At 63.8% G+C, this 55,127-nt stretch carries 59 protein-coding genes and 1 other RNA gene (2 of these 60 only partly in view); 42 read left to right on the top strand and 18 right to left on the bottom strand.

What is annotated here, in order from left to right:
• The 5 genes from PI93_RS04040 to PI93_RS04060 form a co-directional block, all read left to right on the top strand.
• A protein-coding gene (locus tag PI93_RS04040) for a Glu/Leu/Phe/Val family dehydrogenase (RefSeq protein ID WP_039374274.1) crosses the window boundary here: on the top strand, positions 1-1,266 show its 3' portion. Its footprint begins 21 nt before the window's first position; only the last 1,266 of its 1,287 coding nucleotides appear in the window; its start codon lies beyond the left edge, outside the window; it ends in the stop codon at positions 1,264-1,266.
• Positions 1,267-1,430: 164 nt separating this feature from the next.
• Positions 1,431-2,339, top strand: a complete 909-nt coding sequence (locus PI93_RS04045) for a glutamate/aspartate ABC transporter substrate-binding protein (protein ID WP_039374273.1) — start codon at positions 1,431-1,433, stop codon at positions 2,337-2,339.
• Between the two features lie 108 nt (positions 2,340-2,447).
• Entirely contained in the window at positions 2,448-3,188 is a 741-nt protein-coding gene (locus tag PI93_RS04050) for an amino acid ABC transporter permease (protein ID WP_039374272.1), read from the top strand.
• The gene (gltK, locus tag PI93_RS04055; RefSeq protein WP_039374271.1) at positions 3,188-3,868 is read left to right on the top strand and encodes a glutamate/aspartate ABC transporter permease GltK; all 681 of its coding nucleotides are present in this window, start codon (positions 3,188-3,190) and stop codon (positions 3,866-3,868) included. The genes PI93_RS04050 and gltK overlap by 1 nt, the downstream gene beginning before the upstream one ends.
• Positions 3,865-4,590 (top strand): amino acid ABC transporter ATP-binding protein, encoded by a 726-nt coding sequence (locus PI93_RS04060; protein ID WP_039374270.1) that lies wholly within the window; start codon positions 3,865-3,867, stop codon positions 4,588-4,590. The genes gltK and PI93_RS04060 overlap by 4 nt, the downstream gene beginning before the upstream one ends.
• Before the next feature lie 103 nt (positions 4,591-4,693).
• Here the strand turns inward: PI93_RS04060 and PI93_RS04065 are convergent, their stop codons facing one another.
• The gene (locus PI93_RS04065; RefSeq protein WP_039374269.1) at positions 4,694-5,524 is read right to left on the bottom strand and encodes a class II glutamine amidotransferase; all 831 of its coding nucleotides are present in this window, start codon (positions 5,522-5,524) and stop codon (positions 4,694-4,696) included.
• A 200-nt stretch (positions 5,525-5,724) separates the two neighbouring features.
• On the opposite strand from PI93_RS04065, the gene pyrC reads away from it, so the two are divergent.
• The 3 genes from pyrC to rnpB all read left to right on the top strand — a co-directional run bounded on the left by pyrC (position 5,725) and on the right by rnpB (position 8,100).
• The gene (pyrC, locus tag PI93_RS04070) at positions 5,725-6,762 is read left to right on the top strand and encodes a dihydroorotase (protein WP_039374268.1); all 1,038 of its coding nucleotides are present in this window, start codon (positions 5,725-5,727) and stop codon (positions 6,760-6,762) included.
• Between the two features lie 26 nt (positions 6,763-6,788).
• Positions 6,789-7,613 carry a DUF3025 domain-containing protein gene (locus tag PI93_RS04075; protein WP_039374282.1) on the top strand — a complete coding sequence of 275 codons (825 nt, stop codon included), beginning with the start codon at positions 6,789-6,791 and terminating at the stop codon, positions 7,611-7,613.
• 77 nt (positions 7,614-7,690) lie between these two features.
• Positions 7,691-8,100, top strand: an RNA gene (gene rnpB / locus PI93_RS04080) — RNase P RNA component class A.
• Between the two features lie 70 nt (positions 8,101-8,170).
• Here the strand turns inward: rnpB and PI93_RS04085 are convergent.
• Positions 8,171-8,593, bottom strand: a complete 423-nt coding sequence (locus PI93_RS04085; RefSeq protein WP_039374267.1) for an OsmC family protein — start codon at positions 8,591-8,593, stop codon at positions 8,171-8,173.
• Between the two features lie 651 nt (positions 8,594-9,244).
• On the opposite strand from PI93_RS04085, the gene rplM reads away from it, so the two are divergent.
• From rplM to erpA, 4 genes are all read left to right on the top strand, one after another.
• On the top strand, positions 9,245-9,673 hold the full coding sequence (gene rplM / locus PI93_RS04090) for a 50S ribosomal protein L13 (RefSeq protein WP_010805091.1): 429 nt from the start codon (positions 9,245-9,247) through the stop codon (positions 9,671-9,673).
• Between the two features lie 9 nt (positions 9,674-9,682).
• A complete protein-coding gene (gene rpsI, locus PI93_RS04095) occupies positions 9,683-10,078 on the top strand; it encodes a 30S ribosomal protein S9 (protein ID WP_010805092.1) in 396 nt (131 codons plus the stop codon).
• Positions 10,079-10,260: 182 nt separating this feature from the next.
• On the top strand, positions 10,261-11,304 hold the full coding sequence (gene argC / locus PI93_RS04100) for an N-acetyl-gamma-glutamyl-phosphate reductase (protein ID WP_039374266.1): 1,044 nt from the start codon (positions 10,261-10,263) through the stop codon (positions 11,302-11,304).
• Between the two features lie 97 nt (positions 11,305-11,401).
• Positions 11,402-11,767, top strand: a complete 366-nt coding sequence (erpA, locus tag PI93_RS04105) for an iron-sulfur cluster insertion protein ErpA (protein WP_010805094.1) — start codon at positions 11,402-11,404, stop codon at positions 11,765-11,767.
• A gap of 113 nt (positions 11,768-11,880) precedes the next feature.
• Here erpA and PI93_RS04110 read toward each other — a convergent pair whose 3' ends face one another.
• Together PI93_RS04110 and PI93_RS04115 are read right to left on the bottom strand one after the other, a co-directional pair.
• On the bottom strand, positions 11,881-13,029 hold the full coding sequence (locus PI93_RS04110) for an anhydro-N-acetylmuramic acid kinase (protein ID WP_039374265.1): 1,149 nt from the start codon (positions 13,027-13,029) through the stop codon (positions 11,881-11,883).
• A gap of 104 nt (positions 13,030-13,133) precedes the next feature.
• Positions 13,134-14,504 (bottom strand): M23 family metallopeptidase, encoded by a 1,371-nt coding sequence (locus tag PI93_RS04115; protein WP_039374264.1) that lies wholly within the window; start codon positions 14,502-14,504, stop codon positions 13,134-13,136.
• 199 nt (positions 14,505-14,703) lie between these two features.
• Here PI93_RS04115 and tyrS point away from each other — a divergent pair, with 199 nt between their 5' ends.
• From tyrS to PI93_RS04135, 4 genes are all read left to right on the top strand, one after another.
• Entirely contained in the window at positions 14,704-15,948 is a 1,245-nt protein-coding gene (gene tyrS, locus PI93_RS04120; protein WP_039374263.1) for a tyrosine--tRNA ligase, read from the top strand.
• Positions 15,949-15,990: 42 nt separating this feature from the next.
• Positions 15,991-16,458: a D-aminoacyl-tRNA deacylase gene (dtd, locus tag PI93_RS04125; RefSeq protein ID WP_039374262.1), complete on the top strand. Its 468-nt coding sequence runs from the start codon at positions 15,991-15,993 to the stop codon at positions 16,456-16,458.
• Positions 16,459-16,627: 169 nt separating this feature from the next.
• Positions 16,628-17,254: a YbhB/YbcL family Raf kinase inhibitor-like protein gene (locus tag PI93_RS04130; RefSeq protein WP_039374261.1), complete on the top strand. Its 627-nt coding sequence runs from the start codon at positions 16,628-16,630 to the stop codon at positions 17,252-17,254.
• A gap of 55 nt (positions 17,255-17,309) precedes the next feature.
• On the top strand, positions 17,310-18,026 hold the full coding sequence (locus tag PI93_RS04135; protein ID WP_080759402.1) for a histidine phosphatase family protein: 717 nt from the start codon (positions 17,310-17,312) through the stop codon (positions 18,024-18,026).
• Between the two features lie 2 nt (positions 18,027-18,028).
• Here PI93_RS04135 and PI93_RS04140 read toward each other — a convergent pair whose 3' ends face one another.
• The 3 genes from PI93_RS04140 to ruvC form a co-directional block, all read right to left on the bottom strand.
• Positions 18,029-19,015 (bottom strand): oxygenase MpaB family protein, encoded by a 987-nt coding sequence (locus tag PI93_RS04140; protein ID WP_080759401.1) that lies wholly within the window; start codon positions 19,013-19,015, stop codon positions 18,029-18,031.
• Positions 19,016-19,045: 30 nt separating this feature from the next.
• On the bottom strand, positions 19,046-20,116 hold the full coding sequence (gene ruvB, locus PI93_RS04145) for a Holliday junction branch migration DNA helicase RuvB (RefSeq protein ID WP_039374260.1): 1,071 nt from the start codon (positions 20,114-20,116) through the stop codon (positions 19,046-19,048).
• A gap of 79 nt (positions 20,117-20,195) precedes the next feature.
• Positions 20,196-20,738, bottom strand: a complete 543-nt coding sequence (gene ruvC, locus PI93_RS04150) for a crossover junction endodeoxyribonuclease RuvC (RefSeq protein WP_039374259.1) — start codon at positions 20,736-20,738, stop codon at positions 20,196-20,198.
• 312 nt (positions 20,739-21,050) lie between these two features.
• Between ruvC and PI93_RS04155 the strand changes: the two genes are divergently transcribed.
• The 3 genes from PI93_RS04155 (at position 21,051) to PI93_RS04165 (ending at position 23,214) form a co-directional block, all read left to right on the top strand.
• Positions 21,051-21,467 (top strand): CopD family protein, encoded by a 417-nt coding sequence (locus tag PI93_RS04155; RefSeq protein ID WP_039374258.1) that lies wholly within the window; start codon positions 21,051-21,053, stop codon positions 21,465-21,467.
• Positions 21,468-21,536: 69 nt separating this feature from the next.
• On the top strand, positions 21,537-22,157 hold the full coding sequence (locus PI93_RS04160; protein WP_039374257.1) for a 2-hydroxychromene-2-carboxylate isomerase: 621 nt from the start codon (positions 21,537-21,539) through the stop codon (positions 22,155-22,157).
• 76 nt (positions 22,158-22,233) lie between these two features.
• The gene (locus tag PI93_RS04165; protein WP_039374256.1) at positions 22,234-23,214 is read left to right on the top strand and encodes an NAD(P)-dependent oxidoreductase; all 981 of its coding nucleotides are present in this window, start codon (positions 22,234-22,236) and stop codon (positions 23,212-23,214) included.
• A gap of 12 nt (positions 23,215-23,226) precedes the next feature.
• Here PI93_RS04165 and PI93_RS04170 read toward each other — a convergent pair whose 3' ends face one another.
• Positions 23,227-24,072, bottom strand: coding sequence for a MurR/RpiR family transcriptional regulator (locus PI93_RS04170; protein ID WP_039374278.1), 846 nt, complete (start codon positions 24,070-24,072; stop codon positions 23,227-23,229).
• A gap of 434 nt (positions 24,073-24,506) precedes the next feature.
• Between PI93_RS04170 and edd the strand changes: the two genes are divergently transcribed.
• The 5 genes from edd to PI93_RS04195 all read left to right on the top strand — a co-directional run bounded on the left by edd (position 24,507) and on the right by PI93_RS04195 (position 30,493).
• The gene (edd, locus tag PI93_RS04175) at positions 24,507-26,342 is read left to right on the top strand and encodes a phosphogluconate dehydratase (RefSeq protein WP_039374255.1); all 1,836 of its coding nucleotides are present in this window, start codon (positions 24,507-24,509) and stop codon (positions 26,340-26,342) included.
• Between the two features lie 36 nt (positions 26,343-26,378).
• Positions 26,379-27,005 (top strand): bifunctional 4-hydroxy-2-oxoglutarate aldolase/2-dehydro-3-deoxy-phosphogluconate aldolase, encoded by a 627-nt coding sequence (gene eda, locus PI93_RS04180; RefSeq protein WP_039374254.1) that lies wholly within the window; start codon positions 26,379-26,381, stop codon positions 27,003-27,005.
• 120 nt (positions 27,006-27,125) lie between these two features.
• Positions 27,126-28,481, top strand: coding sequence for a GntP family permease (locus tag PI93_RS04185; protein WP_039374253.1), 1,356 nt, complete (start codon positions 27,126-27,128; stop codon positions 28,479-28,481).
• A gap of 79 nt (positions 28,482-28,560) precedes the next feature.
• Entirely contained in the window at positions 28,561-29,094 is a 534-nt protein-coding gene (locus PI93_RS04190) for a gluconokinase (RefSeq protein ID WP_039374252.1), read from the top strand.
• 49 nt (positions 29,095-29,143) lie between these two features.
• Positions 29,144-30,493, top strand: a complete 1,350-nt coding sequence (locus PI93_RS04195; RefSeq protein WP_039374251.1) for a THUMP domain-containing class I SAM-dependent RNA methyltransferase — start codon at positions 29,144-29,146, stop codon at positions 30,491-30,493.
• 78 nt (positions 30,494-30,571) lie between these two features.
• Here the strand turns inward: PI93_RS04195 and PI93_RS04200 are convergent, their stop codons facing one another.
• The 5 genes from PI93_RS04200 to PI93_RS04220 all read right to left on the bottom strand — a co-directional run bounded on the left by PI93_RS04200 (position 30,572) and on the right by PI93_RS04220 (position 35,584).
• Complete coding sequence (locus PI93_RS04200; RefSeq protein WP_039374250.1) at positions 30,572-31,669, bottom strand: hypothetical protein; 1,098 nt, start codon at positions 31,667-31,669, stop codon at positions 30,572-30,574.
• Positions 31,670-31,812: 143 nt separating this feature from the next.
• Positions 31,813-32,574 carry a 5'-methylthioadenosine/adenosylhomocysteine nucleosidase gene (locus PI93_RS04205; protein WP_039374249.1) on the bottom strand — a complete coding sequence of 254 codons (762 nt, stop codon included), beginning with the start codon at positions 32,572-32,574 and terminating at the stop codon, positions 31,813-31,815.
• 104 nt (positions 32,575-32,678) lie between these two features.
• On the bottom strand, positions 32,679-34,121 hold the full coding sequence (locus PI93_RS04210; protein WP_039374248.1) for an NAD(P)(+) transhydrogenase (Re/Si-specific) subunit beta: 1,443 nt from the start codon (positions 34,119-34,121) through the stop codon (positions 32,679-32,681).
• Positions 34,118-34,438: an NAD(P) transhydrogenase subunit alpha gene (locus PI93_RS04215; RefSeq protein WP_159372138.1), complete on the bottom strand. Its 321-nt coding sequence runs from the start codon at positions 34,436-34,438 to the stop codon at positions 34,118-34,120. The genes PI93_RS04210 and PI93_RS04215 overlap by 4 nt, the downstream gene beginning before the upstream one ends.
• Before the next feature lie 15 nt (positions 34,439-34,453).
• Positions 34,454-35,584, bottom strand: a complete 1,131-nt coding sequence (locus PI93_RS04220) for a Re/Si-specific NAD(P)(+) transhydrogenase subunit alpha (RefSeq protein WP_159372139.1) — start codon at positions 35,582-35,584, stop codon at positions 34,454-34,456.
• 440 nt (positions 35,585-36,024) lie between these two features.
• On the opposite strand from PI93_RS04220, the gene PI93_RS04225 reads away from it, so the two are divergent.
• From PI93_RS04225 to PI93_RS04275, 11 genes are all read left to right on the top strand, one after another.
• Positions 36,025-36,501: an NUDIX hydrolase gene (locus PI93_RS04225; RefSeq protein ID WP_039374586.1), complete on the top strand. Its 477-nt coding sequence runs from the start codon at positions 36,025-36,027 to the stop codon at positions 36,499-36,501.
• Positions 36,498-37,661 carry a tRNA 2-thiouridine(34) synthase MnmA gene (gene mnmA, locus PI93_RS04230; RefSeq protein ID WP_039374585.1) on the top strand — a complete coding sequence of 388 codons (1,164 nt, stop codon included), beginning with the start codon at positions 36,498-36,500 and terminating at the stop codon, positions 37,659-37,661. The genes PI93_RS04225 and mnmA overlap by 4 nt, the downstream gene beginning before the upstream one ends.
• Before the next feature lie 72 nt (positions 37,662-37,733).
• Positions 37,734-39,335, top strand: a complete 1,602-nt coding sequence (locus tag PI93_RS04235) for an FMN-binding glutamate synthase family protein (RefSeq protein WP_039374583.1) — start codon at positions 37,734-37,736, stop codon at positions 39,333-39,335.
• A 218-nt stretch (positions 39,336-39,553) separates the two neighbouring features.
• On the top strand, positions 39,554-40,357 hold the full coding sequence (locus tag PI93_RS04240) for a helix-turn-helix transcriptional regulator (protein ID WP_052241027.1): 804 nt from the start codon (positions 39,554-39,556) through the stop codon (positions 40,355-40,357).
• Positions 40,354-40,572, top strand: a complete 219-nt coding sequence (gene sctF / locus PI93_RS04245; RefSeq protein WP_039374582.1) for a type III secretion system needle filament subunit SctF — start codon at positions 40,354-40,356, stop codon at positions 40,570-40,572. The genes PI93_RS04240 and sctF overlap by 4 nt, the downstream gene beginning before the upstream one ends.
• Entirely contained in the window at positions 40,569-40,964 is a 396-nt protein-coding gene (locus PI93_RS04250; protein ID WP_039374581.1) for a DUF1039 domain-containing protein, read from the top strand. Before sctF ends, PI93_RS04250 begins: the two co-directional genes overlap by 4 nt.
• Entirely contained in the window at positions 40,961-41,314 is a 354-nt protein-coding gene (gene sctI, locus PI93_RS04255; RefSeq protein ID WP_052241026.1) for a type III secretion system inner rod subunit SctI, read from the top strand. The genes PI93_RS04250 and sctI overlap by 4 nt, the downstream gene beginning before the upstream one ends.
• Positions 41,315-41,346: 32 nt before the next feature.
• Entirely contained in the window at positions 41,347-42,153 is an 807-nt protein-coding gene (gene sctJ, locus PI93_RS04260) for a type III secretion system inner membrane ring lipoprotein SctJ (RefSeq protein WP_080759440.1), read from the top strand.
• The gene (locus PI93_RS04265; RefSeq protein WP_158453310.1) at positions 42,150-42,794 is read left to right on the top strand and encodes a type III secretion system domain-containing protein; all 645 of its coding nucleotides are present in this window, start codon (positions 42,150-42,152) and stop codon (positions 42,792-42,794) included. Before sctJ ends, PI93_RS04265 begins: the two co-directional genes overlap by 4 nt.
• Positions 42,770-43,459 carry a hypothetical protein gene (locus tag PI93_RS04270; RefSeq protein ID WP_039374580.1) on the top strand — a complete coding sequence of 230 codons (690 nt, stop codon included), beginning with the start codon at positions 42,770-42,772 and terminating at the stop codon, positions 43,457-43,459. The genes PI93_RS04265 and PI93_RS04270 overlap by 25 nt, the downstream gene beginning before the upstream one ends.
• A complete protein-coding gene (locus PI93_RS04275; RefSeq protein ID WP_039374579.1) occupies positions 43,452-44,588 on the top strand; it encodes a TyeA family type III secretion system gatekeeper subunit in 1,137 nt (378 codons plus the stop codon). Before PI93_RS04270 ends, PI93_RS04275 begins: the two co-directional genes overlap by 8 nt.
• A gap of 93 nt (positions 44,589-44,681) precedes the next feature.
• On the opposite strand, the gene PI93_RS04280 is transcribed toward PI93_RS04275, so the two are convergent.
• The 5 genes from PI93_RS04280 to PI93_RS04300 form a co-directional block, all read right to left on the bottom strand.
• The gene (locus PI93_RS04280) at positions 44,682-45,095 is read right to left on the bottom strand and encodes an InvB/SpaK family type III secretion system chaperone (protein WP_039374578.1); all 414 of its coding nucleotides are present in this window, start codon (positions 45,093-45,095) and stop codon (positions 44,682-44,684) included.
• Positions 45,096-45,308: 213 nt separating this feature from the next.
• Positions 45,309-45,548, bottom strand: coding sequence for an EscE/YscE/SsaE family type III secretion system needle protein co-chaperone (locus PI93_RS04285; RefSeq protein WP_039376163.1), 240 nt, complete (start codon positions 45,546-45,548; stop codon positions 45,309-45,311).
• Positions 45,523-46,827: a type III secretion system inner membrane ring subunit SctD gene (gene sctD, locus PI93_RS04290; RefSeq protein WP_039374576.1), complete on the bottom strand. Its 1,305-nt coding sequence runs from the start codon at positions 46,825-46,827 to the stop codon at positions 45,523-45,525. Before sctD ends, PI93_RS04285 begins: the two co-directional genes overlap by 26 nt.
• Positions 46,824-48,431: an EscC/YscC/HrcC family type III secretion system outer membrane ring protein gene (locus PI93_RS04295; protein WP_039374575.1), complete on the bottom strand. Its 1,608-nt coding sequence runs from the start codon at positions 48,429-48,431 to the stop codon at positions 46,824-46,826. The genes sctD and PI93_RS04295 overlap by 4 nt, the downstream gene beginning before the upstream one ends.
• A 2-nt stretch (positions 48,432-48,433) precedes the next feature.
• Positions 48,434-48,946, bottom strand: coding sequence for a hypothetical protein (locus tag PI93_RS04300; protein WP_039374573.1), 513 nt, complete (start codon positions 48,944-48,946; stop codon positions 48,434-48,436).
• A gap of 325 nt (positions 48,947-49,271) precedes the next feature.
• Between PI93_RS04300 and PI93_RS04305 the strand changes: the two genes are divergently transcribed.
• The 7 genes from PI93_RS04305 to PI93_RS04335 form a co-directional block, all read left to right on the top strand.
• The gene (locus tag PI93_RS04305; RefSeq protein WP_039374572.1) at positions 49,272-49,931 is read left to right on the top strand and encodes a two component system response regulator; all 660 of its coding nucleotides are present in this window, start codon (positions 49,272-49,274) and stop codon (positions 49,929-49,931) included.
• Between the two features lie 175 nt (positions 49,932-50,106).
• Entirely contained in the window at positions 50,107-50,496 is a 390-nt protein-coding gene (locus PI93_RS04310; RefSeq protein WP_039374571.1) for a hypothetical protein, read from the top strand.
• Positions 50,493-52,571, top strand: a complete 2,079-nt coding sequence (sctV, locus tag PI93_RS04315) for a type III secretion system export apparatus subunit SctV (RefSeq protein ID WP_039374569.1) — start codon at positions 50,493-50,495, stop codon at positions 52,569-52,571. The genes PI93_RS04310 and sctV overlap by 4 nt, the downstream gene beginning before the upstream one ends.
• Position 52,572: 1 nt before the next feature.
• The gene (locus PI93_RS04320) at positions 52,573-53,937 is read left to right on the top strand and encodes a FliI/YscN family ATPase (protein WP_039374567.1); all 1,365 of its coding nucleotides are present in this window, start codon (positions 52,573-52,575) and stop codon (positions 53,935-53,937) included.
• Positions 53,913-54,323, top strand: coding sequence for a hypothetical protein (locus tag PI93_RS04325; protein WP_039374565.1), 411 nt, complete (start codon positions 53,913-53,915; stop codon positions 54,321-54,323). Before PI93_RS04320 ends, PI93_RS04325 begins: the two co-directional genes overlap by 25 nt.
• 111 nt (positions 54,324-54,434) lie before the next feature.
• Complete coding sequence (locus PI93_RS04330; protein WP_144400489.1) at positions 54,435-54,881, top strand: hypothetical protein; 447 nt, start codon at positions 54,435-54,437, stop codon at positions 54,879-54,881.
• Positions 54,871-55,127: the 5' portion of a hypothetical protein gene (locus PI93_RS04335; RefSeq protein ID WP_039374563.1), read on the top strand. 874 nt of this gene lie beyond the right edge of the window; the window shows 257 of its 1,131 coding nt (coding positions 1-257); it begins with the start codon at positions 54,871-54,873; its stop codon lies off the right edge, out of view. The genes PI93_RS04330 and PI93_RS04335 overlap by 11 nt, the downstream gene beginning before the upstream one ends.

Raw genomic sequence — 55,127 nt, forward strand, 5'->3', positions numbered from 1 at the left:
TTGCCCTCCTACCTCGACGCCGAGCACCTCGGCCCGTGGGGTAACTACCTCCAGCAGGTTGACCGTGTCACCCCCTATCTGGGCACGCTCTCGCGCTGGGTCGAAACGCTCAAGCGCCCGAAGCGCATTCTGATCGTCGACTGCCCGATCGAACTCGATAACGGCACCATCGCCCATTTCGAGGGCTATCGTGTCCAGCACAACACCTCGCGCGGCCCCGGCAAGGGCGGCGTGCGCTTCCACCAGGACGTTACGCTCTCCGAAGTCATGGCCCTGTCGGCCTGGATGTCGGTCAAGAACGCCGCCGTGAACGTGCCGTATGGCGGCGCCAAGGGCGGTATCCGTGTCGACCCGCGCAAGCTCTCGCGCGGCGAACTCGAGCGCCTGACGCGTCGTTACACCAGCGAAATCAACATCATCATCGGGCCGACGAAGGACATTCCGGCACCGGACGTCAACACCAATGAGCAGATCATGGCGTGGATGATGGATACCTACTCGATGAACGAGGGTTCCACGGCCACGGGCGTCGTCACCGGCAAGCCGATCTCGCTGGGTGGTTCGCTGGGCCGCCGTGAAGCGACCGGCCGCGGTGTGTTCGTGGTGAGCTGCGAAGCGGCCCGCCGTCTGGGCATGGACGTGCGCGGCGCGCGGGTGATCGTGCAGGGCTTCGGCAACGTGGGCGGTATCGCTGCCCGCCTGTTCCATGAGGCCGGCGCCCATGTCATCGGCGTGCAAGATCACACCGGCACGATCTACAAGTCGGACGGCCTCGATGTGGCGAATCTGCTCAAGCACGTTGCCGAGACTGGCGGTGTGGGCGGTTTCCCGGCAGCCGAGACCATCAAGGACGATGAATTCTGGTCGCTCGACTGCGAATTCCTGATCCCGGCGGCACTGGAAAACCAGATTACCGAGAAAAACGCCGACAAGATCCGTGCGAAAGTCGTGGTCGAGGGCGCCAATGGCCCGACGACGACGGCCGCCGACGACATTCTGCGCAGCAAGAACATTCTTGTCGTGCCGGACGTGGTGGCCAACGCCGGTGGCGTGACCGTCTCGTATTTCGAGTGGGTTCAGGACTTCTCGAGCTTCTTCTGGACCGAGGAAGAGATCAATCACCGCCTGGAGCGCATCATGCGCGAGGCGTTCGATGGTGTGTGGAATGTGGCGCAGGAACACAAGGTTTCGCTGCGTACCGCTGCATTCATCGTGGCGTGTACCCGTATCCTGCAAGCCCGTGAGATGCGCGGCCTGTACCCCTGATCGGCGGTGCTGTCGAGCTAAGTAGTAATACGCATTAATGCGTATAAACAGAATGTTCGGGGCGATTTACGTCAAAAAAGACGTACGTTCCGGACATTCGAGAATAAAAAAATGGGCAAATGCAGTGCTAAAATGCATTCGTTTTGTGCCAAGGAGACCAAGGAATGACCCTCTCGAAAATTGCGTTGGCGATGTGCTGTGTGGGCCTGATGGCAGGTGCTGCTCAGGCGCAAGAAAGCGGTACCCTCAAAAAAATCAAGGACACAGGCATTATCTCGCTGGGAAACCGCGAGTCGTCGATCCCGTTCTCTTTCTATGACAACAACCACAATGTCGTCGGCTATGCCAACGATGTGGCCATGGCGATCGTTGCCGAAGTCAAGAAGGAACTGAAGCTGCCGAAGCTGGATGCCAAGCAGACCCCGATCACGTCGCAGAACCGCATTCCGCTGGTTCAGAACGGCACGATCGATATCGAGTGCGGTTCGACCACGAACAACGCCGATCGTCAGAAGCAGGCTGCGTTCTCGAACACGTTCTTCATCATCGGCACGCGTCTGCTGGCGAAGAACAGCTCGGGCATCAAGGATTTTGCTGACCTGAAGGGCAAGAACGTCGTGACCACGGCGGGTACGACCTCCGAGCGTCTGCTGCGCGAGATGAACCAGAAAGAAAACCTGGGCATGAACATCATCAGCGCCAAGGACCATGGCGAAGCCGCGATTACGCTGCACTCGGGCCGTGCCGTTGCGTTCATGATGGATGACGCCCTGCTCGCCGGTGAGCGTGCCAAGTTCAAGGACGCCAAGGACTACAGCATTGTCGGCAAGCCGCAATCGTACGAAGCCTACGGCTGCATGATGCGCAAGGACGATCCGGCCTTCAAGAAGCTGGTCGACAAGGCCGTTGCGGACTACCAGAAGTCGGGTCAGGCACAAAAGGACTACGCCAAGTGGTTCCAACAGCCGATTCCGGCACTCGGTGGCGTGAACATGGACTTCCCGCCGTCGGCCGAAATGGCCTCCCTGTGGAAGTCGCCGAACGACAATGCTGACGTTCAGGGCGCCAAGTAAGCCTCACGGCTTGCTGGATCGCTGAGCACCGTCAGTGCGTAATGCCGAAGCGGAAGGAGTCAATCCTTCCGCTTCTTTTTAAGCAAGACAAGTAGAAAAGGGGAGATCATGGCTCTCGGTCTCGATTTCAGTTTTTTCTTCCAGCCGGTTGCCACCGGTGAGGGCACGACCTACTTCGGGTGGTTGCTCTCAGGCTTCAAGCTCACGCTTGCGGTCGGCCTCGGCGGCTGGATCATTGCGCTAATCGTGGGCTCCATGCTCGGCGTGATGCGTACCGTTCCCAACAAATGGATTTCCGGCTTCGCGGCAGGGTACGTGGAGCTATTCCGGAACATCCCACTGCTCGTGCAGTTGTTCTTCTGGTACTACGTGGCGCCCGACTTTTTGCCCGAAGGGGTGCGTCAGTGGTTGTTTGCGCTCAATCCGGCCAATGTTTCGCTGCTGACCGGCGTGGTCGGCCTGGGGCTCTTTACGGCAGCCCGGGTATGCGAGCAGGTGCGCTCCGGTATCAATTCGCTGCCCAAGGGACAGAAGAATGCCGGCTTGGCCATGGGACTCACGCTGCCGCAGACGTATCGTTTCGTGCTGCTGCCGGTGGCCTTCCGCGTGGTGATTCCGCCAATCACCTCGGAATTCGTCAACATCTTCAAGAACTCGGCCGTGATCTCGACCGTGAACCTGCTCGAACTCACGGGGCAAGGCAAGCAGCTCATCGATTACACGGCGCATAGCTACGAGTCGTTCATCGCTGTGACGATCGCGTACATGATCATCAACATCGTCGTGCTCACGTTCATGCGTTGGCTCGAATCGAAGACCCGCCTGCCGGGCTACATCGGGGGCAAATAATGGGTGAAATCTTCGCTTGGGGCGGTGCCATCGACGCGATGCCGCTGCTCATCAAGGGCATGATCACCACGCTGCAGGTCACGGCGCTCGCCGTGGTCGTGGGCATCGTCTGGGGCACATTGCTCGCGATGATGCGCCTGTCCGGTGTGACGGTGCTGAAGTGGTTCGCGGATCTGTACGTGAACGTGTTTCGCTCGATCCCGCTGCTGATGGTGCTGCTGTGGTTCTTCTTGATCGTGCCGCAGGTGCTGCGTTCGTTGCTCGACGTGCCGCCGACATGGGACATCCGGATGGTCTCGGCACTCGTGGCCTTCTCGCTGTTTGAAGCGGCGTATTATTCGGAAATTATTCGTGCGGGTATCCAGAGCGTGTCGCGCGGGCAGTTGTCCGCCGCCTCCGCACTGGGCATGTCGTACTGGCAGGCGATGGGTCTTGTGGTGCTGCCGCAGGCGTTCCGCAACATGGTGCCGCTGCTGCTCACGCAAGGCATCATTCTGTTCCAGGATACGTCGCTCGTGTACGCGATCGCCTTGTCCGACTTCTTCGGCATGGCGTATCAGGTGGGCCAGCGGGACGGTACGCTACCCGCGATGATTGTGTTTGCCGGAACGGTCTACTTCGTGATCTGCTTCTCGGTTTCGATGTTGGTTAAACGTCTTCAAAAGAGGTTGGCGAAATGATTACCCTTAAAAACGTCTCCAAGTGGTACGGCCAGTTCCAGGTGCTCACGGACTGCTCCACTGAAGTCAAGAAGGGTGAAGTCGTGGTGGTGTGCGGCCCGTCGGGTTCGGGCAAGTCCACGCTCATCAAGACCGTCAATGGTCTGGAGCCGATCCAGCAAGGCGAGATCATTGTCGACGGCACCTCGGTTGCAGACCCGAAGACGAACCTCGCCAAGCTGCGCTCGCGCGTCGGCATGGTGTTCCAGCACTTCGAACTGTTCCCGCACCTGTCGATCACCGAAAACCTGACGCTCGCCCAGATCAAGGTGCTTGGCCGCAGCAAGGAAGCCGCGCGTGACAAGGGCCTGAAGTTGCTCGAACGCGTGGGCCTGAAGGCGCATGCGCACAAGTTCCCTGGCCAGCTCTCGGGCGGTCAGCAACAACGTGTCGCCATCGCCCGTGCGCTGTGCATGGACCCGATCGCCATGTTGTTCGACGAGCCGACCTCGGCGCTCGATCCGGAAATGATCAATGAAGTGCTCGACGTGATGGTCGAACTGGCTCACGAAGGCATGACCATGATGGTGGTCACGCACGAAATGGGCTTCGCCAAGAAGGTCGCGAACCGCGTGATCTTCATGGATCAGGGCATCATCGTCGAAGACGACAAGAAGGACGAGTTCTTCGCGAATCCGAAGTCGGACCGCGCCAAGGACTTCCTGGCCAAGATCCTGCACTGATTCCGGTCGGTCGCAGGAACGAAAAAAGCGTGCCTTCGGGCACGCTTTTTTTATGGCCGCCGCAAACGCAGACCGTCTGCAAGGCGTTTGTGCGCCGCAGCGCTTACTGGCAGGCGGTGTTCTGCGCGTTACGCAGGCGCACGGCTTCGGGGATGGGCACCACGGTGCGCAGTGACGGTGCGCCCTTCTCGAAGAGGATCAATTCGCCTGGCTCGAAGGTCGTCCAGACTTCGTTATCCGTGAGCGGCGCGGTAGCGATCACCGCAACGCGATCGGCCGGCGTGGTGAACTTCGCGAAATCGATTTCCCAGTCGGCATCGATCAGATGCGCCTTCGTGAACGGCCATTGGCGGGCGATGAAATGCAGTCGCGTCGAGCAGTGGGCGATCAGGGCCTGGCCATTCGAGAGCACGAAGTTGAACACGCCATGACGCGTGATCGTGCGCGTAATGTCTTCAACGGCATGGAATAGCTCGTCGAGTGGCGGCTGCGAACCGGGGAAGCGCTTGCGCAGGCCCTGCATGATGTCGCAGAAGGCGCGCTCGCTGTCCGTCGTCCCTACTGGTTGATAGACGCCCGAGAGAAACGGGTCGTAATCGTGCAGATCGCCGTTGTGCGCAAAGATCCAGTGACGCCCCCACAGCTCGCGCTGGAACGGGTGGCAGTTCTCCAGTTCAACGATGCCTTGGGTCGCTTTGCGGATATGGGCGATGACGTTTTTCGATTTGATGGGGTATTTCTTCACCAATTCGGCGATGGGCGAGTTTGCCGCCGCCTGATGGTCGATGAACAGGCGGCAGGCCTTGTCCTCGAAGAACGCAATACCCCAGCCGTCAGCATGGTGATCCGTGCCGCCCCCACGCGCCGCGAAACCGGTAAATGAGAACGTAATATCGGTCGGTTCCGCGCAATTCATTGCGAGCAGTTGGCACATGGACGGGTAAATCGAAGATTGGCCGCGCACGTCGTGTCTGAGCGCCGCTGCCGTTACAATATGGGGTTGCACAAGCATAGCACCGGCCCCTGTGCACGTACATTCCCGCCCACGAAGTCCGTCGCGCCCACGCGTCACCACGCCGCCGCGCAGGCACGGTTTCACGGGCCAGCAGCCTCCCGAGCCCCCGGAAAACGCCCATGACCACAGAACTCACAATCACTCGTCCCGACGACTGGCACTTGCACGTGCGCGATGGCGCCGTGCTCAAGAGCGTGCTTCCCGACACCGCGCGCCAGTTCGGCCGCGCGATCATCATGCCCAACCTCAAGCCGCCGGTCACCACGACCGAACACGCCGCCGCGTATCGCGAGCGCATTCTTGCGGCGCGTCCGGTCGGTAATACGTTCGAGCCGCTCATGACCCTGTACCTGACCGACAACACGCCGGCCGACGAGATCCGTCGCGCCAAGGCGTCGGGCTTCGTGCACGGCGTGAAGCTGTATCCGGCGGGCGCGACGACGAATTCCGACGCGGGCGTGACCGATCTGGCCAAGTGCCGCGGCGCGCTCGAAGCGATGCAGGAGGTCGGCATGCCGCTGCTCGTGCACGGCGAGGTGACGAGTTCCGACATCGATATCTTCGATCGTGAAAAGATCTTCATCGACCGCGTGATGTCGCCGCTGCGCCGCGATTTCCCGGGTCTGAAGGTCGTGTTCGAGCACATCACGACGAAGGATGCCGCCGAATATGTCGCGCAAGCCGACGGCCCCATCGCCGCGACGATTACCGCGCATCACCTGCTGTATAACCGCAACGCCATCTTCACCGGGGGCATTCGCCCGCACTACTACTGCCTGCCCGTGCTCAAGCGCGAGACGCATCGCGAGGCGCTCGTCAAGGCGGCAACCTCGGGCAGCCCTCGTTTCTTCCTGGGTACCGACAGCGCCCCGCACGCGCGCGGCGTGAAGGAAGCGGCCTGTGGCTGCGCCGGCTGCTATACGGCGCTGCATGCGGTCGAGCTGTACGCCGAGGCGTTCGACAAGGCCGACGCGCTCGACAAGTTCGAAGGGTTCGCCAGCTTCCACGGTCCGGACTTCTATGAACTGCCGCGCAACGCCGACAAGATCACGCTTGTGCGCGAAGACTGGGAACTGCCGGCAGAACTGCCGATGGGCGACGAGACCGTTGTGCCGCTGCGCGCCGGTGAAGTCATCGGCTGGAAGCTCAAGGGGTGAGGGTGGCGGGCGCCAAGGCACCTTGGGTGTCCGCGCCTTCCGGTCTGCCGGAGATCGACTGGCGGGCGCCGTGGTTCGACGCCGTATCGGCGCGAGGCCAGGCCGCATTGGCGGGGAGCGACTGGCGCGAGGCGCTCTCGGCGCAGGCGGCGGCGATGGGGCTGGTGAGCGGACAGGGGCGGGCGCTTCGCTTCGTTGCACAGGAGGATCTGCCCGACGCCACGGCCTACGAGGCGTTTATCGCGGCCACGGGCGGCGTGCCGACGCGCCAGAACCTGCATGACTTCTTCAACGCGCTGATCTGGTTGACCTATCCGCGCGGCAAGGCGGCGCTCAACGCGCGTCAGGCGGTGGCGATTGCGGCCGAAGGTGTGCAGGCGACACGCGGCGCCACCCGCGACGCCGCGACGGTGTTCGATGAGAATGCCATCCTTTTCGCGTGCAGTGATGCCGCGCTCGGACACGCATTGCGGGCTTTCGACTGGCATACGCTGTTCGTGGCGCGGCGCGCCGACTGGGGCCGTGTCTGCGAGGTCCAGCCTTTCGGGCATGCGTTGCTGGAAAAGCTTGTCGCACCGTACAAATCGGTGACGGCACACGCCTGGATCGTGGACGTTCCCCCCGCCTATTTCCGCTGGACGCCGCCCGAGCGCCGGGCCTGGCTTGACGTCCGGATTGCACCGACGCTCGTCGATGCCGCGTGGACCACCCGTGACTTCGCGCCGTTGCCCGTGCTCGGCATTCCGGGCTGGTGTCCGGCGAACGACGACCCGTCTTACTATCTGGACCGGTCGGTATTCCGGCCGGGACGTCGGCAAAAGGGTGAGGCGCCGAGCCGAAGTCGGGGGTGAAGTGGTGAGGCGGCACGATGCCGGCATGCCGTTCGGACGGGCGACGATGGCGCCTCGCGTGATACACTTCGGCCCGCAGAGTCGGCCAGACAATCGCCGCCTCCCATTGGGAGGGGGAGGAAAGTCCGGACTCCATAGGGCAGGGTGATGGCTAACGGCCATCCGTCGTGAGACGCGGAACAGGGCAACAGAGAACAGACCGCCGATGGCCCCTGGCGCAAGCCAGGCGGATCAGGTAAGGGTGAAACGGTGCGGTAAGAGCGCACCGCGGCGTGCGGCAACGCACACGGCACGGTAACCTCCACCCGGAGCAATTCCAAATAGGCAGGTGAGCGGCATTCGCCTTGTGCGGGTGCCGGCAACGGGGCCCCCGGGAGCCTGCGGGTAGGAAGCTTGAGCGGCGTAGTGATGCGTCGCCTAGAGGAATGATTGTCAGGCGCGGCGCGAGTCGCGTTCACAGAATCCGGCTTATCGGCTGGCTCTGCATCCCAATAAGACACAAAAGGCTCCCGGTGGGAGCCTTTTGCGTTTCCGGCACTACCGCCGACCGACCGGTCTCAGCCTTCGACAATCTCGACGCTGTGCGTGAGTTCTGCCGTCTTGGCGAGCATGATCGACGCGGAGCAGTACTTGTCGTGCGAGAGCGTGACGGCGCGCTCCACGGTGGCCGGGTTCAGATTGCGGCCCGTGACCGTGAAGTGGAAGTGAATCTTGGTGAAGACCTTGGGGTCTTCGCTCGCGCGCTCGGCCTTGAGCGTAACGCTGCAATCCTTCACTTCGGCGCGACTCTTCTTGAGAATGAGCACCACGTCGTAGGCGGTGCAACCGCCGGTGCCGACCAGCAGCATTTCCATCGGGCGCGGTGCCTGATTGTGGCCGCCGCCTTCCGGCGCGCCGTCCATCGCGACGATGTGGCCGCTACCCGTTTGCGCGACGAAGGCCATGCCATCCTGGCCCATCCAACTCACCTTGCATTCCATATTTCGAAACCCCGATATCCCGTTCAAGCAAAAATTGTAGCGGCTTCCGCAAACCTGCGTACGATGCCGCCCGCGAACCTCGGAAGCCATCCCGAATGGCTCTGGTTGCTGCGTCGCAATATTGGCGCTTTTTTGATCGGGTTTTCAGAGGGATAAACCCTAAATTTGGGGCGGGGGCTCTAGATCGATGAACGGGGAGTGCGTCTTTTTTCTTGTAATTCGTTGATTTTATTGAAAATAGTGAAGCATTGCTTATTGTGTGTGCATTTCATATTGTGGTGTTGTATTTCGCACTATAAATTTTCTTGCGTCGCACAATCTGATTTGCTAGACTTCAGTCATTGGTTGTTGTGCTTCACAGCAATCCTGCAAGTGTCTCCTCCACCCTCCTCCTTTGGTGGATTTAACCCGGACCCATGAGGTTCGGGTTTTTTTTTGTCCCGCCGGAATCGCGGTTTACTTGGGGCGGTTTACCGGTAGGTGCTTTTTTCTGTATAATCAACGGCTTTTCCGGAAATGCCCACGGAAAAAGCATCAGGGAGAGCCTGCAAGCACAGGACTGCGCCATGCGACGCAAATCGTAAGGACGCGGCCGGCAGACAAGCAGGAAGTTGGTGTTAATGGGGCAAATGCATTTTATTTGGATCGATCATGAAGACGTTTTCCGCTAAGCCGGCAGAGGTGACGCGCGAATGGTTTGTGATTGACGCGACGGACAAAGTCCTCGGCCGTGTCGCCAGCGAAGTGGCACGCCGTCTGCGCGGCAAACACAAACCGGAATTCACGCCGCACGTTGACACGGGTGATTACATCATCATCGTCAATGCTGCCAAGCTGAAAGTTACGGGCGCAAAGCAAACCGACAAGAAGTACTACCGTCACACGGGTTACCCGGGCGGTATCTACGAAACCACGTTTGGCAAGATGCAAGAGCGTTTCCCGGGCCGTGCGCTCGAGAAAGCCGTGAAGGGCATGCTGCCGAAGGGTCCGCTGGGCTATGCGATGATCAAGAAGCTGAAGGTTTACGCCGACGGTAATCATCCGCACGAAGCGCAGCAACCGAAGTCGCTCGAGATCTAAGGGCCAGCCATGTTCAAAAACGATTGGAATTACGGCACCGGCCGTCGCAAGAGCGCTGTTGCTCGTGTGTTCATCAAGGCTGGCAAGGGCGACATCGTCGTCAATGGCAAGCCGATCAAAGAGTACTTCGCTCGTGAAACGTCGCTGATGATCGTTCGTCAGCCGCTCGAGCTGACCAACCACGCTGAAACGTTCGACATCAAAGTCAACGTGTCGGGCGGCGGTGAAACGGGTCAGGCCGGTGCGGTTCGTCACGGTATCACCCGCGCACTGATCGACTACGACGCGACGCTCAAGCCGACGCTGTCGACCGCAGGCTTCGTGACTCGCGATGCCCGTGAAGTCGAACGTAAGAAGGTTGGTCTGCACAAGGCCCGCCGTCGCAAGCAATTCTCGAAGCGTTAATCGCCCGAGTGCTTGTTGGCATCTGCCTCTGGCAGGTGCGGAGAAAGGCCGCCTCGCGCGGCCTTTTTTCTTTTCTTGCCGCGTTTTGCCTGCGTGGAAAGGCGCTGCGACAGGTGCGTTGCCGTCTCACGCGTGTCGTGGAAGCTTGATAGAATCGCGGTTCCGATTGAAAGGGGTAGGACATGGTCAAGGTAGGTATCGTAGGCGGCACCGGCTATACCGGTGTGGAGCTGCTCCGTTTGCTGGCGCAGCATCCGGAAGTGAAGTTGACGGCGATTACCTCGCGCAAGGAAGCGGGCACGCCGGTCGCCGATATGTATCCGAACCTGCGCGGCCGTGTCGACCTGGCGTTTTGCACCCCCGACGATGCCCGTCTGACCGATTGCGACGTCGTGTTCTTCGCCACGCCGCATGGTGTTGCGATGGCGCAGGCGCGCGAGTTGCTCGCTGCCGGTGTGCGTGTGATCGACCTGGCGGCGGACTTCCGCCTGAAGGACATCGCCACGTTCGAAAAGTGGTACGGCATGCCGCATGCCTGCCCGGACATTCTCGAGGAAGCCGTGTACGGCCTGCCCGAGATCAATCGTGAGCAGATCAAGCGCGCCCGCGTGATCGGGCTGCCGGGCTGCTACCCGACGTCCGTGCAACTGGGCTACGCGCCGCTGTTCGCCGGTGGACGCAAGCTGGTTGATCCGAAGCACCTGATCGCCGACGCCAAGTCGGGCGCGAGCGGTGCCGGGCGTAAGGGCGAGACGTCGCTGATCCTTGCGGAGACGGCCGACAACTTCAAGGCTTACGGCGTGAAGGGCCATCGCCATCACCCGGAAATCAAGCAGGGTCTCGAGGCGATTGCCGGCTACGACGTGGGGCTGACGTTCGTGCCGCACCTGCTGCCGACGATCCGTGGCATTCACTCGACGCTGTACGCGACGATTCTGCCTGAAGCCCGCGACACCGACTTCCAGGCGCTGTTCGAGACGTATTACGCGGGCGAGCCGTTCGTGGACGTGCTGCCGGCCGGCTCGATGCCGGAAACGCGCTGGGTGCGCGCATCGAATTATGTCCGTATGGCGGTGCATCGCCCGGGCAACGAAGACACGCTGGTGATCCTCGTCGTCGAGGACAATCTGGTCAAGGGCGCGTCCGGTCAGGGCGTGCAGTGTATGAACCTGATGTTCGGCCTGCCGGAGAACATGGGGCTGACCCATATTCCCGTACTGCCGTAACGGTATTTATCGTTCCTAAGCCCTTGATTTACCGACCATCGGCACAATTTTGGAATAGGGACTAGAATGGTACCGAACCGATTTATGGAGATTTGCGATGAACGCACCGCTTGAGGCTGCCGTCACGGAAATGCCCGCATTCCTGGTCTTTACCGACAGCGCTGCGGACAAAGTTAAGCAACTGATCGACGAAGAAGGCAACGCCGAGCTGAAACTGCGCGTTTTTGTGCAGGGTGGCGGTTGCTCCGGCTTTCAGTATGGTTTCACCTTCGATGAAGACGTCAACGAAGACGATACCGTGCTCGACAAGAACGGCGTGTCGCTGCTGATCGACTCGATGAGCTATCAATACCTCGTCGGCGCCGAGATTGACTACAAAGAAGACATCAACGGCGCGCAGTTCGTGATCAAGAACCCGAACGCAACCACCACGTGTGGCTGCGGTTCTTCGTTCTCGGTCTGAACGGCACGAAAGCCATACCGCTGTAAGAGAAAGGGCCCGGAAGGGCCCTTTTCTCGTTAACGTGCCTGTGAAAGCACGTCGCGCCGGTCGTCTCTGCGGTTCTGTCGTCTTGCCTAGTGCGGGTAGATCGCGCCGAGAATGCGCGGCCCTTTGGCCCCGGTGACGGACGGTAGATTGCCCGGCTGCCGGGCAAGGCATCGCTGAGCGAGCCATGCGAAGGCGCGGGCTTCGACCTGATGCGGCGGCACGCCCAGCGCCTCGGTCGTCGCGACGGTCACGCCGGGCAGACGCGTGGCGATCGCCTGCATGAGTGCGTGGTTGCGCGTACCCCCGCCGCAGGCGTAGAAGCCCCGGCAGTCGGGGGCGTAACGCAACACGTCGTCGGCAACACATTGCGCCGTCAGCGCGACAAGCGTGGCCTGAACATCCACAGGCGACAGGCCGGGGAACGCTGCCAGATGGGCATCCAGCCATTTGGCGTGAAACAGATCGCGCCCGGTGCTTTTCGGGGGCGTCTGGCGGAAGTAGGGTTCGCTCAGCAGCGCAGCGAGCAGGGCGTCGTTGACACGTCCCGTGGCTCCCCAGGCACCGCCGTCGTCATAGGCCTTTCCGAGATGACGCGCCGCCCAGCCGTCGAGCAGGGCGTTGCCGGGGCCGCAATCGAAGCCGGAAACCGGCTGCCCCGACGCCACTGAGGGCAGGATCGTCACGTTGCTGATGCCGCCGAGATTGCAGATGACGCGCGTTTGCCGCGCCTCGGCGAACATCGCCTGATGATAGGCCGGCACGAGCGGCGCCCCCTGGCCGCCAGCCGCCACATCGCGGCTGCGAATATCGGCAACGACATCGATGCCGGTCAATTCGGCAAGCAGCGCAGGCGCATTGAGCTGGCGTGTGTAGCCAATACCGTCGAATTCGCCCGGGCGGTGGCGGATCGTCTGTCCGTGCGCGCCGATGGCCGCAATGGCCGATGCGGGCAATCCGCTCGCCGCCAGCAACTCGCGCACGCATTCGGCATAGACGCGCACCAGCGCGTTGGCCGCCAGTGCCTCGCGATGCAGCTCGTTTTCAGAAGGCGCTTGGAGCACCATCAGCGTTTCGCGCAAATCGCTCGGGAACGGGAGATAGGCTTCCGCGAGCACCCGGCCGTCCGCCGACGCAACGAGCACACCGTCGACACCGTCGAGACTGGTGCCGGACATCAGGCCGATGAAATAAGAAAGGGAATTCGAAGCGGTGGGATGACGAGCGATGTCGGTCATGAGCGGAGCGCGAGCGCGCGGAGAGCCGAAGAAATCAGATCCACGCTGGCGGGGGTGGCCTGTGCATCACAGGCCACCCCGCGCAGCGCGGCTTCCAGCATACCTCAATCGCGCTCGGCGACTTGCACGGTGCGCATCAGATCGATGCGCTTGAGCAGGTTCTCGGCGTACATGTCGAACACCTTCAGGCGAGAGCCTGTGAGCGGTGCGACGGCTGCCACATCCGTCGAGAACGGATTGCGCGGAACACCGTTGTAACGCAACTCGTAGTGCAGGTGCGGGCCTGTCGCCCAGCCCGTCTGCCCGACGAAACCGATGACCTGCCCTTGCGTGACACGTGTGCCGGGCTTCATGCCCTGGCCGAAGCCGGACAGGTGGGCGTACCGCGTCTGATAGTTGCCGGCGTGATCGATTTCGACCAGATTGCCGTAACCGTTCTGCGTGCCGACGAACTTGACGACACCGTCACCCGCAGCAAACACGCGTGTGCCGACAGGCGCTGCCAGATCCACGCCTTCGTGCTTCTTCCACTTGTGCTGGAACGGATGCTCGCGTCCGCCGAAGGCCGACGAAATCCGCGAAAACTCGACCGGTGTGCGCAGGAATGCCTGCTTCAGGTTGCGACCATCGAAGCCGTAGTACGCCCCCTCGGGGGCGCCCTGCGGATCGGCGTACCAGATCGCCTGATGCGTCTTGCCCTGATTGATGAATTCGATGGCGAGGACACGGCCGGTGCGAACGGTGCGGTCTTGCTGCTTGACCACTTCGTACACCATGCGGAAGCGATCGCCCCGGCGCACGTCGCGCTGGAAGTTGATCACCCCGGAGAAGATGTTCACCATCTGCGCGACGACGGCATCGGGCACGCCCGCATCGTCCATTGCGGTGAAGAAGTTGCCCGCAATGGCCCCCGAGCGCATGGCCCATTCGGTGTCGTTCGCGAGCTGATCCATGCGTGCGCGCAGACGGCCGTCGTCATTGCGCTCGATCACCAGTTGCTGAGCCGCAGCGTTGCTGGTCGACAGCACGGTGGAGAGCGAGACGAGCTTGCCGTCGTCGTCCGTTTCCGCCTGTACGACTTGCCCTGCGGGCACGCCGATCAGACGCCGGGCGATGGCGTTTTCACGAATGAAGCGTTCGGCGGCGGGGTCCTGGATCGACAGCCGCGAGAGCATGTCGCCAAGGGTTTCGCCACGTCGCATCGCTACCTGGTGAATGAAGGTCTGGGAATGCGCGTCGAGCTGCTGGATTTGTTTGGCCAGGTCGGGGAAGGTGAGCGGCAACGTCACGCTCGCACCGTTGCGTGCCGCTTCGGGCACCATGGGCGCCACGCCGAAGGCGGTCACCATTCCCAACGTCAGGGCCGAACCGACCGTTGCCACGATTTGCACCTTTCTGCGACGGTGCTTCGGCTGCGTGGGATCGATCAGGGTCAGCAGTTCACGCGCAAAAAAATCACGGAGTTTTGGCCACATCACGTAAAATTCTGCGCAACTTACGAAAAAAGCCCGGGCGGAGCGCGACGCTTCGAGATTGCCTGCCGGAATTCCGGGGCAACCCGGCGTCGCTTCGGCCCGAGCCGAGAATTGAGCGGCGATTATAGCAGACCCGCCGCTGCCTCCGCCTTTACTGACGGTTTAAGGGAAACCCTGAGCCAGTCTGGACAACGATGTTATGACAAGTGAACACGCACTCACCCCGGAAAAGAAGTACCCCGTGACCGATGCCACGCGGGCCGCTCTGGCGATCGCCAAGCGCGGTTGCGACGAGCTTCTCGTGGAAGAGGAGTTCCTGCAGAAGCTCGCGCGCAGCGAAGCGACCGGCAAGCCGCTGCGCATCAAGCTGGGTCTGGATCCGACGGCGCCCGACATCCACATCGGTCACACCGTGGTGCTCAACAAGATGCGCCAGTTGCAGGATCTGGGGCATACGGTCATTTTCCTGATCGGCGATTTCACGTCGCTGATCGGCGACCCGTCGGGCCGTAACAGCACGCGCCCGCCGCTGACCCGCGAACAGATCGAGTCGAACGCCAAGACCTACTTCGAGCAGGCCGCTCTTGTGCTCGATCGCAACAAGACCGAAATCCGCTACAACAGCGAATGGTCGATGAAGCTGGGCGCCGACGGCATGATCAAGCTCGCGTCGCGCTACACCATGGCACGCATGCTCGAGCGTGAAGACTTCACGAAGCGCTTCCAGGGCGGTGTGCCCATCGCTATTCACGAATTCCTGTACCCGCTCATGCAGGGCTACGACTCGGTGGCGCTGGAGTCGGATCTGGAACTGGGTGGCACGGACCAGAAGTTCAACCTGCTGGTGGGCCGCGAACTGCAGAAGCAGTACGGTCAGGAGCCGCAGTGCATTCTGACGATGCCGCTGCTCGAAGGGCTGGACGGCGTCGAAAAGATGTCGAAGTCCAAGGGCAACTACGTGGGGATCAGCGAGAAGCCGAGCGAAATGTTCGGCAAGCTCATGAGCATTTCGGACGAACTGATGTGGCGCTACTACGAGCTGCTTTCGTTCCGTTCGCTCGAAGAGATCGCCCAACTGCGCAAGGACATTGAAGGCGGTCGCAATCCGCGCGACGTGAAGGTGCTGCTTGCACAGGAAATCGTGGCGCGGTTTCACTCGCAGGCCGACGCCGAGCGCGCGCTCGAAGACTTCAATGCGCGTGCCAGGGGCGGCGTGCCGGACGACATCCCGGAAGTCTCGCTCGATGGCGCACCGCTGGGTATTGCACAACTGCTCAAGCAGGCCGGTCTGGTGCCGTCGACGTCCGAGGCCAACCGCAACATCGAGCAGGGCGGCGTGCGTATCGACGGCGAGACCGTGTCCGACAAGGGCGCGAAGATCGACGCCGGAACTTACGTCGTGCAAGTGGGCAAGCGCCGCTTCGCCCGCGTGACGCTCGCCTGAGCGTCGCCGGCCGGTGTCGTCCTCGATGCGGAATTTCTCGCGATGATCGCGCTCATCCAGCGGGTACTTGAAGCTGCGGTGACGGTCGATGGCCGCACCGTCGGCGCCATCGGCCCGGGCCTGCTTGCGCTGGTGTGCGCCGAGCGCGGCGACACCGAGGCGAGCGCCGACAAGTTGCTCGCGAAGCTGCTTGGCTATCGTGTGTTCTCGGACGAGGCCGGCAAGATGAATCGCAGCGTGTCGAGCCTCGACGGCAACGGCGCGGCGGGCGGCTTGCTGCTCGTCTCCCAGTTCACGCTCGCGGCCGACACCAACAGCGGCACACGTCCGAGTTTCACGCCGGCTGCGAGTCCGGCCGACGGCCAACGGCTCTTCGATCATTTCGTGACGCAGGCGCGCGCGCGCCATCCCATCGTGGAAACCGGCGAGTTCGGCGCGCATATGCGCGTCTCGCTGGTGAACGACGGGCCTGTCACGTTCTGGCTTCAGACGCGCCCCGACGCGGCCTGAGGTATCTGCTGCGGCATGGCGCTGCCCGTGCCGCATGTCCTATTCGTCTGATCCGTCTTATCCCGAAAATCGCTCGGAATCGTCCTGATGTGCGTGCCCTATTGCACGCGATTCGCATCGGTGTGATACCGTCGTCGGGTTCCGAAATGACAATGCTTGGGAGAATCTGATGAAAGTCTGGAGTGACTCGTTTGCCGGGAATGCGGCGATGGATGCACAGTTCGCCTTCGGCAAACCGGATGCGCAATCGCATGTCGCGTTGTCGCAGAACAAGAATCCCCATCTGGCATGGTCCGATGTGCCCGCCGGTACGCGTTCGTTCGTCGTGATCTGTACCGACAGCGACGTGCCGAGCCAGGGCGACGACGTCAACAAGGAAGGTCGTGAAGTGCCGGCCGACCTGCCGCGTGTCGACTTTTACCACTGGGTGCTCGTCGATGTGCCGGCCTCGGTCTCCGAGATTCCGGCGGCAAGCCACAGCAATCACGTGACGCCGCGCGGCAAGTTCGGTCCCGATGCGCTCGACGGCATGCGCCACGGCGTGAACGACTACACCGCCTGGTTCGCGGGCGACGACACCATGAAGGGCGATTACTACGGCTACGACGGCCCGTGCCCGCCGTGGAACGACACGATCGTGCACCATTATCACTTCACCGTGTATGCGCTCGACATCGAGCGTGTGCCGCTCGAGGGCCGCTTCGGTGGCGACGATGTGCTCGCCGCAATCAAGCCGCATGTGCTGGGTAGCGCCAGTGTGACCGGTACCTACACGCTCAATCCGAAGGCAGCCTGACGGCGCCCGTCGCCTTCTCATTTCCTCTGGACTCACGCAATACGCACTCGCATCGATGACTGGCACGACGACGACCCTCACTTTGATTCGCCACGGCGAGACCGACTGGAACCGCGTCAAACGGATTCAGGGGCATACGGATATTGCGCTGTCGACGCAAGGCGAGCGTCAGGCAGTCTTGCTGGGCGAGCGTGTCGCGCGTGAGGTCGCAGCGCATGGCCGTGTGTTCGATCATGTGCTCACGAGTGATTTGCAGCGTGCGGTGCAGACGGCGGCGCCCGTTGCGCAAGCCTGCGGCTTGCCGCTCGTACGCACCGCGAATTTGCGGGAGCGTCATTACGGAATCTTCGAGACTCACGTGCCCGATGAGATTCAGGCGGCGTATCCGCAGGACTATTCACGCTGGCAGAGTCGCGATCCGGATTTCGTGATTCCCGGTGGCGAGTCGACGCGCGGCTTCTACACCCGCATCACGGATTTCGTCGCACAGCTTGTGCGAGAACACGAGGGCCAGCATCTGGCGCTCGTGGCGCATGGCGGTGTGCTCGACTGCTGCTATCGGCTGGCGACGGGACTTGCGTTATCCGAGCCGCGCGCCTATCCGTTGCTCAATGCGAGCGTGAACCGTCTGGCCTATGACGGCGAGCGTTGGCAGGTACTGAGCTGGGGAGATGTCACGCATCTGGACGATGAGGCGCGCGATGAAAGCAACGACACGCCGGGGAGTGTTTCTGCCTCGGCCTCGGATCGCGTCGATCCTCGCGTGGTGTAAGGTCAGCGCTCCAGCGACGGTTGCGCCGCCACGACATCGGGAGCGGCCAGTGCGCGACGCCGCGCCCGGTGGGCCACGCTGTTACGCATCGACCAGCGGGCGACCTGCGCCATGTGACGCACGGCAGGGCGCAACGTGAGGCGTCGCACCATCGACTGCGCTTCAAATCCGAGCATCGCCTGAGACCAGTCCGGCAACAGATCGATGCCCGCCCGAAACAACAATCCACTGAACACTCGCGCGCCCGCGAACGGGGCCGGCAGGTTGCGCAATACGCGCACGACTTCCTCGGTGCGTTCGCTGGCGCATAACGCCGGGCGCATCGCAGCGAGATACTCGTCGATTTGCGACACACTCGTCGGCACATCGCGCGCGCCGAGGGCCACGGCAATCCGTGAGACTTCCGCGTAGTAGCGGTCCTGCTCGCTGCGCGCGAACGCCGGATTCTTGTAGACGAGATAGCTGCGCAGAAAGCTCGACGTCTCCGCCACATGCACCCATGTCAGCAGGTCGGGATCGTAAGCCGCATAGGGACGGCCATCGGGGGCCGTGCCCTTGACCTGCAAATGGATGCGGCGCACACGTTCGAGCAGCGCTTCGGCGTCGGCGGTGTTGCCGAAGGTCGTGCCGCCAATGAACGTTGCCGTGCGGCGCAGTCGGCCGATCACGTCCTGCCGGAAGGTCGAGTGATCCCAGACGCCGGCCATCGCGAGCGGGTGCAGCGATTGCATCAGCAACGCGCTGATCCCGCCGATCATCATGGACGTGAAGTCCCCGTGCACATGCCAGCAAGCGGCATGGGGGCCGAACAGGCCGGGATCGCCGGCCGGGGTGTCGTAGTTCAGACGCGGTGCGCCCGGGCCTGAGGTCAGGCTCACCAGCCGCATGGCAATGGCATGTCGCAGGTGTCCCGACACACCCGTCACCGGTCCGGCAGGCCGCAGAGGCGTTGCCGGAGGTGGCGTGGGGAGATCGTCGTGCGAGGACATACGTCGTTCAGCGTGACGTGGCGGCAGGCGTCACTTGCCGGTGGCGTCGGGCGACCAGAGCGTGCCGCTGTCCGGTGCGTTGCCGGGGGCGGCCAGGCCGAAGTGACGGAACGCCGCGAGGGTTGCGACGCGTCCGCGTGGTGTGCGTTGAAGGAAGCCCTGCTGGATCAGATACGGCTCGATCACGTCTTCGATGGTGTCGCGCTCTTCGCCAATGGCGGCGGCGAGGTTGTCCACGCCGACGGGGCCGCCGTCGAACTTGTACAGCACGGCTTCGAGCAGTTTGCGGTCCATCACGTCGAAGCCTTCGGGGTCGACGTCGAGCATCCGCAGGGCCGCGTCGGCGACCGCGGCGGTGATGCGCCCGTCGGCCTTCACTTCGGCGAAATCGCGCACACGCCGCAGCAGGCGGTTGGCGATACGCGGCGTGCCGCGCGCACGGCGGGCGATCTCAAAGGCGCCGTCGTCGGCGATGACGGCACCGAGCAGGCCGGCGGAACGACGCACGATACCCGCCAGCTCCTCGGCCGAATAGAACTCCAGACGCGCCACGATCCCGAAGCGGTCGCGCAGCGGATTCGTCAGCATGCCGGCGCGCGTGGTGGCGCCGACCAGTGTGAACGGTTGCAGATCGAGCTTGACGCTGCGCGCGGCCGGACCTTCGCCGATCATGATGTCGATCTGATAGTCCTCGAGCGCCGGATACAGAATTTCTTCGACGACCGGCGAGAGCCGGTGGATTTCGTCGATGAACAGGACGTCGTTGGCTTCGAGATTGGTCAGCAGCGCCGCGAGGTCGCCGGGACGTTCCAGCACGGGGCCCGACGTCTGGCGCAGATGCACGCCCATTTCACGGGCAATGATGTGGGCGAGCGTCGTTTTGCCCAGACCGGGCGGGCCGAACAGGAGCACGTGGTCGAGCGGCTCCGAGCGCTTGCGGGCCGCCTCGATGAAGATTTCCAACTGCTCGCGCACCTTGCGCTGTCCGACGTATTCGTCGAGCAGCTTGGGGCGCAACGCGCGCTCGAAGGCTTCTTCGTTGGGCGAGGCCGGGGTGGGCGCGATGATGCGCTCGGCGGCGAGTTTGTCGGTTTCGATCATGGCTGCATTGTAGCGCTTCGGACGTCGCTTGCCGGGGCTGGGCGACGGGATTTCACGCGATGCACGGCGGGGGGAGCGTTCAGCCGATCAGGCGTCCGCGCCGAACGCGCAGGCCCTTGGCCGCAAGGGCAGGCGCGACGTCGGCCAGAGCCGCGTAGGTTTCGCCGCTGTGCGCGTGGCAGATGGCCACGCCCAGGGCATCGGACGCGTCCTTGCCCGGCGTGCCGGTCAGCGTGAGCAGGCGTGTGACCATCTCCTGCACCTGTTCCTTGCGGGCGCGTCCGTAGCCCACGACCGCTTGCTTGAGCTGCATCGGCGTGTATTCGAAGACTTCGAGTCCGCCGACCGACAGGGCGGTAATCGCCGCACCGCGCGCCTGTCCGAGCAGCAGCGTGGATTGCGGGTTGACGTTGACGAACACTTTTTCGATGGCGGCCTGATCGGGCCGGTAGGTGTCGACCAGTTCCGCCACACCTTCGAAGATGATGCGCAACCGGGCGGGCAGTGTGCCGTCGCCGGTGCGGATGACGCCGCTGGTCACATACTGCAGGCGGTTGCCGTGCTTTTCGAGCACGCCAAAGCCGGTGACGCGCAGCCCTGGGTCGATGCCAAGAATTCTCATGCGGGGGCCAAAAATGATCGGCGGCCAGACCGATGCGGGCGAGGAAGCCAATATGGCCCGTATTCTGGCACACCCGGGCGGTCGCGTCGCCGGCGCTGCGTTTCAGCGCATGAGACGCGCACGACGCACTCGACATCGTGAGGGAGGGTACCTTGTCGCCATGCGCGACAGCCGCGCTCGCCCGGTCGCGTCGATATGTCGCAGGCTTCGCGTCCGGCGGGCCTTTGTGATGGGCATCGCGACACGGTGGATTGTTGTACATTGCTTGCTGTTCTCAATATTCGACGGCCCGTTTGCGGGCCGCTGTCCCCGATGCTCTGGATCAAAGCGCTGCACATCGTTTTCGTCGCTTCGTGGTTTGCCGGTCTGTTCTATCTGCCGCGCATCTTCGTCAACCTCGCGATGGAGAGCGACGCGGCCGCCACGCAGCGCCTGCTGCTCATGGCACGCAAGCTGTATCGGTTCATGACGATTCTGGCCGTGCCGGCGCTCGCTTTCGGACTGATCCTCTGGCTGTACTACGGCATTGGCCGCTATGGTGGCTGGCTGCACGCCAAGCTGCTGATCGTGGTGTTGCTGTTGGGCTATCACCATGCGTGCGGCCGTCTGCTGCGCAAGTTCGAGACCGGTCGCAACACGCATTCGCATCGCTGGTATCGCTATTTCAACGAATTCCCGGTGCTCGGTCTGCTCGCGGCGGTGATCCTCGTGGTCGTCAAGCCGTTCTGAACCGAAGCCGTCACGCAATACGGGCGCAACGCATCAGCGCCCACCATCGAAAGCCGAGAGGAGTCTGCCGTGAGTCTGACCTGCGATTATTTTGTGGCGCCGCCGTCGCCGTTTGTGTACATGGGCCATGCACGCTTTGTCGAACTGGCACGTCGCTACGACGTGCAGATCCAATTGAAGCCGATGGATCTCGGCCGCATCTTCGCGGGCTCGGGCGGGCTGCCGCTGGCCAAGCGCACGCCGCAACGTCAGGCGTATCGTCTGGTCGAGCTGGCGCGCTGGTCGAAGTATCTCGACGTGCCGCTCACCCTGCAGCCGAAGTTTTTCCCGGTGGCGGGTGATCCGGCGGCTCGCCTGATCGTCGCTACGCAACTCGCCCATGGCACGGACAAGGCGCTCGATCTGTCGGCTGCGATCTCGAAGGCGCTCTGGACCGAGGAGCGCAACATTGCCGATGACGCCACGTTGCAAGCCATTGCCGATGGACTTTCGCTCGACGGCAAGGTGCTGCTCGCTGCCTCGAATGGCGCGGGCGTGCAGGCGGCCTACGACGCGAATACCGACGAAGCCGCGAACGCAGGCGTGTTCGGCGCGCCGTGGTTTGTCTTCGAGGGCCAGCCCTTTTGGGGGCAGGATCGTCTCGACTTTCTCGAACGGGCATTTGCCGAAGCGCGCGGCGCAAAGCGCTGATCCGGCAAGCCGAAGGTTTCCCTCGTTATGTCCATCGGCGTCGGGTGACGGCGGTGGCCCCCCAGGAGTCAAGAGGATGAGTCGTCCGGAAGTGGTGTTGTACAAGAGCGTGCCGCCAGACGTGCGGGCACGGTTGGCCGAGGCGTTCACGCTCACGGAATTCAACGGCGTGAACGACGGCAATCGGGCGGAATTCGCGGCGGCGCTCAGTCGTGCCGACGGCGCCATCGGCGTTGGCGTGAACGTCACGCCCGCGCTGCTCGACGCGGCGCCCAAGCTCAAGGCGTGGGCCACGATCTCTGTGGGCTACGACCAGTTCGATGTGCCCGATCTCACGCGTCGCGGCGTGGTGCTGATGAACACGCCGGACGTGCTGACGCAGACCACGGCGGATACCGTCTTCTCGCTGATTCTGGCAAGCGCGCGTCGTGTGGTCGAGCTTGCCGAACTGGTGAAGGCGGGGGGCTGGAAGTCGAGCCTCGGCGAGGAATACTTCGGTACCGATGTGCAGGGCAAGACGCTGGGCATCGTCGGCATGGGGCGTATTGGCGGGGCCGTTGCGCGTCGTGCGGCGCTGGGCTTCGGCATGAAAGTGCTGTACAGCAACCGGTCCCGTAACGAAGCGGCAGAGCAGGCGTATGGTGCTGAGCATCGGTCGTTGCCCGAGTTGCTCGCGCAAGCCGATTTCGTCGTCACGCTGGTGCCGCTCTCGCCGGAGACCGAGCGATTGATCGGGGCCCGTGAATTTGCGCAGATGAAGCCAGGCGCAATCTTCATCAACGCGGCGCGTGGCAGGGTGATTGATGAGGCGGCGCTGATCGACGCATTGGCGTCGGGCCATCTGCGTGCGGCCGGTCTCGACGTGTTCGAGCGCGAGCCGGTGTCGGTCGATTCGCCGTTGCTGAAGATGAAGAACGTGGTGGCGTTGCCGCACATCGGCTCGGCAACGCACGAGACGCGTCACGCGATGGCGTCATGTGCGGCGGACAACCTGATCGCCGCGCTGACCGGCAAGCCGTTGCAGAATGCAGTGAATCCGCAAGCGCAGCCGCGCTGATCCTCGCTGTCTCTAACGCCCTTCGCTCGTCGTTCTGCGACGATTGATGACTTCCTTGGCGCGCGCAAGTTGGGTGGGCAGTCGATCGCCGAGTCGCAGCGCCATGCCCACGGCTAGCACGTCGCCAATGGCCAGATGCGTAATGCGTGAGGTCAGCGGCGAGTAGACGTCGGTGTCTTCGTCGACGTCGGCAAAAAGCGCCACACTGGCCAGTCGCGACAACGGCGAATTGCTGTGCGTGATGGCGATCACGCTAGCACCCGCCGTGCGTGCCAGTTGCACGGCTTCGAGCAGATCCTGTGTCCGCCCGGTGTTGGAGATCGCCACCACCACATCGCCCGCGCGTAGCAACGCGGCCGACATGCCATAGACGTGCGGGTCGTTGTAGGCCACGGCCGGCACGCCGAGCCGGAAGAACTTGTGCTGCATGTCCTGTGCCGCAATCCCCGACGCCCCAGCCCCATAGAACTCGATGCGCCGTGCGCCTGCGAGCAGGTCGATGGCCTGCCCGATGCTGTCGGGCGACAGATTGTTGCGAACCTGCATGAGACTGCCGATGGTGCGATCGAGCACTTTGCTGGCGATGCCGGGCACCGGTTCGTCGGGCCGCACGTCCCGGTGTACGAACGGTACCCCTTGTGCAATGCCCTGCGCCAACCGGATCTTGAATTCGCGATAGCCGCTGCATCCGACGGCCTGACAGAACCGGGCGATGGTGGGTTGGCTGACGCTGGCGCGCTCGGCCAACTCGTTCATCGATAAGTCGACGACTTCGCGCGGGGCCTCCAGCACATAGGTCGCGAGCTTGCGCTCGGACGGACGCAGTTGAGTCAGTGTGGCTTCGATTCGGTTAAGCATGGCAGGCAGGCACCAACAAAAGCAGAGACGCGCAGCGGACATCGCCACGCGCCGTTCCCCTAATCCTCGATTTCCCATCTCGCCGGGATCGCGCGCCCAGCGATGCGGGCCGGCGCGGGGTCCGGGTGGGTCTGGCGCCCACTATAGCACCCGCACGCCCGGGCACCGCAGCGTCGAGACGGGCGTTTCGGCACGCTGATAGGAATGCTGGAGTGAACGTTGACTGCCGTGGAAATGTACAAAAACTACAAAAAATCGATATTTCATATTATGGATGGGTGTTTCTCAATGCGGCAATACCTTGCGTAACTCACGGAAAATTCTAGGTAAAACCCCGAGTGCCGTTGGCTTTTGATTGATGGGATGTAGAATTTCTACTAAACTCCGCTCCCAATCGCACCTGCCCTGGGTGCGTCGCAATCCCGTTCCCCGGCATGACGTCAGAGCAAACGAAGCCCCTCCACCCGACCGTAATGGCAGTCACCGCGCGCATTGCTGCGCGCAGCCGCGCCACGCGCGAGGCGTATCTGGCCCGCATCGACGCGAGCGCTGGCCGCTTCCCGCAGCGCGGTGCGTTGTCCTGCGCCAATCTGGCGCACGGCTTCGCGGCCATGCCGGTCAACGACAAACTCATCCTGCGCGAGCAGCGCCGTCCGAATGTGGGCATCGTCACAGCCTACAACGACATGCTCTCGGCACATCAGCCCTACGAGCAGTATCCGGCGCGTCTGCGCGAGGCGGCTCGCAAGCTCGGCGCGACGGCGCAGGTCGCCGGCGGCGTGCCGGCCATGTGCGACGGCGTAACGCAAGGCAACGCGGGCATGGAGCTGTCGTTGTTCTCGCGCGAGATCATCGCGATGAGCACGGCCGTGGCGCTTTCGCACAATATGTTCGACGCCGCCCTGATGCTCGGCGTTTGCGACAAAATCGTGCCGGGCCTCGTGATCGGTGCGTTGCAGTTCGGCCACCTGCCGACGATTTTCGTGCCGGCCGGCCCGATGGCGAGCGGTCTGTCGAACGACGAGAAGGCCAAGATCCGTCAGTTGTACGCCACCGGCAAAGTCGGGCGCGACGCGCTTCTCGAATCCGAATCGCAGGCCTATCACAGCGCGGGCACTTGCACCTTCTACGGTACGGCCAACAGCAATCAGCTCCTGATGGAAATCATGGGCCTGCATCTGCCGGGCGCGGCGTTCGTGCATCCGCAACAGCCGCTGCGCGACGCACTGACCGACGCTGCCCTCGCACGCGTGCTGGCCATCGGTGCTGACACCTCCGAATACACCCCCATCGGCCATGTGGTCGACGAGCGCGCCGTGGTCAACGGCATCGTTGGCCTGCTGGCGACGGGGGGCTCGACGAATCACACGTTGCACCTCGTGGCGATGGCCCGCGCGGCGGGTGTCGTCATCGATTGGGACGACTTCGATGCCTTGTCCGCCGTGGTGCCGCTCATGGCGCGCGTGTACCCGAACGGCAAGGCCGACGTGAATCACTTCCACGCGGCCGGCGGCATGGGCTTCCTGATCGGCGAATTGCTCGACGCAGGCCTGCTGCATGGCGACGTGAAGACTGTGGCCGGCCCGGGCCTTGCCCGCTACCGCGAAGAGCCGTGGCTCTCGCCCGAAGGGCTGGCGTGGCGCACCGGGAGCGCCTACAGTGGTGATCGTGACGTCTTGCGCGGCCATGCCGAGCCGTTCGCCCCCGATGGCGGACTGCGGCTCATGCACGGCAACCTGGGGCGTGGCGTCATCAAGGTGTCGGCGGTCAAGCCGGAACATCGGCGCGTGGCTGCAACGGCACGCGTATTTACTTCGCAGGAAGCGGTTCAGGCCGCGTTCGATGCAGGCGAGCTGCATCGCGACGTGGTTGTGGTGCTGCGCGGCCAGGGGCCGCGCGCCAATGGCATGCCCGAGTTGCATCGCCTCACCCCGCTGCTCGGTGTCTTGCAGGACGAAGGGTTTGCCGTGGCACTCGTGACCGATGGCCGGATGTCCGGCGCCTCGGGCAAAGTGCCTGCCGTGATTCATGTGTCGCCCGAAGCGGCTGGCGGTGGCCCGATCGCTCGTGTGTGCGATGGCGATCTGATCGTGCTCGACGCGAACGCCGGCATGTTGCACGCCGAGGTGGCGCCGCAGGTGTGGGCGGCCCGCGAGATCGCGCAGGTACCGGTCTCGGGCGACGACACCGGGCGCGTGCTCTTCGGCCATATGCGCGCCGCCGTGGGCGCGGCGGAAACCGGCGCTTCCGTGTTCTTCGGTACTGAGTGACGTGCAGTCCACGTCACGGCATTCAAGGAAAACGTAATGGACATCAATGACATCGTTCGTGCCGGTCCCGTGGTTCCGGTGCTCCAGTTCGACAACGTCGAGCAGGGTGAGCAAGTCTCGCGCGCATTGCTCGCGGGCGGCGTGCGGGTCCTCGAAATCACGCTTCGCACACCGGCGGCAATGGACGTCATTCGCCATGTGGCAGGGCTGTCCGACGAACTGATCGTGGGAGTGGGCACGCTCACGCGTCCCGAGGAAATGGCGCAGGCCGTGGCGGCCGGCGCGCGTTTCGGCGTCTCGCCGGGCTATACGCCTGCGCTGGGTGCGGCTGCCAAGGCGGCCGGTCTGCCGCTGCTGCCGGGCGTGGTCACGCCGTCAGACATTCTCGCGGCGCTTGCCGACGGCTACGAGACAGTGAAGTTCTTCCCGGCCGAACCGTCGGGGGGCGTGCCGATGCTCAAAGCGCTGTACGGCCCGTTCCGCCAGGTGCGTTTCTGCCCGACGGGTGGCATCAGCGCGGAGTCGGCGCCGTCGTACCTCGCACAACCGAACGTGGTGTGCGTGGGCGGCTCGTGGCTGACGCCCAAGGCGCTCGTCGACGCCCGCGACTGGGACGGCATCACGCGCCTGGCACGCGCCGCGACAGCATTGCCGCGCGGCTGACTGCGAGGTGGCAGGACGGCCGTAGAAGGAGCACGGCCGGCAGGACCCATAACAGGATTTCAATAATCGGGCGCAAGCCCATCGGGCATCCGCCCAACTAGCCAAACGAGGAGACCCCCCATGGTCGCGGTGCAAGGCAACTTGCTGCTGGTGTACGCGCTTGTCGCGGTAATCGCGTTGATCGTGCTGATCGCGCGTTTCAAACTGAATCCGTTCATCACGCTGATCGTCGTCTCGCTCGTGCTCGGGCTGGCGGTGGGCATGCCCATGGGCGGTATCGTCAAGGCTTTCGAGACGGGCGTGGGCAACACGCTGGGGCACATTGCGCTCGTGGTGGGGCTTGGCACGATGCTCGGCAAGATGATGGCCGAGTCGGGGGGCGCAGAGCGTATCGCGCGCACGCTCATCGGGTTCTTCGGTGAGAAGAACGTGCACTGGGCGATGGTCGTGATCGCGTTCATCGTCGGTCTGCCGGTGTTCTTCGAAGTCGGTTTCGTGCTGCTGATCCCGATTGCCTTCAACGTGGCCAAGCGTACCGGCACGTCGATGGTGCTCGTCGGCATCCCGATGGTCGCCGGCCTGTCGGTCGTGCATGGCCTGATTCCGCCGCACCCGGCTGCCTTGCTGGCCGTGACGGCCTACAACGCGGACATTGGCCACACCATCATGTACGCGCTGATCGTCGGCATTCCGACGGCCGCGATTGCCGGCCCGCTCTTCGCGAAGCTGATGTCGCGTTACGTGGTGCCGAATCCGGACAATCCGCTGCTGGCCCAGTTCGTTGACGAAGATCGCGAGATGAGCCAACTGCCGGGCTTCGGCATCACGCTGTTCACGATTCTGCTGCCGGTGATCCTGATGCTCATCGGTAGCTGGGCAGATGTGTTCTTCGCACCGAAGACGTTTGCCAACGATTTCCTGCGTCTCATCGGTAACTCGGTGATGGCGCTGCTCATTGCCACGCTCGTGAGCTTCTTCACGTTCGGCAAGCAGCGTGGTTTCAATCGCGACCAGATTCTGAAGTTCACCAACGAGTGTCTGGCGCCGATTGCCACGATCACGCTGGTGGTGGGCGCAGGCGGCGGTTTCGGGCGTATTCTCATGGACAGCGGCGTGTCGAAGGCGATCGTGGATGTGGCCACGCATGCGAACCTCTCGCCGCTGCTGCTGGGCTGGCTGGTCGCGGTGCTGATCCGTATTGCGACGGGCTCGGCCACGGTGGCCATGACGACGGCGTGCGGCATCGTCGCACCGATCGCGGCTGCGGCTGGCGCCACGGTCAAGCCTGAGCTGATGGTGCTGGCCACGGGGGCGGGGTCGCTGATCCTGTCGCACGTGAACGACGGTGGCTTCTGGCTGGTCAAGGAGTACTTCAACATGACCGTGCCGCAGACCTTCAAGACCTGGACGGTTTGCGAAACGATCATTTCGGTCGTGGCGTTGTTGCTCACGCTTGGCCTCGCGACGGTGGTCTGAGGTCACGATGCGCGAGGCGCAATGCCAGAAATACGCCGACGCAAGTCGGCCGGTGGGTAAGGGAATAAGGAGGCGAGCCATGATCGTCGTGGTAATGGGCGTATCGGGCAGCGGCAAGAGCACGGTCGGGCAGCAGCTTGCCGACCGTCTGGGCTGCGGGTTTTCCGACGCGGATTCGTTTCACAGTGCGGCGAACATCGAAAAGATGCGTCGCGGTGAGGCGCTGAACGACAATGACCGCGCACCGTGGCTTGCGGCGATTCGTGAAGCCATCGTGGCGCGTCGGCTGGCGGGACGTCATCATGTGTTCGCCTGTTCGGCGTTGCGCGCGCGGTATCGCGATGTGTTGGGCGAGCACGACGGCGATGTCGTGTTCGTCTACCTGAAGGGGGCTCCCGAGGTGATCGGCGAGCGGCTGGCGTCGCGTTCGGGGCATTTTTTCGACCCGGCGCTGCTCAAAAGCCAGTTCGACACGCTCGAAGAACCGCGCGATGCGCTGGTGATCGACATCCGCGAGTCGCCCGACGCCATCGTGGAGACGCTGCTGCACAAGCTCGCCGCGTGCCCCGGCGGCGCACCGCTGACGTCGGCCGGGCCGGCGCGCGTACAATAGCGGTTTATTCCCTCCGCCGGCACTTCGCGTGCCGGTCGTAAGCATCGACATGGCTTCCTTCGAATTCTTCGCACCCTGTCCTCGTGGACTGGAAGAGGCGCTTGCCGCCGAACTGGCCGAGCTGGGACGTCTGGCGCCGGTATCGGTTGGCAAACAGGTGCCGGGTGGCGTGCATTTCGCCGGCCCGTGGGCGGCCGGCATGGCGGCCAACCTGCATTCGCGCATCGCGAGCCGTGTCCTGCTGCGTGTGGCCCAGCAGGGTTATCGCACGGAACAGGACATCTACGAATTCGCCCTGCGTCAGCGCTGGGAAGAGTGGTTCGGCTATCAGCAGACCCTGCGTGTGGATGTCACCGGTATCAAGGCGCCGGTGCGCAGCCTCGAGTTCGTGACGTTGCGCATCAAGGACGCCGTGTGCGATCGTCTGCGCGAGAAGACTGGCTCGCGGCCGAACATCGATACGTCGGAACCCGACGTTCGCGTGTTCGCCTTCCTGACGGCGACTGACGCCACGCTGTATCTCGACACCTCCGGCGAAGCGCTGTTCAAACGCGGTTGGCGTCTGGACAAGGGCGCCGCGCCGTTGCGCGAGAACCTGGCCGCCGGCATTCTGCGACTGGCCGGCTGGCGCACCGATACGGCCGCCGACATGGTGCTGTACGACCCGATGTGCGGCAGCGGCACCTTCCTCGCCGAAGCCGCACAGATTGCGCAAGGCGTCCCTGCGGGCGCGGGCCGTCGCTTCGGTTTCGAGAAACTCAAGGGCTACGACATCACGGCATGGCAGGCACTGAAAGTGCAGGCGACAGAGGCGCAGCGCGACGCGCGCGTGCGTGGTGTGCCGTCGACCATTTTCGGCAGCGATATTTCGGGGGACATGCTGGTCAAGTCGCGCGCCAATCTGGAGCGCGCCGGCGTGGGTGACATCGGCCTGAAGCAGGTGGATGCCCGCGATATGTCGCCGCCGGTGGATCGGCCGGGGATCATCATCGCGAATCCGCCGTATGGCGAGCGTATCGAGGTGCGCGGTCGTCGTGCGCCGCGTGATGGACGTGATGGACGCGATAGTCGCGACGGTCGTGACGACGACGAGCGTTATTCGCCCGACGTGCAAGGCAACCGTGGCGGTTTCCAACGGAATCAGCCGGACGGCGTGGATGCCGAGTTCTTCCGTGCCTTTGGCGACGCCCTCAAACAACGTTTCACCGGCTGGAGCGCGTATTTGCTGACGGCCGACATGAGCCTGCCGGGGCAGATGCGTCTGCGCGAATCGCGCCGCACGCCGCTGTACAACGGTGCGCTCGAATGCCGCTTGTTCCGCTTCGACCTGATCGCCGGTTCGGTGCGCAAGCGTGGCGATAGCGAAAGCAAGGGCGAAGACAGCGCACCGCAAGCGTAAGCGCATCGTTGCTCGAGGGTAAAAAAGACCGGCGATTGCCGGTCTTTTTGCTTTCCGGGCGACGTGAATCGGGCGAGGTTACCGGCTACCTTCGGAGGAAACCGTGAGCCGATCACCGGGGGGCGGTGATGCGTTTGGCGATAAGGTCGGCGGCGGCGCGACGCGCACTGCCCGTCGCCGGGACGTCGACGCCTCGTGGCGGTCCCGCAACTCGCTCGGCCGGATGGGCGCTTGGGCCGGATCGAATGTCAGGTTGTCGGGGTCGGAGAGATCGCTGTCGTAGTCAGGGCCGGTGCGGGCAGGATGGCCCGCAAGGTCGAGGCAACCGATCAGCGTCACGTTCCTGAGCCAACGCTCCGTTTCGCAGGTCACCGGATTGTGAGACACGATGTCGTCGCGGAAGGTCGCACCGCGCGGGTCCGGAGATATCTCCCAGAGACCGTTACGCACTTCCCAATGCGGCCAGACCTGCCCGGTAGTGCCGTGATGCGTGTGCGCCAAAGCCTGATACGCGCGGCGGCAGGCGTCGCGCACGCAGTCGTCGTCCGTCCGATCCATGGTCGCGATTTCAAGCAGTTCTCTGAGACTTCCCGTCTCACTCGTCGACGCGCTGTAGAAATATACCCACTTGTTGGTGACGTCGAACGACCACGGTACGGCGACGTCGTGACCGAAGGCTTGCAAGATGCGTAGCGTCAGGACATCGTCGGCCACATGCACTGCCTCGTCGCGCTCCTGCACCGATCGTGCCCACGCGTTGAGCGTCGGCGTCAACACCAGCCGCTCGAAGATCGTCCATTGCGTCGGGCGCGCGAGCAGTCGTTGCAGGAGGTCGACGGCAATCGCATCCGGCAGACCGGCATCTCTGAGCAGGTCTACCGTCACCTCGTGGTCTTCCAGCACGGCGAGCTGACGCAGCGCCAGTCGCTGTCGTGCATCGCGAGCCGGCTCGCCGATGGGGGTCTTGCCGATGTATCGCTCGATTTCGTGTCCGAACACGCTGTCCGCGTGCACGGCGGCAAGCGCGATGGCCTCTTTCGTCGGATTGCATTTGGGGTTGAGCGCCCGGATCTGCACGACGTCGCTCCAACTGAGGGACCGGTAAATAGGCTCCAGGGCCACAGTATTCAGATGCGCGGCTGTGCCTGGCGCGACATGACAGTTGCCAACGTTCATCGACAATTTTCCTTCCGACAAAGTGAGAGGAGGCATTGTCGGGAAAGACGCCCGCGAACGATGTCGAGATCGCTCGCCGGAATTGTCGAAACGGTGCGGAGATGCGGAGATACCGAGGTGCCGCCGATGACGTGCTCGCCGGCTCAGGCGGGTTTTGCCATCAGGAAGCGGCGAAGCACGCCGTGCGAGTAGTGGCTCGCGACCTCGCGAAGAAAGCGCGCGAAGTCGACGTAGGCGTCGTCGTCGGCAGCATCGGAGAGCGTGCGCATGACCGCGAACGGGATGTCGTACTCGTGACACACCTGCGCCACAGCCGCGCCCTCCATCTCCACGGCGAGGGCTGCGGGCAACGCATCGCGCAGGCGATCGACTTCCTGCACGCTGGAGACGAAGCGGTCGCCACTCGCGATCTGGCCAACGTGCACGCGCGGCGCGGTCATCTGAAATTTGGCGCGCAAGGTGGCCGACACCTGTGTCGTCATCTCGCTGGCGAGCCAGTCGCGGGCGGCTTGTGCGAGGGCGTCGCGCAGGACGGGCGTGGTGTCGAAGGTCGCGCGTCCGAGCAGCGGAATTTCGTAGCGGGGGAAGAGGGGGCTGGCGTCCATGTCGTGCTGCACGAGGGTGTCGGCGATCACCACGTCGCCCACCGACAGTCCGTGGGCGAGGCCACCCGCCAATCCGGTAAAAACGATCTCGTCAACGTTGAACCGGTGAATCAGTGCGGTCGTGGTCGCTGCCGCCGCCACCTTGCCGATGCGTGCGAGCACGATGACGCAGGGGTGCCCATGCAGTTTGCCCACGTGGTAGTCGCGCATGCCAATGTGCTCGACGTGCGCCCCGGGGGCCATTTCGGCGAGCAGATCGGCGACTTCTTCATGCAGAGCAGCGACAATACCGAGCGTCATGACGCGATTCCAGCAGGCAATGAGAAGCGCGCATTGTAGCGCGGGGCTGCGCCGTCCCGGGCAGCCCCGCTTTGCCGCGCCATGCCGTTGACCGGCGCGTGGACTTACTCGACGGCCTTGACCATTTCTTCGACGACCTTCTTCGCGTCGCCGAACACCATCATGGTCTTGTCGAGATAGAACAGTTCGTTATCCAGCCCGGCATAGCCCGCCGCCATCGAACGTTTGTTGACGATGATCGTCTTGGCCTTGTAGGCCTCGAGAATCGGCATGCCGGCAATCGGCGATTGCGGATCGTTCTTCGCAGCGGGGTTCACCACGTCGTTCGCGCCGAGCACCAGCACCACGTCCGTCTGGCCGAATTCGCCGTTGATCTCGTCCATCTCCAGCACCTGGTCGTAGGGCACTTCGGCTTCGGCGAGCAGCACGTTCATGTGCCCCGGCATGCGACCTGCCACCGGGTGAATGGCGTAACGGACATTCACGCCTTTCTCCGAGAGTTTGTCGGTCAACTCCTTGAGCGCGTGCTGTGCGCGCGCCACGGCCAGACCGTAACCCGGCACGATCACCAGCGATTCGGCGTTGCTCATCAGGAACGCCGCGTCATCCGGCGAGCCCGACTTGACCGGACGTTGCTGTTGTTCGCCGCCGGCGGCACTTGCGCCGGGCGTTGCACCGAAGCCACCGAGAATCACGTTGAAGAACGAGCGATTCATGGCCTTGCACATGATGTAAGACAGAATCGCGCCCGACGAGCCGACCAGCGAGCCCGCGATGATGAGCATCGGGTTGTTCAGCGAGAAGCCGATCCCTGCGGCGGCCCAGCCGGAGTACGAGTTCAGCATCGACACCACGACCGGCATGTCCGCCCCGCCGATCGGGATGATGATGAGCACGCCGAGCACGAAGGCGATGGCCGTCATCAGAATGAACGGCAGCCAGCTTTGCGACAGGAAGAAAATCACGCCGAAGCCGAGCATCGCGATGGCGAGCAGCAGGTTGATCGTGTGCTGGCCCGTGAACTGAACCGGCGCGCCCTGGAACAGACGGAACTTGTACTTGCCCGAGAGCTTGCCGAAGGCGATGACCGAACCCGAGAACGTGATGGCGCCAACGAACGTACCGATGAACAGCTCGATACGGTTGCCCGGCGGCAATACCGTTTCCCCGGCAGGCACGATGCCGAACGCGGCCGGCTCGGCCACTGCGGCCACCGCGATACACACCGCCGCCAGACCGATCAGCGAGTGCATGGCCGCGACCAGTTCCGGCATCTTGGTCATCTCGACCTTGCGGGCGACGAACGCCCCGATGCCGCCACCGACCACGAGGCCCGCGAGAATCAGACCGAGGCCCGAATAGCCGCCGCCCATCAGACGACGCAGTTCGTAGATCAGCGCCAGCGTGGTCAGCGCCGCAATGGCCATCCCGATCATGCCGAACGCGTTGCCGCGCCGTGCCATTTTCGGGTTCGACAAGCCCTTGAGTGCCTGAATGAAACAGATCGACGCGACCAGATACAACAGCGTCACAAGATTCATGCTCATTGCTTGTCCCCTTCAGCCTTTGCCGGCTTGTCTTTTTTCTTGAACATCTCGAGCATTCGCTGTGTCACGAGGAAGCCCCCGAACACGTTCACGGCGGCGAGCGCCACGGCGACCACGCCCATCGTCTTGCCGAGGTTGCCTTCGGTCAGCCCGGCCGCGAGCATGGCGCCCACGATCACGATGGCCGAGATCGCATTGGTCACCGCCATGAGCGGCGTGTGCAATGCCGGCGTGACGTTCCACACCACGTGATAGCCGACGTACACCGCCAGCACGAAGATGATCAGATTGATCACCGTGTGATTGATCATTTCCATTTGCGTCCCCCTCCCTTATGCCGCACGCAGCACTTCACCGTCGCGGCACATCAGGCACGCGGCAACGATGTCGTCGTTGGTATCGATCACGAGCTTGCCTTCCTTGTCGATCACCAGCTTCAGGAAGTCGAGCACGTTGCGTGCATACAGCGCGGACGCATCGGCGGCGACCATGCCGGCGAGGTTGGTGTATCCCGCAATCGTCACGCCGTGGACTTTCACGACCTCATCGGCCACCGACAGCGGGCAGTTGCCGCCGCCGTTCGCGCCGCGTCCGGCGGCCAGATCGATGATGACCGAGCCGGGCTTCATCGCCTTGACGGTGTCCTCAGCGATCAACGTAGGCGCGGCACGGCCCGGAATCAGCGCGGTAGAGATCACGATGTCCGCCTGCGTGAGGCGGGTGTGCACCAGTTGTGCCTGACGGGCGAGCCACGCGGCGGGCATCGGACGCGCATAGCCGCCCACACCCTTGGCGATCTCGCGTTCTTCGTCGGTCTCGAAGGGAACGTCGATGAACTTGGCGCCGAGCGATTCGATCTGCTCGCGCACGGCCGGACGCACGTCCGACGCTTCGATCACCGCCCCCAGCCGCTTGGCCGTGGCAATGGCCTGAAGGCCTGCCACGCCCGCGCCCAGCACGACCAGACGTGCGGCCTTGACCGTGCCGGCCGCCGTCATGAGCATCGGCATGAAGCGTTGATAGAGATTGGCGGCGAGCATCACGGCCTTGTAGCCGGCGATGTTGGCCTGCGAGGACAGCACATCCATGCTTTGCGCCCGCGTGGTCCGCGGCGCAGCTTCCAAAGCGAAGGCCGTGATGCCGGCGGCGGCCATGCGGCCGTTGTTCTCCGCGTCGAACGGATTGAGCATGCCGACAACCACACTGCCGCGCGGGATTTGCGCGAGTTCTTCCGGCGACGGTGCCCGTACCTTGAGGACGAGTTCCGCGCCCAGCGCGTCGGTGGCGCTGCCCAGCGTAGCGCCGGCGGCCTCGAATGCGGTGTCGGGAACACTGGCGGCGTCTCCTGCACCGCGTCCGATAACGACCTGATGTCCCGACGCGACCAGCTTTTTCACCGTTTCGGGCGTTGCCGCGACACGGGATTCACCGGCAAGCGTCTCGGCGGGGATGCCGATTCTCATTGCGACTCTCCTTGGGTTTGTGAACTGATCTCATCAGAGGCCATGAACCGTGGGCCAAGGAGCCGCAACACGCGCTGCCGGGGCAGGCGCACTACCTGTTTCGCCGCTGATGACATTAGTCCTGCACAAACCACTGCATACGAACTACTGCACAAACCGGTGATGCGGTACTGCTACTGCGATTGCTGTCATTGCGTGTTGCACATTACTGGTGCTCGTCGAAGCTTACCCGAAGATTACAAACCCGCCTATTGCACGAAACGACATATGGATATGCGAATGTGCACGGATGGCGGGCCTCTGAGCCGACCGACCGGTCGGTTGTGCGAATCGCCGGTCTCCTGCGCCAAACACCGCCAGACGGTAAAATGTCGGTTTTATCGGGGTAACGTCCTGGCGTATCAGGGTCCGCCAGGTCCCGCGTCCCGCAAGGATGTGCCATGAATGCACGCTGGAAGCCCAACGTGACGGTCGCGGCGGTCGTCGAGCGCGACGGCCGTTTTCTGTTTGTCGAAGAGCAAAAGCGTGCGGGCCTGTTGATCAATCAACCGGCCGGCCATCTTGAGCCGGGCGAGTCGATCCTCGATGCCGTGCGTCGCGAGGTTCTCGAAGAGACCGCGCATCCGTTCGAGCCGCAGCATTTGCTGGGCATCTATCTGGCCCCCGGCCCGGACGACATCGCCTATCTGCGCTTCGCCTTCACCGGCACGCTGGGCGCATTCGATGCATCGCGCACGCTCGACGAGGGTATCGTCGGCACGCTCTGGCTCACGCCGGACGAAGTGCGGGCGCAACGTGCGCGGCACCGCTCGCCCATTCTCGAGCGATGCATGGACGATTACCTGCGGGGGGTACGTTACGACCTCGCGATACTTCAGACCCATCCGGCCGTTGCCGGTGGGCAAGGCAATACATGAGTCAAAAACGCGTAGTGGTGGGCATGTCGGGCGGCGTGGATTCGTCGGTCACGGCATGGCTGCTCAAACAACAAGGCTACGACGTCGTCGGTCTGTTCATGAAGAACTGGGAAGACGATGACGACAGCGAATACTGTTCGACCCGGCAGGACTGGATCGACGTGGTGTCGGTCGCCGATCTGATCGGCATCGATGTCGAAGCGGTGAATTTTGCCGCCGAGTACAAGGACCGCGTATTCGCGGAGTTCCTGCGCGAGTATTCGGCCGGGCGAACGCCCAACCCGGACGTGCTTTGCAATGCCGAAATCAAGTTCAAGGCATTTCTGGACCACGCCGTGGCGCTGGGCGGTGAAACCATCGCCACCGGCCATTACGCCCGCGTGCGTGAGCGTGAAGGGCGTTTCGAACTGCTCAAGGCGTTCGACCATACCAAGGACCAGAGCTACTTCCTGCACCGGTTGAACCAGAAGCAACTCTCGCGCACGATGTTCCCGCTCGGCGACATGCCGAAGACGAAGGTTCGCGAGATTGCCGCACAGATCGGTCTGCCCAACGCGAAGAAAAAGGATTCGACGGGGATCTGCTTCATCGGCGAGCGTCCGTTCCGCGACTTCCTCAACCGGTACCTGCCGACCAAGCCGGGGCCGATGAAGACGCCCGATGGCGCCATCGTGGGCGAACACGTTGGTCTGGCGTTCTACACGCTGGGGCAACGCAAGGGCATCGGTCTGGGGGGCAGCCGCGACGGCTCCGGCGAGCCGTGGTTCGTGGCGCGCAAGGATATGGCGAGCAATACGCTATATGTGGTGCAAGGCCACGATCACCCGTGGCTGCTCTCGAGCACGCTAGACGCGGAAGACCTGTCGTGGGTCGCCGGCGAGCCGCCGGCCGAGGGCACGCATTGCGGTGCGAAAACACGCTATCGCCAGGCGGACGCCGCCTGCGAAGTCGTGCGCGCAGATGCAGGTGCACTCACTCTCTCGTTCTCCGAGTCGCAGTGGGCCGTCACGCCGGGCCAGTCGGCTGTACTGTACGACGGCGAGATCTGTCTGGGCGGCGGCATCATCGCCTCAACGACGCCGGCAGCGACGTCGGGGCCGGGCAACGTCGATACGCCAGCCGCCGTGGCGGCCAAGCACACCATCCTCAATACGCATTGAAGCCACCGGCGCTTGCCGGGGACACACCCGGCAGCGTGACCGGTGAGTGTCCCCCCAAAGCAAGGAGGTTTCATGTTTTCGCGCCGATTCCTGGCTCTCTGGCTCGTTGTCGCGTTGCTCGTCACAGCACTCGCGTTGGTGCTGTTCGACGGCTGGCATCCGCTCTGGCCGCTACCCTTTGCGGCGTTGGTCGTTCTCGGGGTGTGGGACGTCCTCCAGCAGCGTCACGCCGTGCTGCGCAATTACCCGCTGTGGGGGCATTTCCGGTTTCTGTTCGAATTCATCCGGCCGGAGATTCGCCAGTACTTCGTGGAAGACGACACGTCCGAGACGCCGTTCTCGCGTGCTCAGCGCAGCATTGTCTACCAGCGTGCCAAGGGGGACGTCGACAGCCGGCCGTTCGGCACCGAGGTCGACGTCAAGGCGACCGGCTACGAATGGATTGCACATTCGCTCGCCCCGACCGTTCTCAAAGATCACGACTTTCGCATCACCATCGGTGCGGATCGGGCACAACCGTATTCGGCGTCGATCTTCAACATCTCCGCCATGAGTTTCGGCGCGCTCTCGGCCAACGCGATTCGCGCGCTCAATCGTGGGGCGAAGCTCGGTAACTTCATTCACGATACGGGCGAAGGGTCGATCTCGCCGCATCATCGCGAGCAGGGGGGCGATCTGATCTGGGAAGTGGCGTCGGGCTACTTCGGTTGCCGCAACGACGACGGCACGTTCAATGCCGAAAAGTTTGCCGCGCAGGCGACCACGCCGCAGGTGAAGATGATCGAGGTGAAGCTCTCGCAAGGCGCGAAGCCGGGACATGGCGGCGTGCTGCCTGCTGCGAAGATCACGCCGGAAATTTCGGCCACGCGCGGCGTGCCGATGGGGCAGGACTGCATTTCGCCGTCGCGTCACAGCGAGTTCTCCACGCCGCTCGGCCTGCTGCAATTCGTCGACCGTCTGCGCACGCTCTCGGGTGGCAAGCCGACCGGATTCAAGCTGTGCATCGGCCATCCGTGGGAATTCTTCGGCATTGTGAAGGCCATGCTCGAAAGTGGCATCCTGCCCGACTTCATCGTCGTGGACGGCTCGGAAGGCGGCACTGGCGCTGCGCCGCTGGAGTTCACCGATCATGTGGGCGCGCCGTTGCAGGAAGGGCTGCTGCTCGTGCACAACACACTCGTGGGCGCGGGGCTGCGCGACAAGATCCGCATTGGTGCGTCGGGCAAGATCGTCACCGCGTTCGATATCGCCCGCACGCTCGCCATCGGCGCGGACTGGTGCAATTCGGCCCGCGGCTTCATGTTCGCCATCGGTTGCATTCAATCGCAGAAGTGCCACACCGATCGCTGTCCGACGGGCGTGGCGACGCAGGATACGTTGCGTCAACGCGCACTCGTGGTACCGGACAAGGCGCAACGCGTGCAGCAGTTCCATTCGCATACGTTGCACGCGTTGCAGGAACTGATTCAGGCAGCGGGACTGTCGCATCCGTCGGACTTGCGTGCGCATCACATCGTCAGGCGTGTGTCGTCCAATGAGATTCGCCTGATGTCGGAGTCGCTGAAGTATCTCGAGCCCGGCGATCTGCTGCGCGGGCAGTTCCGCTATCAGCTTTACGAAAAGTACTGGCCGATGGCGCGCGCCGACAGTTTCGCTGCGGCCCCCGCGGCCTGAGCGAACGGCGAGAGGCCGCATCGCTCCCCCGAACCCGACGCGATGTTGCGTCGGGTTTTTTTATGCTTCCCGGCAGCACTCTTCCTAAAAGCGAAAACTCCGGTGCGTGACGGCTCACTTTAAGGTGTCCACCGGATGATGCTCGCGCGCGTACTCGCCTATGGTGTGACCTTCGACTTTGTCATCCCGCCGACGAGTTATCGTCAGAGGAGGAGCCTATGAGTACGGTGCGATTTCTGATCAGCCGCCACGACGTCAAACTGAATGTGAGCGGTCTCGTGCACACGCTGCCGGCCGGCAGCATGACCGCCACCAGTTCGGATGCGACGCTGGATGCCCCAGGGCCGGTGGTGTCACACGACTTTCATGCCTGCGATCTGCAAGCGCTGTACCCGGACGTCGTCGATCTGCTCGATCGTCGCCCGCTAGGCGTCTTTCACCGGCAAGCGGCCCGCACGCTGGTCCTCGAACCCACCATGGTGGACGTGGCAATGACGTTGCAGAACATCGACCGCATGGCGATGCTGCGTTTCTTCTACGTGTACTGCCTCTGTCGCGATCAGCGTTACTTCTCGGCGATGTTGCGTCAGACGATTGCGGGCAGCCACTCGCTGTTCGATTTCGTCGAGGCGAATTTTCACCGGCCGTGGCCGGTCGGACGCCTCGCGGAAGAGTTCGGCATGCCGTTGCGCAAGTTCCGCTATCTGTTCCAGCAGACGTATGGCATGCCCGCGAAGCAGTGGCTGCTTGAACGTCGCCTGCGACTGGCCCGCGATCTGCTGCTCTCCACGCGTCACAAGGTGCTCGATATCGCGCTCGAGTGCGGTTTCACGAACCACGCGCATTTCACCGATACCTTCCGCAAACGATTCGACTGTGCCCCGACGGAGATTCGTCTCGGCACGCCGCCACAGCGTGGGGGACGTCGCGTCGCCATGCCACGGGCCGACGCCTATGCGGCCATGCGTGCCGATCTGGTCGCCGGTCACGGCGCCTTGCCTGAAGGGGGAGGCGTGCAATGAACATCGAAGAGATCCATCGCAGCATGTCCGAGGGCGTGCGAGGTATGTCGAATGAGGCGACACAAGCCGTGCGCAGCCGGGAGATTAATGACCCGGGACACATGCTCGATGTGCAATTCAAGTTGCAACAGTTTTCGACGATGATCGGTTTGCACAGTGCGACGATCAAGCTGCTCAAGGACACGATGATGGGCATCATCGCCAAGATCGCATGACGCCGATGGAATCCACGTCCAGCCATGCCGTGGGCCGATGGCTGGATGCCCCGACCCGCCAGCGCATCGTCGAGTTGGCCATCGCGGGCGCGCATCACGGCATGTGCGCGGAGCCCCGAATGATTCTGCGCGCGCTGCCATCGCTCGTGACGGATCGGGAGACGCGTCAGTGGCTGCACGTGGCGCTGCTCATTGCCCTCGGCGATACCGGCGCGGCGCGCGCGCATCTGGCGGGCGCCGCAGTCGCCGCACGCGAGCACGACGCGGCGACCGACGTACTCGCCCGCTGGCTCGATGCGATGGATGCGCGCGATCTGGCCGCGTCGACGCACGCGTCTTGCGTTACGCCGTCCTCTGCTTCTCTCTCCCCCTCACCGATTCTCTTGTCATGACCACTCCCTCGATCTCCGAAATCGCGGCGCATGTCGCGGCTGCGACGCCGCCGGCAAAGACCTTCCCGAGTCCCACCGCGGGCGAGAACGATGCGGTTCTCTTCGGTCGGGCACTGGCCAGTGCCCCATCGCTGCCGGAACATCATCTGCTCAGCGCGGCCGGAAAGCTTGCGGGGCGCACGGAGCGGCTCGCCGAGCGTGTGACGTTGGACGAGCGCACGCTGGACGAGCCGGGGCGCATGCTCGACGCACAACGCGTGTTGACCGAGCGCGTGCTGGCGCTCGATTTCGTCGCGAAGACGGCAGGCGCCGCGACGCAGGGCGTGAACAAGCTGGTTCACATGCAATGACGCACGGCGTTCGCATCGCGGGTGTCGTAAAAATGGCGGGGTCACTCGCGACGTTCGCGACGAGCAAACGCCGGCTTGGCCGATGGTGGCTTGGTGGCGCGCTTGTGTTGATGCTCGCGGGATGTAAGGTCGAATTGCATCGCTCGCTGAGCGAGACCGAGGCGAACCAGATGCTGGCGTTGCTGCTCGTCTCCGGATTGCATGCCGACAAGCGCGCCGACACCAATGGCATGACGGTCCGCATCGAACGCGGTGATTTCGTGCGCGGCGTCGAAGTACTGCGTCAGCACGGGTTGCCACGTCAGAAGCGAGCCTCGGTGGAGGATGTATTCCCGCCCGGACAGCTCGTCAGTTCTCCCGTACAGGAGCAGGCGAAGCTCACGTATCTCAAGGAGCAACGGCTCGAGCGCATGCTGACGGCGCTCGACGGCGTGATGGTGGCCGAGGTCTCCATCGCACAGGTGCCGGTGGACTCGGCGGGGCGCTCGACCTTGCCGCCCGGCGTGGCTGTCTTCGTGAAGTACAGCCCGGAGGTCAACATGACACAGCGCATGACCGATATCCGCAGTCTGGTGCATGACAGCGTGCCGGGTGTGACACCGGAGCGTATCAGCATCGTCTTGCAGCCATCTGACTATCGTTTGCCGCGCGCGGCCATCAATGCTTCGTCGGGAGCGCAGGCCGAGGTCGCTGCGAAGGCTGGACGGTGGCGCACCGCATTGGGATGGGGCATGGTCGCCGCGGCGAGCGTTGGCCTGATCGCCGCAGGTGTCATGGCGTGGCGACGCCGAGCCACGTGGATCGAGCGCTTGCGGGCCCGGGTGGTGAGGACGACGTGAGCCGTCTGCACAACGGCAATGTCAGTCAGCTTGCCCGCCTGATCTGGCAACCGGGCTTGCATATGGATGACGGCTGGTGGCGAGAGTTCGACATGTTGGCGTGGCGGGACACCTATCGGCAACACGCCGTTTGCCGGGCCCATATCGATCGTCTGTTGATCACTCGCCGGGGATGGCCCGACGCGGCGACGCGCGATTGCGCCCCGCCCGAGAGCGACACGGCGCATGCCGTGCTGCGGCTGGTCCCTCGCCTACGGCGGGTCTCGCTGGCCTACGGCTTACGCATGTTGGGGTGTCCGGACTATCTCCTGCTCGGCACCTATCGCCGCGCACTGTCGTCATGGCTCGACGCCTGGCAGTGCGACCGGTTGCTGCTCACGCGACGAGAGTGGCCGGCGCGCTCTGCGTTTTCGCCAGACGAGATTGTCGAAGCGGCGCTGGCGACGACCGGTGCGTGTCTGGACAGTGCCCCGATGCCGCCGGCGACGGACATGGCGACCGTGGGCAAAGCCGCGCGAATCCTGTTGCCGCCTCCGGCCGAGGCCAGCCCGACGTCAGCCGGTGTGCCGGCAATGGACGACATCTGGCCACGGCTCGTCGCGTTGGAGAAGATGCTATGTATGTCATCGACTTTGCATTGACGACTATCGAAACCTTCGAGGGGCCTGCGCCAGCGGGCCCCGTGATATCCGCCGAGACGCTCTCGCGGCTGCGCGAGCAGGCGGGCGTGCGGGCCCGGTGGATGGCGCAGGCGCAGGCCGAGCGCGACGCCGCGCTGGCGGAGCGCGAGCAGGCGAGAGCCGACGCGCAGGTCTTGCGCGACGCGTGGCAAGACGACGCGCGCAAGCAGGCGCAGCAGGAGGCGGCAGCGCTGGCGGACGCAGCACATCGCGAGGCCGTCGCGCAAACCGTCGAGTGGCTCATCGACGAGGCGGCGCTTGAGCGTCAGATCATTCACTCGCTGGAGCGCCGTGTGGCAGAGGCCCTGACCGGTGCGCTGTCGAATTTCGTGGATACGCTCGACGTCGGCGAGCGTTTCGCGCAACGTGTCGGGCGGGCATTGCCGGGGTTGGTCCGCGAGGGGGCGCTCGTACTGCGCGTGTCGCCCGCGCATCTCGACGCTGTGGCCCTCGCACTGCGCAATGCCGACATCGTGCTCGCGTGCACGCCGGACGCCACGCTCGGCGATCGACAGGCCCGTCTCGAGAGCGAATGGGTGACCGTATGTCTCGATCTCGATGCGGATCTGGCGGCGGTGATCGAGCGTCTGCATGTCAGTCCCAGTCTCGAGGTCGCTTATGGTTGAACGTCTGCCGTCTTCCGGCCACACCGTCATCCCGTCAGGGCAGGAGAACAAGTCACTCGAGCGGATACTTGCGGACGAGTGGCAAGGGCTCGAAGGTGAAGGGCGGTCGTCGCGAGGAGGCGCGACCGACGCGCCGGGCCATATTGCGCTGATCGAAGCGGCGATTGCGCAGAACGAGGAGGCGGCCTTCGCCGAGTCGCAGGAAAACCTCAGTTTCGCGCTGGGCGTGCGATTCCGTCGCACGGGCGAGCGCGACGTGCGCGACGACAAACAACGTGCACGCGCCTTGTTCGAGCAGCAGATGCACCGCTTCTCGCGTGTGAACGGTGCGCAGTTCGAGACGTTGCGCGGGCAATTGCGCGATCTTCCGTTCGTCCCCGATCCGCATTTGCTGATTCGGCAGACGCAAATGTCGGCGGGACACGCCGCCCTTGTTGTCGCGGCCTGGCTCGCCGACAGCGGGCTGGATGCCGGAACGCGCACGCGCTTGCGCCGCACGCTGGAGGAACTGACATCCTCCGAGACATGGGCGATCGAGGCCTTCGCGGCGCTGGAGTGCGGGGACGGTCAACGTCCCGGCATGGCGTTGCTGCAACAACTCAAATCGCTATTCCGTCAATCGCAGGGGCCACAGCGTTCGCTTACCCAATGGTTCGAAGAATGTCGGCGGTTTCCGCAGCGGCGCGCGCGTTTGCGTGCGCTCATGCAGGCGCTGGGTCTGGAACTGGGGGCCGAGCAAGCCGACGCGGACACGCAGCGCCTCGCGGCTGTCGTCGACGATCTTCGCCGTGTGGTGCTGTTCCTCACGATGGAGTCGGCGTGCGAGCAATCCGCGCAAGCCATACGGGCGGCCGGTTGCCGCGCGTTCGAAACGGACACCATGATTGCGGAAGTCCTGACATTGCTGGACCAACCCTGGGCAGGTGCGGAGTGGCTGGCGCAGCGTGCGGCATATCTGGGCATGGTCACGGTGCAGGCCCGCTACGCGCTCTCGCGCGAGTTGACGCAACTGGTCAAGGCGGCGCACGACGGCTGCTTCCGCGACGAGACGCAACGCGAGACGCTCGGTGAAGCGCTCGACGTCTGGCGCACGGAGATCGCTCAGGAAGGCGACGCGTCGGGCGGCTAAGGCCGCAGGAAGGCGGAAGGGTGAAAGGGAAAGGGGGCAGAGGCGGGGGGATTGGCGCACATCAAATGCGCCAAGAGGTGCCGGAGAGGGCGCTCAGGCGCGCAGATGTTCCCGGCAGAGTTTGATGCGGTCGTAAAAATCGGTGAGTGCCTGCGCAAACGGCTCTGGCTCGGCAGCGGTTTTCTCTTTGACTTGCGCGTGAAGAATGAGGCGGTTGTCGCGCTCGCTCAACTGCACATGACCCGTGACGGCCCATTCCGCAGGTTCGATGAGGAACTGCAGAAGGCGTTCGCTGTTCGCGCGATGCAGCCGCGCGGCTTCGTCAGTGGCCACCACGGCATGAATACTGCACACCTTATCTTCCAGCGTTTCCACAATGATGTTGGGTGAGGCGTTGAACGTTAGCTCGATAGGCGAGTGATTGTCGACGGCATCGATCTTGCCGGGGTCGCAGCCGATCAACTTCAGAGCTTCGACGAGAGTTTGCGCTAGGTCGTAACTTGGCATGATTTGCGTGGAGAGTGGAAAAAATCGACACGTGCCCCGGGCGAGTGTTATCCGGCATGACCGGAATGCGACCCACTCGCGCGGGCGCGCGCGATGCCGAAGGCTCTCATGACGCGCTCGCGAGGACTTTGGTCGAGCGAGCCCGTTTTTGGCTTCTGCGCACGCTTGATCCCAACACGTGACTCGCTATTCGGGCGACGGCAGCGATCGCCGTCATGACGAGCGTCCATATGACGTGTCGTACCGCTGCGCCATGCGTTCCAGAATCGCGTGGGCTGCCTGAACGGCTTGCATCTGCGTCTGCGCCAGCGCGTGTTCTGCGGGAGGGAGTGGTTCGCGCAGCGCTTGTTGCAACGACTGCCGGGCAGTATCGAGTTGTGCGCCGACCTCGCGAGCGACCGGCCCGGGAGACGCTGCAAGTTGATCTTCAAGCTGGGTCAGACGAATCACCATGCAAGTTCTCCGCAGTCAGAGGAAGGTAGAAGAGCCGGTCGTGCGTGCTGACCGACACGCCGTCGGGGTGGATGGCGAGCACGCGTGCACCGCCGGGCAGGCGCACGCCCTGCGCAAGCCGTGTGCCGTCGGCGAGCGTCAATTGAGGTGCGTCGGGCGATCCGCCAATGCTCACGAGCGGTGCGGAAAAACCCGTGTCGCCCAACGTCGGTATCGGCGCAGGCAACGGTTCGATGCGCACGGGCATCGCATTCGCCGTGGCATTCCAGGTGTCGACGATCCCCTTCAACGACGCATGCCGCCCCGCCGTCAGTGCCCCCGTGAGCCGCCATCCGCTGCGATCGCGCGAGATGTCGATGCCGCGCAACTGGCCGGCCTCTCTCAGCGTCTTCACCAACTGTTCGAAGCTCTGCGTGGCGCCTTGTGCGATACGCCAGCCATGCGGTAACGACAGCGCGTCAAGGGCGTCGGATGCCGCACGCCAGCGTGCGTCGGCCACAAGGGGCCCGCTGATGACGACCTCGCCGTCGGCCGCCACATTCACCAACGCGCTACCGAAGCCGTGCAGGCGCAGCAGCGTGTTCACTGTCTGCATCGCGTCTTCCGGACACCATGTTTCGTCGCTCATGGCCTTTCCCTGCCAACGTGCTTCGGCGCGCAGGCGCGCACGCGTACCGTCGTCGAGGCAGCCACCGGTCAGGCGTACCGTGTCGCCGGTGGTATTCAGTGCGACCTGAGGCGCAATGCGTGCGGCAAGGGTCTTCAGGGCGTCGGACTGCGGCGGCGGGGAGATGACATTGGCCGTTCCTGTGCGCCAGATCGCCACACCCGCCGCGGCGATCAGCAACGACATGCCCGTGACGGCGATCCATGCTGCCGGCGCTCGCCCGCGCGACGCGACATCCTGCGCTGTCGGCGGCGATGCCGTACACGGTGCACGCCGCTCGGGACGCTTCGGTGTATGGATCGGCATGTCCTGCGTACCGTCTGCGAGCCAGATGCCCAGCCCGGCGAGGTCGATCACCGTGTGCAGAGGAAGCGCTGGCGTGTCGAGGGTGTCGTCGTTGGGGAGCATGAACGGTGCGCCGTCTACCCAGACGGGCGCGGCGGACACGAGTCGTGCACCGTTGTCGTCGACGTGAAGCTCGATGCGTGCGTCGTGTTCGAGCGCCATCGCGATGTCGGAATCGCCGTGGCCGATGGTGAGCGAGCCCGGCGGCAGCGGCATGGGACGTCCCGCGAGCGGGCCGTCGAGCAGCGTCAGCGTCAGCATGGTCATGCGCTTGGCACGTCGGCCGCCGGTTCGGCCTTGATCAGAAACAGACGCATCACGCTGTCGTTCCGGTTGCTTGTCGAGCTGAACAGGCGTCCGATAAGCGGCAGATCTCCCAGCAGCGGAATCTTGCGCTCGTGCTCCTGTTGCGTGTCCTGCACGAATCCGCCCAGTAACAGGCTTTGTCCGGCCTGTAGCGTGGCATGCGTTGAAATCGACGAGTTGCGGATGGTCGGGACTTCGTTGCGCGAATTGCGTTCGCTACGGACCTCGCCACCGTCTTCGATATTGAGCGTGAGCATCACTTGCTCGCGACCGGCATCGTCACCGTCGTTGGGAACGAGTCGCGGTGTCACGCGCAGCAGCGAGCCCGACGTCACGCTTTCCAGTTTGGCAACCTTTTCACCGGACACCTTGGTATAGAACGTCACGCTTCGATCGAGCACGGCCTGCATGTTGTCAAGCGTGACGATGGACGGTCGGGAGAGCACGCGCGCCTTGGAGTTTCGCTCCAGTGCGCTCAGATTCACCATGAACTTGTTGGTGTCCCCCACCACGGTCGTGAACGTGCCGCTGTCGCCGTCCTGCAACTGTCCGTTGAGCGACACGGCGCCGAAACCGCCAATACGTGCGTTGCCCGAGAAGTCGACGCCAAGCTCGGCAATATCGCTGGCGTTGACGTCGATGATCGCCACGGAGATGTCGACCAGTCGTGGGCGGATGTCGAGCTGGGCGATCAGGTCGCCGTAGATGGGCAGATTCTGCCGGCGCTCTCGCACGATGACCGCATTGCGGCGCGGGTCGGCGGAGAACCGTGGCGTACCGGGACGAGCGGCGGGGGCTGCGGCGACAGGAGCGCCGGGTGTCGCCGGCGTGGCGGCGGTGACGACGAGCGGACCGGCGCCGAGAATCAGATCTTTCAGTACGCTGACGACGCCCGGCACGACGACTTCCTGCCCGCGATAAAAGTACCTCGTGTCGTCCGCCGTGGCGAATTTCAGGGGAAATATCTTGATGGTCTCTTCGCTTTCCTGCTGATCTCGGGCGTCCCGTTCCACGTATTCCGCGAGCATCGATACGGTTTCGATGCAGGCCGGAACGCCGGCGATTTCGAGCGCGTGTGTCGCCGGAATCGCCCGTGCGACGCAGTGTCGAGGGTGCAATACCCCAGCGTCGCGAAGGTGCTCGAGCAAGTCGCCGGGCGACGCGTGACGCAATGACATGACGCGTCGTGTGGCCTCGCTGGACTTATAGATGTTCAGCGTCTGGCCGTTGAAGTACCACGAAAGCCGATAACGTTCCGATAGCGCGTCGAGCGTTGCCTGGGCCGCACCCGCAGGCAGCGTGCCGATGAAGCGGTCGTCGACTTGCGCGCTCACCGTGGTCGGAATGCCGTGATGGGCGCCGAAATCGCGCAACAGTTCCGCAAGCGGCGTGCCGGCGCTCTGAAAAACGAACGGGCCGCCGCGCCACTCGGGCGTGACAGGCGACATCGGGGCGGTGCGCGCCGCGAACGGCGCGGGCGACGACGCGACGGCAGACGTGACCGGTACAAAACCTGCGAGGAGAGCGGCAGCGAAGAGCGCGAGGCGCTTGAGGTGAGACCGCATGATCAGCAACGGCGCAGCGTGTGCAGACGCCGGCTGGCGTCTGCGGCGCCAGCGGCGTGAGACACCGGCGAGGCGGACGCAGTGAACGAGGCGGGAGACGTAGCCTGTGTCCGCATGCCTTGCGAAGCCACCATCGTGCATGCCAGAAGCTGGCGGCGAAGTTGTGCTTCCACGCGTGCCGCCGGATCGCCGCCGTCGAAACGGTGAACCCACCAGAGGGTGTCGTTTGCGATGCACAGACTGTCGTCGCGCAGCGCCGGTTGACCGGCGATCACCAGCGAGAGACGCATGAGCCAGCGTGAGCGCGCGGTGTCGCCTTCGAGCGTCGTCGCGAGCGACTGCGTGCGCGGTGCCTGAGGATCGTGAGGCAATGCCACCGCTGTTGCCACACAGTAGCCGCCGCTCGCGGGACAGGTCCAGCCGCGTTGACCGTCGAGATCGAGCGCGATGCGCGCACCTTGTACGTCGCGCGGGGCAATCCAGTCGAGCGCAGCAAGCGCAAATGGCAAACGCATAGGTATCTGAAGGAGGCAAGGCAAGGGACGGAGAACGAGGCACGGGCGGCATCGATACGGGATCCAAAGCGGGGATCGAAAGCGCACGTCATCGCTTGTCGTCGCCGGTCGATTTGGCGCCGTTCAAGGATCGTCATTATCAAGCGTTGCGTTGATGCCGCCATCCGGCGCAGACCTGAAGTCGACGTCGAAGAACGCAACGTGCGACGTTTTCCCATGCGACATCTGGGGCGATGGCACAAGTTTCGAGCGACTTGTCCGGAACCGAAAGGAAGTGAACAAAAATCTGCATGAACGCTAATGACTAACAATCGAGGAGCTGCGAATGACGGGGTGTATCGGTGTCATCGTTGTGGAGGATCACGAACTGCTGGCCGACGGTCTTTGCCATCTGATCGAGCACGATCTCGGATGGTGCGTGCTGGCGAGGGTCGTCAACGGACTGGACGTGTATCGGGCCTGCGTGATGCATCGGCCTGCCCTGATGATGCTGGATCTGGGGCTGCCCGGCATGGACGGCGTGGATGTGATCCGTCAGTGTGCTCAGCGCTGGCCGGACCTGCGCATTTTGGTCAACTCGGCGAGCGACGATAGCGAGCGCGCGCGCCAGGCGTTGGAAGCCGGTGCCGTGGCGTTCGTGCTCAAAAGCAGCACTCGCGAGACGTTGATCCACGCAGCCTGTCAGGTCATACGCGGCGAGCGTTACGTCGATCCCGCCGTGTTCGGCGGCACGCACGATTCGACGGGCATGCCATATACGCTGCGCCCGAGCACGGCCGAGATGCCCGAACGGTCGCTGACGCTGCGCGAGCGCCAGGTGCTCAAGCTTGTGGCCGAAGGCCAGCGCAACCGCGACATCGCGCAACTGTTGTCGATCAGCGTGAAGACCGTCGAAACGCACCGGCTGAACATGATGCGCAAGCTCGACGCGCACAACGTGGCCGACATCGTGAACTGGGCGCACCGGCTGCGAATGATGCTGTGAGGCCTGCCGCCTCACCCGGCGCCTCGCATGATCGCTCGGCGGCTGCGCCGAGAAATTCAGGTCTGCGCCGGATAGCCGTCGCCATCGTGAATGGGCGACCATGCCCGCTGCCGCTTTCCGAGCGCTCTCCCAGCCCGGCAATTCCTGCCGGCAAGATTCCAACGCCAGACCGCCGATGGACACCCAGACCCAACGCAAGCTCGAACTGCTCTTCGAATTGCTGGCGCTGCCGCCGCAACGCGTCGTGCCGCGCATGCGAATTGCGTTGGCCCCCTGTGTGTTGATGACGGAGGTCGATGCGTATGGCGTGACGTTGGTATTGGCGCTTGCTCATCGCGCCGCGCGTGCCGAACGCCTGTTGCCGTCGCTGCTGCAAGCCTGTGCCCCGGAATGGAGTTTCGGCATTCCTGTGCGTGCCTGTGTGGCGCAGGGGCGTCCGATGCTGATCGCCACGCCGCCGGCCAGCGCAAACTTTCAGGCCGTCGAGTGGCTGTCGTGCATCACCCGAATGCGCCGGCTGCTCGAGCGCATCGACGCCCAGCAGCAAAGGGAGACCGGTTCATGACGCGGATGCTGACGTGGCTGCGGCTCGCCGCCGGGCGGCAGGACATTGTCCTGGCCGGGTTGTTGCTGGTCACGGTGTTGATGATCATCATCCCGATGCCGCCGTGGGCGATGGACTTGCTCATCGCGCTCAATCTCGGCCTGTCGCTGCTGCTTCTGATGGTGGCGCTTTACATCAACGAGCCGCTCGATTTCTCGGCGTTTCCTTCCGTTCTGCTGATGACCACGCTGTTCCGGCTGGGACTGACGATCAGCACGAGCCGTCTGATTCTGCTGCACGCCGACGCGGGCGACATCGTCTACACGTTCGGCGATTTCGCGGCCGGCGGGAACATCGTCGTTGGCATGATCGTTTTTCTGATCATCACCGTCGTGAACTTCATCGTGATTACCAAAGGCTCCGAGCGCGTGGCGGAAGTCGGCGCACGTTTCTCGCTCGACGGCATGCCGGGCAAGCAGATGAGTATCGACGGCGACCTGCGGGCGGGCACTATCGATGCCGCCGAGGCCAAACGTCTACGGCGCACGGTGCAGCGCGAAAGCCAGTTCTATGGCGCGATGGACGGGGCCATGAAGTTCGTCAAGGGCGACGCCATCGCGGGGCTCGTCATCATCGTCGTGAATCTGCTGGGCGGCATTGGCGTCGGTGTTTTCATGCGCGGCATGAGTGCGGGCGACGCCGCGGCGATTTACGCGATTCTCTCCATTGGCGACGGGCTCGTCTCGCAGATTCCGGCGCTGCTCATTTCCGTGACGGCGGGGATCATCGTGACGCGGGTTCCCGGCGAGCAGCGGCGCAATCTGGCTCGCGAGCTGACCGATCAGCTCGCGGCACAACCTCGTTCGCTGACGCTGGCGGCCGTAGTGCTCGTATTGTTCGGACTGATTCCGGGGTTTCCGATGCACTACTTCCTGCTGCTCGCCGCGTTGGCGGGCGGTGCTTCGTGGTGGGCGGGTCGTCTCGCCCGCGACAGCAAAGGCGCGAAGGACGCGGCAGGCGCAGACGGTGACGACGCCAAAAAGACGAAGGGTGGAAAACCGGGAGCCCAGCCGCTGCTGGTACGCGTGAGTTCGACGCTGACCGATGCCGACGGCAGTACGACCACGCTCGCCGCGTGCATCGATGCCCTGCGCGTGAAGAAGTTCGAGCAGTTCGGCGTGCCGATGCCCGAAGTGAAGGTCGATGTCGACAAGACCCTGCCGGCTGGCACGTTGGACATTCAGCTGTATCACGAAAGCGTGATGACCATCGACGTGGCCCCCGACGTTGCACTGGCCTGTCATGACGCCACCCATCCGATACAAAAATTGCGGAACCTCGACGCCGGGGCGCCACGCGAAACACCGCTGTCGTTCGGCGGGCAGGTGCTGTTCTGGCTCGACGGTACGCAGCGCGAAGCGTGGCTGGCGCAGGGCGGCACGGTCATGGAAGGGGCCGATCGCGTGGCGCATTGCGTGTCGCTGGTCATCGACGCGCATGCCGCAGATTTCCTCGGCGTGCAGGAAGCGCGCTTCCTGATGGATGCGATGGAAGATCGCTACGGCGAACTCGTCAAGGAACTGCAACGTCAACTGCCGATCAGCCGGACGGCGGAAGTCTTGCAGCGGCTGGTGGCGGAGGGCGTTTCGATTCGCGACCTCCGGCGAGTCTTCGAGGCGCTGATCGAATGGGCGCCGCGCGAGCGTGACCAGATCATGCTGACCGAGTATGTGCGGCTGAGTCTGCGGCGTCACATTACGCGACGCTTTCGCCGCGGTACCGAGCACATCACCGGATGGAACGTCGGACGCGGCATCGAAGACGCAGTGCGCGCTGCCGTGCGGCAGACATCGTCAGGGTCCTATGCCGATCTGAATCCCACGCAGACCGACGCGATCATGGGGGCAATCGACGATGTGCTCAAGGGCCACGACGGCACGCCCGTCGTGCTCTTCACAGCCATGGATGTGCGTCGCTTTCTGCGCAAACTGATCGAACGCGACCGCGCGGATCTGCCCGTGTTGTCTTTCCAGGAAGTGGCCGACGAGCCGCACGTCCGGGTGTTGGGCACCATCGACGTCCAGGGAGCCTTCTGAGATGCGACGCCCCGACGCCGCTCGCATTGCCAATGGCCTGCGCCGCACGCTCGACGCCCAGCGCAAAGCCTGTGACGACTGGCGCCGGGGCTCGGGCCGTGAGGTTCGCTACGGACAGATCGACAAGATCACGCCGAATGCATTGCGTGCCCGTTTGCCCGGCGCCGCGCTGGGCGAGCAGTGTCGTGTGGTGTCGCCGGAACTCGACGCCGAGGTAATTGCCGTCGAGGGGCGTCATGTCTGGCTGGCGCCTTACGCCGAGCCGACCGGCGTGGCGAACGGCGCGCTGGTGCAGGCGTTGGGAACGTCGTCGCGCGTTGCCGTTGGAGATTCCCTGATCGGTGAGGTGCTGGACGGGTTGGGGCGGCCGCTGGTGCCGTCGGCGTCATCGAAGGGTGCGCCGTCATCCGACATGGCATGGCGAGCGCTGGACGCGGAGCCACCGCCTGCCATGACACGTGCGCTCGTGTCGCGCTGCCTGCCCATCGGCGTTCGTGCCATCGACGGCATGCTCACCTGCGGCCGAGGCCAGCGGCTTGGCATTTTCGCTGCGGCGGGCGGTGGCAAGAGCACGTTGCTCTCGATGATGTGCCAGGGCGCCGAGGCCGACGTCATTGTGCTTGCGCTGATCGGCGAGCGTGGCCGGGAGGTGAGGGAGTTTCTCGAGCTGGCGCTCACGCCGGAAGCGCGCGCGCGCACGGTGTGTGTGGTGGCGACGTCGGATCGTCCTGCGCTCGAGCGCATGAAGGCCGCGTACACCGCGACGGCGATTGCCGAAGCATTCCGTGACGAGGGCAAGGACGTGCTGCTGCTCATGGATTCTCTGACGCGCTTCGGGCGGGCGGCGCGAGACATCGGCATGGCCGCCGGCGAGCCGCTGGGTGCGACGAGCGGTTTGCCGCCGAGTTTCTATGCGCGTCTGCCCCGGTTGCTGGAGCGTGCGGGAACGGCGGCGCGTGGCAGCATCACCGCCTTCTACACCGTGCTTGTCGAAGGCGACAACCTCGACGAGCCGCTCGCCGACGAAGTGCGCTCGATCGTCGATGGTCATATCGTGCTGTCGCGACGCCTCGCGCAGGAAAACCACTATCCGGCCATCGATGTGGCGAAGAGCCTCTCGCGGGTGATGTCGCAGGTGACCGACCTCAAGCATGTCGAAGCCGCCGCGCGCGTAAGACGTGCGATGGCGCTGGCGGCTGACGTCGAATTGCTGGTGCGCGTGGGTGAGTATCAGATGGGCAACGATCCGGAGACGGACGATGCCCTCGCGCGGGCCCCGGATATTCGCGCATTCCTCTGTCAGTCGCAGCACGATGTTGCGCCCTTCGACGATACCCGCGCATGGCTCGATCATCTGGTGACCTGAAGGACTGCGAAGGCATTGCCGCGCTGGCCACGCTGGCAAAACGCCGTGAAGCCGCGTTGCGCGCGGCATTCACCCGCATGAGCGCCGCAGCGCGCGATGCCGAAGACGCGGTCGTCGAGCGCGAGCGTGGATGCGACACGCAGCGCCGCGTGTGGCAAGACGCATTGTCGCGCGGCGGCGTCTACGCACAACGCGAGGCGGCCGGCGTGACGCGCTCAGTGGAGGCGGAGCGCGTGGCGCTGGGCGAAGCGAAGCGCCGGCTCAGCGAAGCGCTCGAACAGGTGAAACAGGCTGAAGTCGCGTTGCAGCAGCAGCGCGAACGTCTGCAAGCCAACGCCCGCAAGCAGGAAAAGCTGAACGCATTGCTGGCGCTTTACCGCAGTTGAATCGGCAGCGAGACCGTGGGGTGTGCACCCGTCGGTCGCAACGTCGAGATGCTGAACCCCGCACGTCAAACGACATGCGGTCATACCCTTCGCCATCACGAGGACTTCACGATGACCACCATTCACCGAAGTGCCCTGTCGGCCGATGCCTTTATCGGTCTTTCGGATAAATCGGCATCGCATCAGCGTGACACCACGACCCGCCACGACAGGCGATTCGAAGACAGCGGCGAGCCGGCGTTTTCGCTGGCACCGGAAACGGCAGCGCGGGTGACTGGCCCCGCCGACGTGCTGCGCTGGTTGCGTGTCTGGCATGCTCGTCAGGATGCGAACTGGGATGGCGGCAGTTCGCTGCGCGTCATCGTGCACGGGGGCGCGCTCGATACGCTGGTCGTCGAAGCGCGTCGGGGGCGGCAGGGCGTGACGGTGAGTCTGCTCTGTGTGCGGCTCGCGATGTATCGGCGCTTGTTGGCGCATCGCGGTCGATTGTCTCGCGCGCTGACGCTGCGCTTGAAGCGCTCGGTCACCGTCGAAGTCGAGGCGCGCTATGCGCCATGAGTCGGGCACCGACCCGGTGGCCGGTCCGGGTCCCCTGGACGATCTGCTGGTGGGCGAGGGCAGTCTGAGCTTCGTCGAAGGCGATACGCAGGTGCGTGTCGGGTGGCTGCGGGCGGGCGGCGATGGCCTTGTCGTGACCGCGCGCGTTGACGAGGGCGTGACCGGTCAGACGCGTTTCTGGTGTGACGCGCAGCAGTGGTGCGACTGGCTTGCGGCGCATTTGCCCGTGCCGTCCTGGGACGACTT

Source organism: Pandoraea fibrosis (assembly GCF_000807775.2).
GTDB lineage: Bacteria > Pseudomonadota > Gammaproteobacteria > Burkholderiales > Burkholderiaceae > Pandoraea > Pandoraea fibrosis.

Bases quoted from the DNA above. Each gene is read 5' to 3' on its own strand.
- tyrS (WP_039374263.1), top strand. From the start codon at position 14,704: ATGACAAGTGAACACGCACTCACCCCGGAAAAGAAGTACCCCGTGACC.
- erpA (WP_010805094.1), top strand. From the start codon at position 11,402: ATGAACGCACCGCTTGAGGCTGCCGTCACGGAAATGCCCGCATTCCTG.
- PI93_RS04320 (WP_039374567.1), top strand. From the start codon at position 52,573: ATGCGACGCCCCGACGCCGCTCGCATTGCCAATGGCCTGCGCCGCACG.
- PI93_RS04210 (WP_039374248.1), bottom strand. From the start codon at position 34,121: ATGAGCATGAATCTTGTGACGCTGTTGTATCTGGTCGCGTCGATCTGT.
- gltK (WP_039374271.1), top strand. From the start codon at position 3,188: ATGGGTGAAATCTTCGCTTGGGGCGGTGCCATCGACGCGATGCCGCTG.
- rplM (WP_010805091.1), top strand. From the start codon at position 9,245: ATGAAGACGTTTTCCGCTAAGCCGGCAGAGGTGACGCGCGAATGGTTT.
- PI93_RS04295 (WP_039374575.1), bottom strand. From the start codon at position 48,431: ATGCGGTCTCACCTCAAGCGCCTCGCGCTCTTCGCTGCCGCTCTCCTC.
- PI93_RS04155 (WP_039374258.1), top strand. From the start codon at position 21,051: ATGCTCTGGATCAAAGCGCTGCACATCGTTTTCGTCGCTTCGTGGTTT.
- PI93_RS04305 (WP_039374572.1), top strand. From the start codon at position 49,272: ATGACGGGGTGTATCGGTGTCATCGTTGTGGAGGATCACGAACTGCTG.
- PI93_RS04240 (WP_052241027.1), top strand. From the start codon at position 39,554: ATGAGTACGGTGCGATTTCTGATCAGCCGCCACGACGTCAAACTGAAT.
- PI93_RS04140 (WP_080759401.1), bottom strand. From the start codon at position 19,015: ATGTCCTCGCACGACGATCTCCCCACGCCACCTCCGGCAACGCCTCTG.
- PI93_RS04235 (WP_039374583.1), top strand. From the start codon at position 37,734: ATGTTTTCGCGCCGATTCCTGGCTCTCTGGCTCGTTGTCGCGTTGCTC.
- eda (WP_039374254.1), top strand. From the start codon at position 26,379: ATGGACATCAATGACATCGTTCGTGCCGGTCCCGTGGTTCCGGTGCTC.
- PI93_RS04330 (WP_144400489.1), top strand. From the start codon at position 54,435: ATGACCACCATTCACCGAAGTGCCCTGTCGGCCGATGCCTTTATCGGT.
- PI93_RS04065 (WP_039374269.1), bottom strand. From the start codon at position 5,524: ATGTGCCAACTGCTCGCAATGAATTGCGCGGAACCGACCGATATTACG.
- sctD (WP_039374576.1), bottom strand. From the start codon at position 46,827: ATGACCATGCTGACGCTGACGCTGCTCGACGGCCCGCTCGCGGGACGT.
- PI93_RS04045 (WP_039374273.1), top strand. From the start codon at position 1,431: ATGACCCTCTCGAAAATTGCGTTGGCGATGTGCTGTGTGGGCCTGATG.
- PI93_RS04205 (WP_039374249.1), bottom strand. From the start codon at position 32,574: ATGACGCTCGGTATTGTCGCTGCTCTGCATGAAGAAGTCGCCGATCTG.
- sctF (WP_039374582.1), top strand. From the start codon at position 40,354: ATGAACATCGAAGAGATCCATCGCAGCATGTCCGAGGGCGTGCGAGGT.
- pyrC (WP_039374268.1), top strand. From the start codon at position 5,725: ATGACCACAGAACTCACAATCACTCGTCCCGACGACTGGCACTTGCAC.
- PI93_RS04215 (WP_159372138.1), bottom strand. From the start codon at position 34,438: ATGGAAATGATCAATCACACGGTGATCAATCTGATCATCTTCGTGCTG.
- ruvB (WP_039374260.1), bottom strand. From the start codon at position 20,116: ATGATCGAAACCGACAAACTCGCCGCCGAGCGCATCATCGCGCCCACC.
- PI93_RS04220 (WP_159372139.1), bottom strand. From the start codon at position 35,584: ATGAGAATCGGCATCCCCGCCGAGACGCTTGCCGGTGAATCCCGTGTC.
- rpsI (WP_010805092.1), top strand. From the start codon at position 9,683: ATGTTCAAAAACGATTGGAATTACGGCACCGGCCGTCGCAAGAGCGCT.
- PI93_RS04115 (WP_039374264.1), bottom strand. From the start codon at position 14,504: ATGTGGCCAAAACTCCGTGATTTTTTTGCGCGTGAACTGCTGACCCTG.
- PI93_RS04060 (WP_039374270.1), top strand. From the start codon at position 3,865: ATGATTACCCTTAAAAACGTCTCCAAGTGGTACGGCCAGTTCCAGGTG.
- PI93_RS04130 (WP_039374261.1), top strand. From the start codon at position 16,628: ATGAAAGTCTGGAGTGACTCGTTTGCCGGGAATGCGGCGATGGATGCA.
- sctJ (WP_080759440.1), top strand. From the start codon at position 41,347: ATGGCGGGGTCACTCGCGACGTTCGCGACGAGCAAACGCCGGCTTGGC.
- PI93_RS04170 (WP_039374278.1), bottom strand. From the start codon at position 24,072: ATGCTTAACCGAATCGAAGCCACACTGACTCAACTGCGTCCGTCCGAG.
- PI93_RS04280 (WP_039374578.1), bottom strand. From the start codon at position 45,095: ATGCCAAGTTACGACCTAGCGCAAACTCTCGTCGAAGCTCTGAAGTTG.
- PI93_RS04250 (WP_039374581.1), top strand. From the start codon at position 40,569: ATGACGCCGATGGAATCCACGTCCAGCCATGCCGTGGGCCGATGGCTG.
- argC (WP_039374266.1), top strand. From the start codon at position 10,261: ATGGTCAAGGTAGGTATCGTAGGCGGCACCGGCTATACCGGTGTGGAG.
- PI93_RS04310 (WP_039374571.1), top strand. From the start codon at position 50,107: ATGGACACCCAGACCCAACGCAAGCTCGAACTGCTCTTCGAATTGCTG.
- ruvC (WP_039374259.1), bottom strand. From the start codon at position 20,738: ATGAGAATTCTTGGCATCGACCCAGGGCTGCGCGTCACCGGCTTTGGC.
- PI93_RS04110 (WP_039374265.1), bottom strand. From the start codon at position 13,029: ATGACCGACATCGCTCGTCATCCCACCGCTTCGAATTCCCTTTCTTAT.
- PI93_RS04085 (WP_039374267.1), bottom strand. From the start codon at position 8,593: ATGGAATGCAAGGTGAGTTGGATGGGCCAGGATGGCATGGCCTTCGTC.
- PI93_RS04285 (WP_039376163.1), bottom strand. From the start codon at position 45,548: ATGGTGATTCGTCTGACCCAGCTTGAAGATCAACTTGCAGCGTCTCCC.
- PI93_RS04300 (WP_039374573.1), bottom strand. From the start codon at position 48,946: ATGCGTTTGCCATTTGCGCTTGCTGCGCTCGACTGGATTGCCCCGCGC.
- edd (WP_039374255.1), top strand. From the start codon at position 24,507: ATGACGTCAGAGCAAACGAAGCCCCTCCACCCGACCGTAATGGCAGTC.
- PI93_RS04325 (WP_039374565.1), top strand. From the start codon at position 53,913: ATGGCTCGATCATCTGGTGACCTGAAGGACTGCGAAGGCATTGCCGCG.
- dtd (WP_039374262.1), top strand. From the start codon at position 15,991: ATGATCGCGCTCATCCAGCGGGTACTTGAAGCTGCGGTGACGGTCGAT.
- PI93_RS04050 (WP_039374272.1), top strand. From the start codon at position 2,448: ATGGCTCTCGGTCTCGATTTCAGTTTTTTCTTCCAGCCGGTTGCCACC.
- PI93_RS04275 (WP_039374579.1), top strand. From the start codon at position 43,452: ATGGTTGAACGTCTGCCGTCTTCCGGCCACACCGTCATCCCGTCAGGG.
- PI93_RS04200 (WP_039374250.1), bottom strand. From the start codon at position 31,669: ATGAACGTTGGCAACTGTCATGTCGCGCCAGGCACAGCCGCGCATCTG.
- PI93_RS04135 (WP_080759402.1), top strand. From the start codon at position 17,310: ATGACTGGCACGACGACGACCCTCACTTTGATTCGCCACGGCGAGACC.
- PI93_RS04185 (WP_039374253.1), top strand. From the start codon at position 27,126: ATGGTCGCGGTGCAAGGCAACTTGCTGCTGGTGTACGCGCTTGTCGCG.
- mnmA (WP_039374585.1), top strand. From the start codon at position 36,498: ATGAGTCAAAAACGCGTAGTGGTGGGCATGTCGGGCGGCGTGGATTCG.
- PI93_RS04190 (WP_039374252.1), top strand. From the start codon at position 28,561: ATGATCGTCGTGGTAATGGGCGTATCGGGCAGCGGCAAGAGCACGGTC.
- sctI (WP_052241026.1), top strand. From the start codon at position 40,961: ATGACCACTCCCTCGATCTCCGAAATCGCGGCGCATGTCGCGGCTGCG.
- PI93_RS04270 (WP_039374580.1), top strand. From the start codon at position 42,770: ATGTATGTCATCGACTTTGCATTGACGACTATCGAAACCTTCGAGGGG.
- PI93_RS04195 (WP_039374251.1), top strand. From the start codon at position 29,144: ATGGCTTCCTTCGAATTCTTCGCACCCTGTCCTCGTGGACTGGAAGAG.
- sctV (WP_039374569.1), top strand. From the start codon at position 50,493: ATGACGCGGATGCTGACGTGGCTGCGGCTCGCCGCCGGGCGGCAGGAC.
- PI93_RS04165 (WP_039374256.1), top strand. From the start codon at position 22,234: ATGAGTCGTCCGGAAGTGGTGTTGTACAAGAGCGTGCCGCCAGACGTG.
- PI93_RS04225 (WP_039374586.1), top strand. From the start codon at position 36,025: ATGAATGCACGCTGGAAGCCCAACGTGACGGTCGCGGCGGTCGTCGAG.